56 protein-coding genes (1 of these 56 cut by a window edge) are annotated in these 57,671 nt (G+C 40.2%); 26 read left to right on the forward strand and 30 right to left on the reverse strand.

Annotation, left to right across the window (positions count from 1 at the left end; genetic code table 11):
• From MED217_RS17545 to MED217_RS17600, 11 genes are all read right to left on the reverse strand, one after another.
• Positions 1–79, reverse strand: partial view of a PA0069 family radical SAM protein gene (locus MED217_RS17545; protein WP_040533807.1) — the 5' portion only. It extends 998 nt beyond the left edge of the window; only the first 79 of its 1,077 coding nucleotides appear in the window; the start codon lies at positions 77–79; its stop codon lies off the left edge, out of view.
• A gap of 91 nt (positions 80–170) precedes the next feature.
• Positions 171–587, reverse strand: a complete 417-nt coding sequence (locus MED217_RS17550; protein ID WP_009781905.1) for a type II toxin-antitoxin system VapC family toxin — start codon at positions 585–587, stop codon at positions 171–173.
• A complete protein-coding gene (locus MED217_RS17555) occupies positions 588–839 on the reverse strand; it encodes a DUF6364 family protein (RefSeq protein WP_009781906.1) in 252 nt (83 codons plus the stop codon).
• 457 nt (positions 840–1,296) lie between these two features.
• Positions 1,297–1,737 carry a hypothetical protein gene (locus MED217_RS17565; RefSeq protein WP_009781908.1) on the reverse strand — a complete coding sequence of 147 codons (441 nt, stop codon included), beginning with the start codon at positions 1,735–1,737 and terminating at the stop codon, positions 1,297–1,299.
• A gap of 10 nt (positions 1,738–1,747) precedes the next feature.
• Positions 1,748–2,530, reverse strand: coding sequence for an enoyl-CoA hydratase/isomerase family protein (locus tag MED217_RS17570; RefSeq protein WP_009781909.1), 783 nt, complete (start codon positions 2,528–2,530; stop codon positions 1,748–1,750).
• 30 nt (positions 2,531–2,560) lie between these two features.
• Positions 2,561–4,024 carry a sensor histidine kinase gene (locus MED217_RS17575; protein WP_009781910.1) on the reverse strand — a complete coding sequence of 488 codons (1,464 nt, stop codon included), beginning with the start codon at positions 4,022–4,024 and terminating at the stop codon, positions 2,561–2,563.
• 28 nt (positions 4,025–4,052) lie between these two features.
• A complete protein-coding gene (locus MED217_RS17580; RefSeq protein ID WP_009781911.1) occupies positions 4,053–4,604 on the reverse strand; it encodes a CopD family protein in 552 nt (183 codons plus the stop codon).
• Positions 4,605–4,697: 93 nt separating this feature from the next.
• Positions 4,698–7,886 carry a VPS10 domain-containing protein gene (locus tag MED217_RS17585; RefSeq protein WP_009781912.1) on the reverse strand — a complete coding sequence of 1,063 codons (3,189 nt, stop codon included), beginning with the start codon at positions 7,884–7,886 and terminating at the stop codon, positions 4,698–4,700.
• Positions 7,887–7,979: 93 nt separating this feature from the next.
• Positions 7,980–9,335, reverse strand: coding sequence for an MATE family efflux transporter (locus MED217_RS17590; protein ID WP_040533813.1), 1,356 nt, complete (start codon positions 9,333–9,335; stop codon positions 7,980–7,982).
• Positions 9,336–9,436: 101 nt separating this feature from the next.
• Complete coding sequence (hemH, locus tag MED217_RS17595; RefSeq protein ID WP_009781915.1) at positions 9,437–10,477, reverse strand: ferrochelatase; 1,041 nt, start codon at positions 10,475–10,477, stop codon at positions 9,437–9,439.
• 74 nt (positions 10,478–10,551) lie between these two features.
• A complete protein-coding gene (locus MED217_RS17600; RefSeq protein WP_154648978.1) occupies positions 10,552–11,424 on the reverse strand; it encodes a TlpA family protein disulfide reductase in 873 nt (290 codons plus the stop codon).
• A 105-nt stretch (positions 11,425–11,529) separates the two neighbouring features.
• Between MED217_RS17600 and MED217_RS17610 the strand changes: the two genes are divergently transcribed.
• A protein-coding gene (locus MED217_RS17610; protein ID WP_154648898.1) for an IS3-like element ISLbl1 family transposase occupies positions 11,530–12,734 on the forward strand; the annotation gives its coding sequence in 2 pieces (ribosomal slippage) (positions 11,530–11,809 and positions 11,809–12,734; 1,206 coding nt in all).
• Between the two features lie 4 nt (positions 12,735–12,738).
• On the opposite strand, the gene MED217_RS17615 is transcribed toward MED217_RS17610, so the two are convergent.
• The 3 genes from MED217_RS17615 to MED217_RS17625 are packed head-to-tail and all read right to left on the reverse strand — an operon-like array spanning position 12,739 to position 15,051.
• Entirely contained in the window at positions 12,739–13,389 is a 651-nt protein-coding gene (locus MED217_RS17615) for a hypothetical protein (RefSeq protein ID WP_040533039.1), read from the reverse strand.
• Positions 13,390–13,432: 43 nt separating this feature from the next.
• A complete protein-coding gene (locus MED217_RS17620; protein ID WP_009781918.1) occupies positions 13,433–14,161 on the reverse strand; it encodes a ThuA domain-containing protein in 729 nt (242 codons plus the stop codon).
• Positions 14,162–14,163: 2 nt separating this feature from the next.
• The gene (locus MED217_RS17625) at positions 14,164–15,051 is read right to left on the reverse strand and encodes a helix-turn-helix transcriptional regulator (RefSeq protein WP_009781919.1); all 888 of its coding nucleotides are present in this window, start codon (positions 15,049–15,051) and stop codon (positions 14,164–14,166) included.
• Between the two features lie 191 nt (positions 15,052–15,242).
• Between MED217_RS17625 and hemA the strand changes: the two genes are divergently transcribed.
• The 15 genes from hemA (at position 15,243) to MED217_RS17700 (ending at position 29,158) form a co-directional block, all read left to right on the forward strand.
• Positions 15,243–16,508, forward strand: a complete 1,266-nt coding sequence (gene hemA / locus MED217_RS17630) for a glutamyl-tRNA reductase (RefSeq protein ID WP_009781920.1) — start codon at positions 15,243–15,245, stop codon at positions 16,506–16,508.
• 3 nt (positions 16,509–16,511) lie between these two features.
• The gene (gene hemC / locus MED217_RS17635) at positions 16,512–17,429 is read left to right on the forward strand and encodes a hydroxymethylbilane synthase (protein WP_009781921.1); all 918 of its coding nucleotides are present in this window, start codon (positions 16,512–16,514) and stop codon (positions 17,427–17,429) included.
• 45 nt (positions 17,430–17,474) lie between these two features.
• Positions 17,475–18,527: a DUF559 domain-containing protein gene (locus tag MED217_RS17640; RefSeq protein ID WP_009781922.1), complete on the forward strand. Its 1,053-nt coding sequence runs from the start codon at positions 17,475–17,477 to the stop codon at positions 18,525–18,527.
• A gap of 33 nt (positions 18,528–18,560) precedes the next feature.
• Positions 18,561–19,592 carry a uroporphyrinogen decarboxylase gene (gene hemE / locus MED217_RS17645; protein ID WP_009781923.1) on the forward strand — a complete coding sequence of 344 codons (1,032 nt, stop codon included), beginning with the start codon at positions 18,561–18,563 and terminating at the stop codon, positions 19,590–19,592.
• Positions 19,589–20,077, forward strand: coding sequence for a DUF6973 domain-containing protein (locus tag MED217_RS17650; protein WP_009781924.1), 489 nt, complete (start codon positions 19,589–19,591; stop codon positions 20,075–20,077). Before hemE ends, MED217_RS17650 begins: the two co-directional genes overlap by 4 nt.
• Positions 20,077–20,817: an EI24 domain-containing protein gene (locus MED217_RS17655; RefSeq protein WP_009781925.1), complete on the forward strand. Its 741-nt coding sequence runs from the start codon at positions 20,077–20,079 to the stop codon at positions 20,815–20,817. The genes MED217_RS17650 and MED217_RS17655 overlap by 1 nt, the downstream gene beginning before the upstream one ends.
• On the forward strand, positions 20,814–21,344 hold the full coding sequence (locus tag MED217_RS18655) for a GNAT family N-acetyltransferase (RefSeq protein ID WP_009781926.1): 531 nt from the start codon (positions 20,814–20,816) through the stop codon (positions 21,342–21,344). Before MED217_RS17655 ends, MED217_RS18655 begins: the two co-directional genes overlap by 4 nt.
• A 3-nt stretch (positions 21,345–21,347) precedes the next feature.
• A complete protein-coding gene (gene hemF / locus MED217_RS17665) occupies positions 21,348–22,250 on the forward strand; it encodes an oxygen-dependent coproporphyrinogen oxidase (RefSeq protein ID WP_009781927.1) in 903 nt (300 codons plus the stop codon).
• Positions 22,251–22,288: 38 nt separating this feature from the next.
• Complete coding sequence (gene hemB / locus MED217_RS17670; RefSeq protein WP_009781928.1) at positions 22,289–23,278, forward strand: porphobilinogen synthase; 990 nt, start codon at positions 22,289–22,291, stop codon at positions 23,276–23,278.
• Between the two features lie 3 nt (positions 23,279–23,281).
• The gene (locus MED217_RS17675; RefSeq protein WP_009781929.1) at positions 23,282–23,791 is read left to right on the forward strand and encodes a DinB family protein; all 510 of its coding nucleotides are present in this window, start codon (positions 23,282–23,284) and stop codon (positions 23,789–23,791) included.
• 104 nt (positions 23,792–23,895) lie between these two features.
• A complete protein-coding gene (locus MED217_RS17680; RefSeq protein WP_009781930.1) occupies positions 23,896–25,074 on the forward strand; it encodes a CNNM domain-containing protein in 1,179 nt (392 codons plus the stop codon).
• Positions 25,071–25,544: a methylated-DNA--[protein]-cysteine S-methyltransferase gene (locus tag MED217_RS17685; protein ID WP_009781931.1), complete on the forward strand. Its 474-nt coding sequence runs from the start codon at positions 25,071–25,073 to the stop codon at positions 25,542–25,544. Before MED217_RS17680 ends, MED217_RS17685 begins: the two co-directional genes overlap by 4 nt.
• 36 nt (positions 25,545–25,580) lie before the next feature.
• Positions 25,581–26,720 (forward strand): serine hydrolase domain-containing protein, encoded by a 1,140-nt coding sequence (locus MED217_RS17690; protein ID WP_009781932.1) that lies wholly within the window; start codon positions 25,581–25,583, stop codon positions 26,718–26,720.
• A 2-nt stretch (positions 26,721–26,722) separates the two neighbouring features.
• Entirely contained in the window at positions 26,723–27,436 is a 714-nt protein-coding gene (locus tag MED217_RS17695; RefSeq protein WP_009781933.1) for a 3'-5' exonuclease, read from the forward strand.
• A 30-nt stretch (positions 27,437–27,466) separates the two neighbouring features.
• On the forward strand, positions 27,467–29,158 hold the full coding sequence (locus tag MED217_RS17700) for an ABC transporter ATP-binding protein (protein WP_009781934.1): 1,692 nt from the start codon (positions 27,467–27,469) through the stop codon (positions 29,156–29,158).
• A gap of 572 nt (positions 29,159–29,730) precedes the next feature.
• Here the strand turns inward: MED217_RS17700 and MED217_RS17705 are convergent.
• From MED217_RS17705 to MED217_RS17730, 6 genes are all read right to left on the reverse strand, one after another.
• Positions 29,731–30,387: a CoA transferase subunit B gene (locus MED217_RS17705; RefSeq protein WP_009781936.1), complete on the reverse strand. Its 657-nt coding sequence runs from the start codon at positions 30,385–30,387 to the stop codon at positions 29,731–29,733.
• A 1-nt stretch (position 30,388) separates the two neighbouring features.
• Positions 30,389–31,027 carry a peroxiredoxin gene (locus MED217_RS17710; protein ID WP_009781937.1) on the reverse strand — a complete coding sequence of 213 codons (639 nt, stop codon included), beginning with the start codon at positions 31,025–31,027 and terminating at the stop codon, positions 30,389–30,391.
• A gap of 39 nt (positions 31,028–31,066) precedes the next feature.
• Positions 31,067–31,771, reverse strand: coding sequence for a CoA transferase subunit A (locus tag MED217_RS17715; RefSeq protein WP_009781938.1), 705 nt, complete (start codon positions 31,769–31,771; stop codon positions 31,067–31,069).
• A 97-nt stretch (positions 31,772–31,868) separates the two neighbouring features.
• On the reverse strand, positions 31,869–34,208 hold the full coding sequence (locus tag MED217_RS17720; RefSeq protein WP_009781939.1) for a penicillin-binding protein 1A: 2,340 nt from the start codon (positions 34,206–34,208) through the stop codon (positions 31,869–31,871).
• Between the two features lie 4 nt (positions 34,209–34,212).
• The gene (locus MED217_RS17725; RefSeq protein ID WP_009781940.1) at positions 34,213–34,698 is read right to left on the reverse strand and encodes a gliding motility lipoprotein GldH; all 486 of its coding nucleotides are present in this window, start codon (positions 34,696–34,698) and stop codon (positions 34,213–34,215) included.
• Positions 34,691–35,860, reverse strand: a complete 1,170-nt coding sequence (locus MED217_RS17730) for a PSP1 domain-containing protein (protein ID WP_009781941.1) — start codon at positions 35,858–35,860, stop codon at positions 34,691–34,693. Before MED217_RS17730 ends, MED217_RS17725 begins: the two co-directional genes overlap by 8 nt.
• Positions 35,861–36,163: 303 nt before the next feature.
• On the opposite strand from MED217_RS17730, the gene MED217_RS17735 reads away from it, so the two are divergent.
• From MED217_RS17735 to MED217_RS17745, 3 genes are read left to right on the forward strand one after another with little or no spacing between them, the layout of a single operon-like run.
• A complete protein-coding gene (locus MED217_RS17735; RefSeq protein WP_009781942.1) occupies positions 36,164–36,409 on the forward strand; it encodes a hypothetical protein in 246 nt (81 codons plus the stop codon).
• Between the two features lie 44 nt (positions 36,410–36,453).
• Positions 36,454–37,185, forward strand: a complete 732-nt coding sequence (locus tag MED217_RS18660) for a GLPGLI family protein (protein ID WP_009781943.1) — start codon at positions 36,454–36,456, stop codon at positions 37,183–37,185.
• A gap of 24 nt (positions 37,186–37,209) precedes the next feature.
• Entirely contained in the window at positions 37,210–39,813 is a 2,604-nt protein-coding gene (locus MED217_RS17745; RefSeq protein ID WP_009781944.1) for a peptidase associated/transthyretin-like domain-containing protein, read from the forward strand.
• Here the strand turns inward: MED217_RS17745 and trhO are convergent.
• A complete protein-coding gene (gene trhO / locus MED217_RS17750) occupies positions 39,790–40,827 on the reverse strand; it encodes an oxygen-dependent tRNA uridine(34) hydroxylase TrhO (protein WP_009781945.1) in 1,038 nt (345 codons plus the stop codon). The two genes, MED217_RS17745 and trhO, sit on opposite strands and share 24 nt — an antisense overlap.
• 557 nt (positions 40,828–41,384) lie before the next feature.
• Between trhO and recA the strand changes: the two genes are divergently transcribed.
• The 4 genes from recA to MED217_RS17770 all read left to right on the forward strand — a co-directional run bounded on the left by recA (position 41,385) and on the right by MED217_RS17770 (position 44,880).
• Positions 41,385–42,395, forward strand: a complete 1,011-nt coding sequence (gene recA, locus MED217_RS17755) for a recombinase RecA (protein WP_009781947.1) — start codon at positions 41,385–41,387, stop codon at positions 42,393–42,395.
• Between the two features lie 73 nt (positions 42,396–42,468).
• Positions 42,469–42,885 (forward strand): hypothetical protein, encoded by a 417-nt coding sequence (locus MED217_RS17760; protein ID WP_009781948.1) that lies wholly within the window; start codon positions 42,469–42,471, stop codon positions 42,883–42,885.
• A gap of 19 nt (positions 42,886–42,904) precedes the next feature.
• A complete protein-coding gene (locus MED217_RS17765) occupies positions 42,905–43,453 on the forward strand; it encodes an RNA polymerase sigma factor (protein WP_009781949.1) in 549 nt (182 codons plus the stop codon).
• Positions 43,450–44,880 carry an outer membrane beta-barrel protein gene (locus tag MED217_RS17770; RefSeq protein ID WP_009781950.1) on the forward strand — a complete coding sequence of 477 codons (1,431 nt, stop codon included), beginning with the start codon at positions 43,450–43,452 and terminating at the stop codon, positions 44,878–44,880. The genes MED217_RS17765 and MED217_RS17770 overlap by 4 nt, the downstream gene beginning before the upstream one ends.
• Positions 44,881–45,086: 206 nt before the next feature.
• Here MED217_RS17770 and MED217_RS17775 read toward each other — a convergent pair whose 3' ends face one another.
• Positions 45,087–45,845: a lysophospholipid acyltransferase family protein gene (locus tag MED217_RS17775; RefSeq protein WP_009781951.1), complete on the reverse strand. Its 759-nt coding sequence runs from the start codon at positions 45,843–45,845 to the stop codon at positions 45,087–45,089.
• A 114-nt stretch (positions 45,846–45,959) separates the two neighbouring features.
• On the opposite strand from MED217_RS17775, the gene trpS reads away from it, so the two are divergent.
• Positions 45,960–46,928 (forward strand): tryptophan--tRNA ligase, encoded by a 969-nt coding sequence (trpS, locus tag MED217_RS17780; protein WP_009781952.1) that lies wholly within the window; start codon positions 45,960–45,962, stop codon positions 46,926–46,928.
• On the opposite strand, the gene dprA is transcribed toward trpS, so the two are convergent.
• Complete coding sequence (gene dprA / locus MED217_RS17785; RefSeq protein ID WP_009781953.1) at positions 46,925–48,025, reverse strand: DNA-processing protein DprA; 1,101 nt, start codon at positions 48,023–48,025, stop codon at positions 46,925–46,927. The genes trpS and dprA overlap by 4 nt on opposite strands.
• A 95-nt stretch (positions 48,026–48,120) precedes the next feature.
• Here dprA and MED217_RS17790 point away from each other — a divergent pair, with 95 nt between their 5' ends.
• Together MED217_RS17790 and MED217_RS17795 are read left to right on the forward strand one after the other, a co-directional pair.
• Positions 48,121–49,053 (forward strand): HU domain-containing protein, encoded by a 933-nt coding sequence (locus MED217_RS17790; RefSeq protein ID WP_009781954.1) that lies wholly within the window; start codon positions 48,121–48,123, stop codon positions 49,051–49,053.
• A 99-nt stretch (positions 49,054–49,152) separates the two neighbouring features.
• On the forward strand, positions 49,153–49,662 hold the full coding sequence (locus tag MED217_RS17795) for an acyl-CoA thioesterase (protein WP_009781955.1): 510 nt from the start codon (positions 49,153–49,155) through the stop codon (positions 49,660–49,662).
• 60 nt (positions 49,663–49,722) lie between these two features.
• Here the strand turns inward: MED217_RS17795 and MED217_RS17800 are convergent, their stop codons facing one another.
• The 7 genes from MED217_RS17800 to MED217_RS17830 form a co-directional block, all read right to left on the reverse strand.
• Positions 49,723–51,144 (reverse strand): amidohydrolase, encoded by a 1,422-nt coding sequence (locus MED217_RS17800; protein WP_009781956.1) that lies wholly within the window; start codon positions 51,142–51,144, stop codon positions 49,723–49,725.
• Positions 51,145–51,214: 70 nt separating this feature from the next.
• Positions 51,215–52,465: a murein hydrolase activator EnvC family protein gene (locus MED217_RS17805; RefSeq protein WP_009781957.1), complete on the reverse strand. Its 1,251-nt coding sequence runs from the start codon at positions 52,463–52,465 to the stop codon at positions 51,215–51,217.
• Positions 52,465–53,232 carry a lipoprotein insertase outer membrane protein LolB1 gene (locus MED217_RS17810; RefSeq protein WP_009781958.1) on the reverse strand — a complete coding sequence of 256 codons (768 nt, stop codon included), beginning with the start codon at positions 53,230–53,232 and terminating at the stop codon, positions 52,465–52,467. The genes MED217_RS17805 and MED217_RS17810 overlap by 1 nt, the downstream gene beginning before the upstream one ends.
• A gap of 1 nt (position 53,233) precedes the next feature.
• Positions 53,234–54,580, reverse strand: a complete 1,347-nt coding sequence (locus tag MED217_RS17815; RefSeq protein ID WP_009781959.1) for a tetratricopeptide repeat protein — start codon at positions 54,578–54,580, stop codon at positions 53,234–53,236.
• Between the two features lie 9 nt (positions 54,581–54,589).
• Complete coding sequence (locus tag MED217_RS17820; RefSeq protein WP_040533042.1) at positions 54,590–55,600, reverse strand: sugar phosphate nucleotidyltransferase; 1,011 nt, start codon at positions 55,598–55,600, stop codon at positions 54,590–54,592.
• Positions 55,601–55,700: 100 nt separating this feature from the next.
• Positions 55,701–56,135, reverse strand: a complete 435-nt coding sequence (gene dut / locus MED217_RS17825) for a dUTP diphosphatase (RefSeq protein ID WP_009781961.1) — start codon at positions 56,133–56,135, stop codon at positions 55,701–55,703.
• 35 nt (positions 56,136–56,170) lie between these two features.
• Positions 56,171–57,607, reverse strand: a complete 1,437-nt coding sequence (locus MED217_RS17830) for an oligosaccharide flippase family protein (RefSeq protein ID WP_009781962.1) — start codon at positions 57,605–57,607, stop codon at positions 56,171–56,173.
• Between the last annotated feature and the right edge of the window lie 64 nt (positions 57,608–57,671).

Raw genomic sequence — 57,671 nt, forward strand, 5'->3', positions numbered from 1 at the left:
CGTGGCTGTTGGCATCAAATCTATTGGCGATATGACGCTGTGCTCCACGCCCTTTTAAGTGTTCTCCTTCGACTTGCATAAAATAGGATTTATTACAAATATATGGAATATTTCCTATTAAAGTTGAAATCAAAATAACCTGATTGCTTTTTTCCACTTCAGTTTTACTTTTAGATTTTTCCTTTCAAGTAGGTTTCCGGAGTAAGAATGGCAAGTGTACTATGCTTATAGTCTTTTACATTTCTCGTCAAAATCACAGTGATTTCCTGAATTTTTGTTGCAGTAAAATTCTGCAACGCATCTTCAAAATCTTTAAATTTTGAGTTGAGCGCATCAAAAACTACTTCTTGATCCATAGTTAGCACATCGATGATGCTAAGGAGTTGTTTGACTTTCTCGATTACCGTTTTGTGATTTGCAGTTTTACGCAATAAATAATACACGTTACAAATGATCACAGGCGTTACATAACCTCTAAGCGCGCCTGCTTCGCATTGATTTAGAATTTCGGTGGCAAATTCAGAATAGGGTTTACGATCAAAAAAGAAATCTAAAATGACATCGGTATCAATAAGAACGTGGTCCATCTAAGAATATTTTTTTTCAACTCTATCTCTTAGTTCCTTTTTGTAGTCTAAATCAGGAGGCATTTTAAACGAGCCTTTAAGTGATTTTACCACCGGATTGAGCGCTTTGCTATGCGCTTGAGGCGCTTCGCTAGTAAGACTTTTTAAATAATTCTCGATGATATCAGACAAACTGCGGTTTTTGTCTTTTGCGTATGCCTTAGCCCGCTTAATAATCTCCTGCTCGATGGTAAGTGTAAGCTTCGTGTTCATGACAAAACCTTTTTAAATGAAGACTACAAATATAAACAGAAAAAATCACACGTGTTTATTTTTTATATAAAGCACGTGTTACTATGTAAAAAACCATTGAGTAAATGATAAGATTGCTATTGCTAGCGCTATTATAGTTCCTGAAAATCGCCTTAATTTATTTGATCTGCTTTTTAATTTTTTATTATCGCCCTCGACTTTCCATTTTAGTTTGAATATTGAACGAAATAACAATTCATATGATGAAAAAGAGAAAGGGTTCAAAATCGGAAATAAAGGATATCTTTTCTTATCGACAGAGTAATAAATCCAGAGATTTATATAAATCGCAATTCCAAATGAAAAGATACTCAACGCAAACCCAATAAAAATTACTCCGAAAAATATGTCATTCATGTGTATTTGAGCATTTTATGAGCTTTCCCAATCCTAAATACCGATATCAGATCTCTAAATATTAGTTCATGGTTTCAGAAAGGTTTGTGTAAACATTGGCTAGAATTTGATTGAAAAGTCGCTTGTCTGTTGTTTTAAACGTTTTTTTTAATCCTTCACCATCTTCTGATTTATAGAACAAGTCAATTTTATAATAAGGATTCAGAAATGATTTAACATTAGTCTCAACCGAACTTATAGCCCTAGCGTGGAGTTTAATAACATCTTCATCTCTAGAAAAATTTTTATGATAGTTCAATTTAATTTCTCCCATTTCAGACTCAAAACTGGTAAGATAACGATCTGTGATTATCAATGAGAAAAAGCTCAAAACAGCAAATAAGATCAATGCAAAAACAAAGGGGTAGTTCAAATCTAATATCAACGTAAAGTCCAAGACTATTAGCGTAAGCATGATAAAAAGTGGCCCGCTAAGCTTATCTATTACAATATTATGCTTCATAGATTTATAGTTAATTCCCTGGAAACTCCGGTTTGCGTTTTTCTAAGAATGCGGTGGTTCCTTCTTTAAAATCTTCGGTGGCGAAAGACGCACCAAAACCTTCGATCTCGGCATCATAACCGTTTACTCCGGGTTTAAAACCGGCGTTAACGGCTTGTATCGCGGTGGCAATGGCAACCCCGCTATTGTTTAAGATCTTACCCGCAATTTTTTCGGCAAGTGCCATCAATTCTTCCTGCGAAGTCACGTGATTTACCAAGCCCGATTGAAAAGCGCGATCTGCATCGATCATCCCGGCGGTCATAATCATTTCAAAAGCGCGGCCTTTGCCTACTAACTGCGGTAAGCGCTGCGTACCACCATACCCGGGAATCAAGCCCAGTGAAGTTTCTGGCAAGCCCATACGCGCGTTGTGACTGGCAATACGTATGTGTGCCGCCATCGCGAGTTCGAGGCCGCCACCCAAAGCAAAACCGTTGATCGCCGCAATGACGGGTGTGCTAAGGTTTTCGATAAAATCAAAAAGTATTTTTTGGCCCTTTCGCGCCAGCAAAGCACCTTCTTCCTCTTCAAAATTGGCAAATTCGCTGATGTCTGCTCCGGCTACAAAAGCCTTCTCGCCACTTCCGGTTAAGATGATCACCCCAATGTCTTCATCGGCATCAGCTTCAGCAAATGCGTCGTGCAGTTCTTGTATGGTTTCTTTATTGAGTGCGTTTAATTTTTTAGGTCGGTTTATGGTGATGATCGCCAATTGATCATCAACCTCATAGATGAGATTTTCAAAATTCATAGTCAATATTTTTGCTCCGCAGGGCGGAAATTAAGCTTCAGCTTTAGGGAAAGTCACTTTAAAAACAGTGCCTCGATCTTCCTTAGAAGTAAAGGTAATGGTTCCGTTATAGGTTTCCACAATATTTTTAACCATCGCCAGCCCAAGTCCCATTCCGCTTGACTTAGTAGTGAATTTTGGTTCAAAAACCTTCTCGATGTTCTCTTCCGGAATTCCGTGCCCATTGTCACAGACTAAGATACAAACCGTATCGACATCACTTTTGATCTCCACGCGAATTTTAGGATCCTGAACCCCTTCTGTCGCCTGAATCGCATTTTTAACCAGATTGGTTACCACCCGTATAAGCTGCGTGCGATCTAGTTTTACCGTGATCTCCTCTGCATCGGTGCCAAAAGTGAGGTAATGTTCTGTGAAGATATCCAGCGCAAGTTTGGTAACAAAAACCACGTTGAGCGTTTCATTTTGCTGCGCCGGCATTTTTGCAAAGTTTGAAAAAGCCTCAGCTATCGAACTCATCGTATCTATTTGCTGAATCAAGGTTTTACTGTATTCATCTAGCTTTTTGTGAATATCAGGATCGTTGGGATCAAAACGCATTTGAAAACTCTGTACCGTCAAGCGCATAGGCGTCAACGGATTTTTAATCTCGTGCGCAACTTGTTTTGCCATCTCACGCCAGGCAGCCTCCCGTTCACTTTGCGCCAGTTTTGCAGCACTGTTTTCAAGTTCGTCTATCATCCCATTGTAGGAGCGTACCAAATTGCTTATTTCTTCGCTTGCATCGTCAATCTCAATACGCTGGTTGCGCTTATCAAGACGCGTCTGGATCATCTTATCGCTTATCGTTTTAAGACTGCGGGTAATGTATCGTGAAAGAAAATAAGAAAGTACGGTCGCGATCAACAGCATAAATAAATAGCCTTCTGCCAATCGACGTAAGAATTCGTCAAGTTCGCGCGTGATAAAATCGTCATCCTGAATGTAGGGTAGATTCATTATCGCCAGCGGCTTGAATTTGTTATCGTTGATATACGTGTAGGAAGATTGATATTTTACCCCGTCGATCTCAGATTGTACGATCCAGCGTTTTGTAGGCGTATTGGCTAAGCCTTCTAAGACGGAAGGATTCAAACTGGTTTCCAGCGTGTCTTCAGTAAAAGTTTCTTTTGATTTGACGAGTAGTTTTCCGTCGAGATCGTAAATATTTATGGGCAGTTCGTGAACATCGGCAATACGATAAATATCATTATTGAACTTTAAAATAAACGGAATGTTTTTAGAAATCACTTCGTATGAAGTCTGATCTAAGACATAATCGATCTCTGCTCTGATTTGATCTTCTTTCCGCAATAACCTATCGCGATGATACTCTTTTGCTTCTTCTTTGTACTGCACTACGCTTATGATCCCAATGAGAATCGAAGCTCCTAAAATGAGCAATACCATCCCAAAGAAAATACGCAGGCGTAAAGAAAGCTTGTTGAATTTCATCGAAAACTAGTTATCAAAAATCGCGCCGTTAGGCATTTGGGTTTTTTTCGCGAATGCTTTTATAGAGTTTTATACCTAACATTAAAAGCACTGCCAAACAGATCAAACCGGCCAATCCCCAAATCCAATTGGTGGCACTTTTTGTAATGACCAAAAAGATCACCGCAAACAAGATCAAGGTTGGTCCCTCGTTCCAGATGCGCATGAATTTTGTAGTGTATTTAAAATTACCGGATTGTAATTGCCTAAATATCTGATGGTTTTTAAAATGATAGGCATACAGCAACACAACAAAACCCAGTTTAATTTGCATCCAGGGAGCGTTGAGCAATCCCGGGACAATATGCAGCATCATAAAGGCGAATAAACTCGCCAGAATCATCGAAGGCCAGGTGATAATCTTCCAGAGGCGTTTGGTCATCAAAGCCAATTGATCGCCCAGAATGCTTCGGTCTGGTTCGGGTTTTTGGGAAGCCTCGATCTGATACATAAACAGGCGCGGCACATAAAACAGTCCCGCAAACCAAGTTACAATAAATATGAGGTGCAGGGATTTAAAATAAAGGTAGTATGCTTCCATAAAACAAAGGTAAACCGAAATAATAAAAAACGATTCGCCGCCTCAGCGAAAGGCGGGAATCGTTTTAAAATTTATTAGAAAGATGTGCTTAATCTATTCTTCTTCTACAAAAAGATAGTTGAGCTTCATCTCGTTAAACGCTTCATTAAACGCAGTAACCTCATCGCTTACCAGCGTGTCAAACTTGTTCAATTCTGCATCTATTTTAGCCGTTAATTCATTTTTTACCGCGATATCCTGATCTGTTGGTGCAAAATCTCCCATACTTACTAATGAATTCAAATGTGCCAACTTATTGGTCAATTTGATCGGGAAATTAAGCGGATCCTGACCACTTCGGTTTTTGGTTTGATACAGCGCTTTTTCAATTTCCTCAAGATCTTCGCGCAGAGTTTTTGACTTTTCCCGAAGCTCTTTGGTATCAGGATTGTCTTTGTACTGCTTCTCAAAAGAACTCAACTGCGCGTTGATGTTTCTGATCTTTTTGATGCTCTGGTGCGCGTGATCTACAGTCTCATTTACATCTGAAATAAAATCGAATTGCGCCTGCATATCTGCAACGGTCGCTTCAGAACGTGGATCTGCCAAAACTGTATAAGGCTGCGTATAATCGGTTCCGTTTACATTCAGTTTTACGGTGTACTCACCAGGGATTTGCTGTGGTCCCTGAGTACTTGCCCACCATAAGATCATTCCCGGAAGTCGCTCTGCACCGTCATAGGTCATATCCCAGTTAAACTGATTGGCACCTTCTTTTACGTTCAATTTATCCTTACCTCCTTTGGTGCTATACGATTTGATCGTATCGTTTTTAGCATCAAAATACGTCAATGAAATGCTGTCTTTTTCAGCATCATATTCCGGAAGGTGGAAATAGGTCATCACGCCGCTTGGGTGATTGGTCCCTGCCGAATTTGATTTGCGGCTACCACCGTCCATTCTGTAGGTGTCTTTTGGCTTATACAAATGCACCGCATCGGTATCTTCTGCTTCGATCGCCTGATGCAACATACTTAAATCATCAATGATGTAAAGGCTGCGCCCTTGTGTTGCTACGATCAAATTATTCTCCTTAAGCGCCAAATCGGTGATGGGAACAATAGGCAAGTTCAACTGAAAAGGTTTCCAGTTTTCACCGGCGTCAAACGAAATGTACATTCCCGTTTCGGTACCTGCATATAACAAACCTTCTTTTTCAGGGTCTTCGCGCACCACACGTGTGAAGTGTTCTGCTTCGATTCCGTCAGTGATTTTTTCCCAGCTTTTACCGTAATCTGTAGTCTTGTATAAATACGGTGCAAAATCACCGGTTTTATATTTGGTTCCGGCAATGTAGCACGTGCCCTCGTCAAAATAGCTCGGTTCAATGCTGTTGATCATCATCCACTCGGGCATTCCTTTTGGTGTCACGTTCTCCCAGTTTTCACCTCCGTCGCGCGACACATAAACCAAACCATCGTCGCTACCGGTCCAGAGTAAGCCTTCTTTCAACGGACTTTCATTAGCTGCAAAAATGGTACAGTAATATTCTACGGAAGTATTGTCTTGCGTGATCGGCCCTCCGGAAGAACCTTGTTTTGATTTGTCATCAGTCGTAAGGTCCGGGCTGATCACTTCCCAACTTTGTCCTTCATTTGTGGTTTTATGCACGTGATTACTGAAGGTGTACAACACATCTGGATTGTGACGGGAGAACATAATGGGGAAATTCCATTGAAAACGGTACTTCATATCTTCAACCCCGTGTCCCATTGGGTTATCTGGCCAAACAGAAACCGAACGCACCGAATTGTTCTCGTGATTCACTCGGGTTAAGAAACCGTCGTAGCTTCCGCCATAAACGATATTTGGATTTTCTGGATCTACCGCAATATGCGCACTTTCACCACCGGCAGTGCTTTCCCAATCTTCTTCGGTAATGCTGTAGCCATCTGTTCTATGCGGAATGCGCACCGTAGAGTTATCTTGCTGTGCCGCATAAATACGATACGGAAACTGATTGTCTGTTGCTAATCTATAAAACTGAGCAGTAGGCTGGTTGCCATAAGTACTCCAGGTTTCTCCACCATCATAAGTGATCTGAGCACCACCATCATCTCCCATTACCATACGCATAGGATTTTCTGGAGCGATCCACAGATCGTGGTGATCGCCGTGCGGAGCGTTGTTGCTTTCAAAAGTTTTACCACCATCGGTGCTTTTATGGTAGCTTACATTAAGCACATAAACTACATCTTCATCTTGAGTATCTGCATACACTTTAGTATAATACCACGCGCGCTGTCTCAAGTTGCGATCGTCATTGATGAGTCTCCAGCTGGCACCACCATCTTCACTTCGGTATAAACCACCTTTATCTTTATTTTCAACAATTGCAAAAACACGTTCTGAATTTACAGGTGAAACTGCAACTCCGATGATTCCTAAAGTATCTGTAGGGAATCCGCTGTTTTTTGAAATTTCTTTCCAGGTTTTACCGCTATCGGTAGATTTCCATAAGGCTGAACCTTCTCCACCACTAATAAAGCTGTATGGCGTTCTGCGGGAATGCCAGGTCGAAGCATATAAAATACGTGGATTATTAGGGTCGAATGTCAAGTCGACTGCACCGGCATCTTCGGTAGCAAAGAGCACGCGCTCCCAGTTTGCACCACCGTCTGTAGATTTGTAAACCCCGCGCTCTTGCGTTGGTTTATAAATATCTCCCAAAACCGCAGCATAAACGATATCTGGATTGGTTGGATGTACCCGTATTTTTGAAACATGTCGGCTTTTAGGTAAGCCAGCTTTTTCCCAGGTTTTACCGGCATCTGTAGATTTCCACATTCCGTAACCGGAAGAAACATTTCCGCGCAGCGTGTTTTCACCACCACCCACGTAAATGATATTGTGATCACTAGGAGCGATCTCTACGGCGCCAATACTTCCGCCGAAATAACCATCAGAAATATTATCCCAAGAACGACCACCATCTTTGGTACGCCATACGCCACCACCGGTAGCGCCAAAATAAAATAAGTTTGGTTTGCCGGGAACGCCGGTCACCGCCGCACTACGCCCGCCTCTAAACGGACCGATGAGTCGGTACTCTAAAGCTTCATACAATGAAGGATCAACATCCTGTGCCTGGATGTTAGTTGATGATAAAAAGAAAAAAGAGCAAAATAGCCCAAGCAAACAAGTTAGGGAAACACCACGAGAAGCATTGGTCGTGCTTTGCTTCGTTTTGGAATAACCGCTTGAGGCATTCAACTCTCGATTTAAGAGTAAAAGTTTACGCATAATTTAAAGAACTTAGTTAGTAGCTAACTAAGATAAGTAATCCCTTTAAATACGTACACATTCTAAGACAAGAACAGTCGGCTAAACGCTTATTTATGCTGAAGTTGAGCTCGAAGTTAAATTTCTGGTCTCTCGCCATAAAAAATAGGCCGTCACCACAGTAGACAAAGTGTCTGCGATAGGAAACGAGATCCAAACGCCCAATTCTCCAAAAAACTTCGGCAGAATAAGCACGAGTGGGATAAAGAAAAATCCTTGTCTGGTAAGCGTTAAAAGCAAGGCCGGAGTCGCTTTACCAATCGCCTGATAATATGCTGAACCAATTAATTGAATCCCAATGATAGGAATCGCAGCAAACACCCAGCGCATCGCCCAAGGTGTATCGCGCAGCACCGCTTCGTCTTGCGTAAAAACGGAAACGATCGCTTCAGGAAACGCCATAATTACTATAAAAATAAGAATTGCCACTCCGCACGCATAGAGCAATGCGAGTTTGATACTTTCGCGTACGCGTGTAAAATTCTCAGCTCCGTAATTGTAACCCGCAATGGGTAGAAAACCTTGCGTAACTCCAAGAACAGGAAATAAAGCGAACATAAGCATACGACCAATGATCGCATACACTGTAACCGAAGCTTCACCGCCCAGTTCAAACAAGATGTTGTTCATCAATAAATAGGTTAAGCTTACCACTGCTTGTCGTGCAAGCGTCACAAAACCTAAAGCCGACATTTCTCTCAAAATAGGCCAATCTAGACCAAAATGACTGATATCGATTTTTAGTTCAGAATTGTCACTTAAAAAGTACCATAGAACATAGAAGAAACAACAGATGTAGGATGCTGTGGTTGCCCACGCCGCGCCTTCCATCCCCATATCTAAAATGTTGATAAGCAGGTAGTCGAGTATCAAATTCCCCAGCGACGGAATGATCATCGCGATCATTGCAAATTTGGGTTTTCCTTCTGCTCTTATCACGTTATTACCCATCATACACAAAGCGAGCACAGGCACACCGTAGAGCACAATGCGGTAATAAATTTTAGCAGGTTCAAAAATATCGCCCATCCCGCCAAAAGCCGGGATCAACTCATTGACAAACACCAAGCCCAAAATCACCATACTCACCGTTAAAAGTAAGGTGATGGTAATCTGATTGCCAAAGGTTTTGAGCGCCTTATTAGGATCATTTGCGCCAAGGGCACGAGAGATGATCGAAGAACCACCAATACCGATTGCCATCCCCAGCGCAGCGATAAAAAAGGATACGGGAAGCACTACATTAATTGCAGCGATCGCAATACTCCCGATCCAATTACCCACAAAAATGGTGTCGACGAGGATATTGAGTGACATTACCAAAATCCCGATCGATGCAGGTAATGCCTGTTTGATCAGTAGTGTGCTAATAGGGTCTTTTCCTAAAGCTTCAGAACGTTCAGATTTCAGCAATTTGTATCAGGTTAAAAAGATTCATGCTTGTAAGGATTCTCGAAAACAAAAATTCAAGATGCTTACAAAAAAAGATTCCCGCCTAAGCGGGAATGGAATTATGCTATAGCTTTTGAAGCTTCAACTAGTGCCCAATCGTTGATCCAGGTAGCAACAACGTGCGCCCAATCGTCACGATCATTTAAGCAAGGAATTGTCGTAAATTCTTTACCGCCCATCTCGTGGAAGATCTCTTCACCTTCCATCGCGATTTCTTCCAGCGTCTCAAGACAATCACTCACAAAAGCCGGAGTAACGATTGCCATTTTTTTGATGCCTTCTTTACCAAAACGCTCGATGGTACGATCGGTATACGGTTGCAACCACGGGTCAAAACCTAAACGAGATTGGAAAGAAGTAAAATAGGTTCCTTCTTTTAAATTGAGTTTTTCGGCAACCTGGCGTGTGGTTTCATAACACTGGTGACGGTAACAAAACTGATGTGCCTGAGAAGGCGTTTGACAACAGCTGCCGTCTATTTTACAATGACTTTTTGTAACGTCGCTTTTGCGAATGTGTCGCTCAGGAACTCCGTGATAACTGAAAACCAACATCTCATAGTCGAGGTCTTCAATTTTCTCGTGAATGCTTTTTGAAAGTACTTCAATATACTCCGGCTTGTTGTAAAACGCAGGAATATCTGAAAAGCGCATATGCGGAAAATGTTCTTTGCGCAGCTCTTCAGCTAAAACTAAAATAGTTTCGGTAGTCGCCATTGCAAACTGAGGATACAACGGAAGAATCAACACCTCATCTACCCCTTTTGCATTCAATTCTTCAAGACCTTCTTTTAAAGACGGTGTGCCGTAGCGCATCGCCAATGCCACAGGAACATCAACCTTCTCTGAAACTTTTGCCTGCAGGCGTTCACTCAACACGATCAAAGGCGAACCTTCATCCCACCAAATTTTTGAATAGGCTTCAGCAGATTTTTTTGGTCTGGTATTTAAGATGATTCCTTTTACGAGCAGCGTACGCGCCCAAAGCGGCACGTCGATCACGCGTTCATCCATCAAAAACTCCCCTAAATATTCTTTTACATCCTTAGGATCGGTGCTTTTAGGCGATCCTAAATTCACTAGAAGTACTCCTTTTTTCATAATTACAAAACTACTGTAAAAGGATTACTTCTTTTCTAAGAAGTTTATAAAGAACTCAAATAGAATTATCACATTTACTTACCGTGAATGAGATTTACAAATTGTCCTCTATCAAGAGCCGCCATTCTACTTACAGCTCCAGGTTTATAGGCACCTGATTTGTTTATAAAAGCATAGGTAGGAAAGCCACCTCTACTATCAAACATAGTCATAAGCTCTGCCTCTATTTTTTCATCAACATATAAATGAGTCCCATCAAGCTGAAATTCTGCGATTCTTTGTTTCCATTCCTCTTCTGTTGATCCATTAGAAGAACATAAGTAAATAAACTCAACAGGTTCATCTTTCACTTCAGCATGAATTTTCTTACTTGAGGGAAAATCTTTAAGACACGGACCGCACCAAGTCGCCCAAAAGTCCAGCATCAATGCTTTGTTTTTGAATGTCTCCCTCATACTGCTTAACACTTCGCTAGCCTCAACATCACTTACCGTGTATAAGTCTGCGCCAAAATCGGTCTTCATCACAGGTGTCGCAAAAGACAAATTCCCATTTGATGCTTTGGCATTGTTAAGCGATTGATTGATCATTGCAAGTTTTTGATGTGTTTCTTCTGCTTGTTTTTCAAACTTTGATAGTATCCAAGGTGTCTTGACTTTATCAATTAAGTTATCCTGAAACCACGCTTTATCTTCAGGAGTTCTTAAATCGGTTTGTAGAACGATCAGATCCACTTGTTGTTGCGGTAGTTCTTGGAGTCTTTTCTTTAAGTTAGACATCATTCCTTCTCTCGTCTTGATTTTGTTGGTGCCCACTAAATAGCTTGATAGACTACTATAGAATGAAGTACCTGAATTTGAAACAGTATATACTTTATGGTTTATAATTTCTTCCCATAATGCGGTAGGAATTTCTTCATTATCGCTACGTACTAATAAAAACTGCAAGAACTCAGACTCTCTCTCATTGTCAATAAACCATGCATACTCTGATGCTTTCGGATTCTTATGGAATTACTACATTAGACTGGACATAGAGTTGAATGAATATTATTGCAAGTTGTTAACTTAGCAATCATGAGACGTAAAGCCAAACATTACACTTTAGAGTTTAAGCAAAAAGCAGTAGAATTAAGTTACGCCAAAGGCAGTGTAGCACAGGTTTGTGAGGACCTGGATATCTTACCTGCTGTTCTTTACCGGTGGCGTAAAGAGCAAAAGAATTATGGTAAAAATAGTTTTCCCGGCCGTGGTAACCCTAAAATGACCGATCAACAAAAAGAGATAGCCCGTTTAAAGAAACAGCTCAAAGAAGCCGAATTAGAACGTGATATCTTAAAAAAGGCGATTGGCATCTTCTCCGCGAGCGACAAGAAAAATACAGGTTCATAAAACAGCATCGTATGAAATTTCCTGTTGAGAAGATGTGCACTATGTTAGCCGTGAGTAAAAGCGGTTATTACCACTGGTTGAAATCTGGTCCTAGCACCCTTTGGAAAGAAAATCAGAAGCTCTCTTCATTAATCAAAGATATATTTGAAGATAGTCACCAAAGCTATGGAGCTCCTAGAATAAAGGCTGAATTGAAAGCTTTGGGCTTTAAGGTATCAAAGCCTCGGGTAGCCCGTATAATGAAGGCAAACTATTTATACGCTAAGAGGAAGCGTAAGTTTAAAGCCACCACCGATAGTAACCATAAATATCCCATAGCACCAAACTTGTTGAACCAATGCTTTAATGTAGCCAGGGCTAATCAAGTATGGGTAAGCGATATTACCTATGTTCAGACCAATCAGGGTTGGAGTTACCTAACAGTGATCATTGATCTATTCAATAGAAAAGTTATAGGATGGGCTTTAAGTGATACCCTAAATACTGAGGATACTGTTATAAAAGCTTGGCAGATGGCTATTAAAAATACCACACTAACACAACCTTTGATATTCCATTCAGACCAAGGTATCCAATATGCCAGCCAAAGATTTACTAATCTACTTAAAAGCTATAATGACCTGGTAAAACAATCGATGAGTAGAAAAGGTAATTGCTGGGACAATGCCGTAGCTGAATCCTTTTTTAAATCTCTGAAAGTAGAATGGGTATATTGGCATAAATACAAGCTTAAATCACAGGCAGAGTTATCTATCTTTCAGTGGATAGAAACCTGGTACAATACCAGAAGAAGACATTCCTACTTAGGAAACAGAACTATTAAAGAATTTGAAATAGATATGTATAATCAAAAACTAGCAGCATAGTCACTCAACTTAAAGTCCAGTTTTTTGTTGCAAGTCCATTACTAATAAATGTTTCATCGAGTTTTGCAAAAACTCGTTTTAAACTATCAAATTGGGCAATGTATTCCGAATAAGAATAAGCCCCTCGCTCCCAATATGTCATTCCGGCTAACTTATCTTCGCCCGTATTATTATTTTGTTGGGTGTAGACGATGTGTTTATTCATAATAGTATTCAAATCCCCGCCTTCACCATCAAATTGTATCGCATCACCATAAAAAAACAATTTTTCTTTTCCGGCTTTTGACAGGTCTAATTTTACTCGAAGATCTGGGGTGGCATAAATGCTTCCATAATAAAAATTCCCTATACTTAGAAATACTTGCTGATATGGATAGATCTCATCAAGGTTTAGCTTCAAAATACCATCTGACTTGAGATCCTCGGCGTTTTTAATTTGAAAATTCTTTCCAAGATTAACAGTAGTATAGGAAATCGTTATTGGCTCTGAAATACTATCAGGTATGTTTTTCACTTCGACAGTAACACTGGGAGTGTTCTTTACATCACTTGCAAAATCATTCATTGCAGCACTGCTTAATGCAATGGGTTCTGAGGGTTTTTGTTGACACGAAAGGATTAGAAAGAGCGAAAAAATAGGCAGAATAATTCTCATAATTTATTGATTGAATGAATATTATCTTTAAATATAATATAATTTATTCCATCAACCAGCGCATCACACTTTCCAGATGCGCCTTAAATGCCACCTCATCATAGGCTTCGTCGGTGTGGCCACCGCCGGTGTAATACATTCTACCTCCATCAAAATCCTGATACCAGGCAATGGGATGATAATCGCCGTGGGTTCCGCCTTCATAGCTGGTTTCGTCCAAATATAACGTAGGAGTCACCGCATCACTTAGATTGTAGTAGTTATACCACTCGTCTGTGCGCTCAAAAGTTTTAGCATACATACTCGTGGTTACGTGTGGAGCCGCTTTTTTTAAGGAAGCCTTGCGCACATTGGGATTATTAGGATGATCTTTAAAATAACCACCTACTAATTTACCATACCACGGCCAGTCAAATTCGGTATCTGTGGCTGCGTGGATTCCCATAAATGCACCGCCATTTTGAATGTAACTTTTAAAAGCAGCTTCCTGATCAGGACCTAAAATATCTCCGGTAGTGCTTAAGAAAATAACAAGATCGGTTTTAGCTAGATTTTCAGTATTGATAGCCAAAGAGTCCTCGCTTTGCGTAATTTGCCAACCTTCCTGAGCTCCTATCTCTTTGAGTGTTGCAACTCCTTTTTCAATAGAACCGTGACGCCAGCCCATCGTTTTAGTAAAAACCAAAACCTGTTTTGTTCCCATCGTTTTTTTGGCCGAATTGCACGCGGTAATTAAAAGCATCAGAACAAATGCCCCGAGTATTTTTTTCATAATTAACTAAGTGATTGAATGTATTTTTTAGGCGTAGTCCCGTATTGTTTTTTAAAAGCCGCGATAAAATGACTTGCGGTACTGTAGCCAATTCTCAGCCCTACTTCATTTACATTATGCGATCCGCTTGCCAGCAATTGGCGGGCAACTTCCATCTTATAATCAAACAAAAAACTATAGACCGAATCCCCATAGATCTGCTTAAAACCTTCTTTGAGTTTGTTGAGGCTAAGGTTGATCTCATCGGCGAGTTCCTGCAGCGATGGCGGCTCGGCCATTCGAGCGATCACGATGTCTTTAGCGCGTTTGATCTTGGCTACATTATCTTCATCAACCAGAAACGGACACTGCTCAACATCAGCTTCAGAAGGACGGTTAAAATACAAGCTAAGCAACTCATAGGCTTTCCCTTTAAAATACAAAGCTTTTACCGATGGATGCAGGTTGTAGTTCATCAATTGATTGAGCACAATTGCCATCGAAGGTGAGATCAAACCGTCTTTGTAATATTTTCGGTCTCGATTTTCATCACTTAAAAAGGTAATAAAATCGGCTTCTCTTGAAAATAGCGAATGGAATTTCTTTATAGAAATAAACACCGAAATCACCCAAGTCTCGGGAGCGATCTCCAAATTGATTGGCAAGTCCCGTTGCGGATTATAAAGCAATAAAGAATGCTCTTCTCCTAGCGGAAGTTTATAATTTCCTTCATTAAATTGAAAGACCGAATTACCCTTTGCACAAAAATGAAATTGGATAAAACTACTGTCTACCTCTCGGGTTACGAGCTGTTTTTCAGCGGTTTCATTATTGAATTTTAAGATGAAAAAACCTTCTTCAATAGTGGTTTCTCGATACAAACCTGTAGCGATATTTTTTAAAGTTTCCATAACCGGAAAAATGATATTTATTTAGATTTATTCTAAACAAAAGCCAACATTCAGCTTTTGAATACTTCACTAAATTAGCCTATTTTCAGCATTTTACTGAAAAATACCCGCTTTTATTCGGTCATCGTTAAAAATCATACCTCTAGCGTTATTTTTTGAGTTATTCTCGAAATACATTTGCACCCGAACTTATGAATACAAACGGCAAACGACATTTTTATCCGGCTTATCCCGGTGATTTTTTCGCCATTGGCTTAAGCTATTTAAAAGCAGATGCTGAGACGCGCGGGCATTTTAGTGTTGACAGTACCATTCAAGAAGCGATTTTAAAGCGCGCTCACGAGGAAGGTATTGAAGGCCTGAGTATCATTTCTACCTGTAACCGTACCGAATTGTATGGTTTTGCTCACGAACCTTTAGATCTCATCAAATTACTTTGCGAGCATACGCGTGGGACGATCGAAGAATTTAAAGCGGTTTCTTATGAGTATAAAAATGAGCAAGCCGTTGAGCATCTTTTTAAAGTAGGCACCGGTCTTGACAGTCAGATTCTAGGAGATTTTGAAATTATAAGTCAGTTGAAAAGTGGTTTCAAGCGCGCTAAAAAGCTCAATCTGGTCAATCCGTTTATGGAGCGTTTGATCAATGCCGTGATTCAGGCGAGTAAGCGCATAAAAAATGAAACCAATATTTCTAGCGGAGCAACTTCAGTAAGTTTTGCTTCGGTTCAATATATTTTATCGCGTGTTCCTTTTATTTCAGAAAAGAATATTCTCCTTTTCGGAACCGGTAAAATTGGGCGCAATACCTGTGAAAACTTGGTAAAACACACCAAAAACGATCACATCACGCTCATCAACCGCACCAAAGACAAGGCAGAACGCATCGCGGGGAAATTTAATCTTATTGTAAAAGATTACGCAGACATTCAGTCTGAAATCGCACAAACCGATGTCTTGATCGTTGCCACCGGCGCACAAAAACCTACCATTTCTAAAGAGCTTTTGTACCTTAAAAAGCCTTTGCTTATTCTCGACCTTAGTATTCCTAAAAACGTGAATGAGAATGTTGAAGAGGTTGAAGGCGTAAGTCTTGTGCATCTGGATCAACTTTCAAAAATTACCAACGATACGCTCAACCGCCGCAAAAAACAATTGCCGCAAGCGCAAGCAATCATTACCGAAATTCAAGATGAATTTTACGAGTGGTTGACCACGCGTCAATTTGCACCCACAATTAAAGCGCTTAAATTGAAGTTGGCCGATTTTAAAGATGGCGAGATTGACAACCAGCGCAAAAAGATCGATGGCTTTAATGAAGAACAAGCCGAAATCATAAGCGAGCGCATCATTCAAAAAATTACTACTCAGTTTGCAAAACACTTAAAAACTGAAGACTTTTCTACTACCGAAAGTCTTGAGTTGATTCAAAAAGTGTTCAAACTTCAAAACTACTAAGCTTTGGCAAAAACCATACGCATAGGTACCCGCGACAGCGAGTTAGCGCTCTGGCAGGCACATACCGTACAGGATCAATTGGAAAACTTAGGTTATAAAACCGAGTTGATTTCAGTTAAATCAACCGGAGATCTTATCCTTGACAAACCGCTTTATGAACTAGGAATCACCGGTATTTTCACCAAGACTTTAGATGTTGCAATGATCAATGGCGATGTAGATATCGCGGTGCATTCTATGAAAGATGTTCCTACACAACTTCCAAACGGTATTGTGCAAGGTGCGGTTTTACCTCGCGCTGCTACCGAAGATATTTTTGTCTTTAAAAAAGATAAAAACGCTACAGATTTTACTAAATCTGTTACCATTGCTACGGGAAGTTTACGCCGCAAAGCGCAATGGCTTAACAAATACCCAAAGCACCAGGTAGTTGATCTACGCGGAAACGTGAACACACGCCTTCAAAAAGTAGCCGATAATGATTGGGCGGGAGCTGTGTTTGCAAAAGCAGGTTTAGAACGCATTAACTTGAAGCCCGAAAATCACGAAGTTTTAGACTGGATGATTCCTGCTCCGGCGCAAGGTGCAATGGTGATCGCAGTAATGGATAATGATGCCTTTTGCAAAGAAGCTTGTGCAAAACTCAATGATGCTGATGCAGCGCTAACCACAAAAGTAGAGCGCGAATTTCTTCGGAAATTAGAAGGAGGTTGTACTGCTCCTATTGGCGCGATCGCAAAAATTGAAGACGACCATATTCATTTTCACGGAGCGCTTTTCAGTCTGGATGGAACTCAAAAATTAGAGATCAAAGAAAGTATTCCGGTATCAGAATGTCTGGATTTTGGTGCGCTGTGTGCTTTAAAAATTTTGGAAGAAGGCGGCCGCGAATTGATGGAAGCTATTAAGAAAGAACTTTAAAACCTCTCATCCTCAATCCTTCTCCCAAAGGAGAAGGAAGCCCTTATGAAAAGAAGCAATCACATAAAACTTGCGCGCTTGCTTAGACAAGACTCAACCGAAGTAGAAAAGGTGCTTTGGGAATTGCTTCGTGATCGTAAAATAAACGGACTAAAATTTAGAAGGCAACATCCTTTAAAAAGTTATATCGTTGATTTTTTCTGTTATGAATTAAAACTAATTATCGAGCTAGACGGTGGTTATCATAATCATCCAGAACAAAAGGAAAAGGATGAAATTAGAGATTTACATTTGAAAGCCCTTGGCTACAAGGTACTGCGTTTTTCAAACACAACAGTTTTAAAAGAACCTAAGGTTATTACAGATACAATTGCAGAATATAAAAGTTCTAAAGTGAATCGTTCCGCTCCCCTCTCCGTCGGGAGAGGGGCCGGGGGTGAGGGAAAAAGCATTCTTTCCACTAAAAAACTCACCTCTGCCCAAAAGAATTTGATCTTGGGTGCTGGTTTTTCGGTGGTTGAATATGATGCGATTCAAATTGAATTTCTAGATGTTGAATTTCCGAAGAATTTAGAAAATCTGATTTTCACGAGTAAAAATGGGGTTCAGGCTTTTTTAAAGATGCAACCCGATCTGAATACCGAATCTTTTAGCTGTTTTTGCGTAGGTTCTAAAACCGAAAGTTCCTTAATGAAAAAAGGTTTGAATGTGGTGAAAACTGCTCAAAATGCAGCAGATTTAGCCGATTTCATCGTGAAAAACTATCAAAATGAGCATTTTTCCTTCTTTTGCAGCACAATAAGAAGAAACGAACTTCCGGAACATTTGACTAAAAATCAAGTGCCTTTTGAGGAAATCGTTTGCTATAAAACACAGCTCAATACGAAAGAATTTAAACAGGAATTTGACGCCGTTCTTTTTTTCAGTCCGTCTGGAGTACAAAGTTTTTCGGCTGTAAATAATTTTAAGAATATGCTTTCGGTTTGCATTGGTAACACCACCGCTGCCGAAGTTCAACAACATACCCAAAACGTTACCGTTGCCAATGCCACTACCATCGAGAGTGTTATTGCGCGGGCGGTAAAGGCTTTAAACTAACCTCGGGTGCGCTCGAGACGACAAGAAACTATTATGATCAAGAACGATTTATTTTTAAGAGCATTAAAAGGAGAAACGGTAGAGCGCCCTCCGGTGTGGATGATGCGTCAAGCGGGACGTTATTTACCCGAATTTCAAGAGATCAAAGCGAAATACGACTTTTTTACCCGTTGCCAAACTCCAGAGCTTGCCAGCGAGATCACCGTGCAACCCATACGCCGTTATGGGATGGACGCCGCGATTTTATTCAGTGATATTTTGGTGATTCCGCAGGCGATGAATATTCACGTGGAGATGAAGCCGGGCATTGGGCCGTGGTTGCCAGACCCTATTCGCTCTCACAAAGATCTAGAGCGTGTGATCGTACCAGATATTAATGACACGCTGGGTTATGTGATGGACGCCATCAAAATGACCAAGGAGAAACTCAACGACGAGATTCCGTTGATTGGTTTTGCTGGGAGTCCGTGGACGATCTTGTGTTATTGTGTGCAAGGTCAAGGTTCAAAAAACTTTGATATCGCAAAAGAATTTTGCTTTACTCAACCCGAAGCTGCACACGCACTGCTTCAGAAAATCACAGACACCACAATTTTATATTTAAAAGAAAAGGTAAAAGCCGGAGTGAATGCTGTTCAGGTTTTTGACAGCTGGGGCGGAATGCTTTCACCGGTGGATTATCAAGAATTCAGTTGGCAATACATTCAACAGATCATTGACGCTTTAAAAGAAGAAATTCCGGTGATTGCTTTTGGAAAAGGCTGTTGGTTTGCGCTGGGCGAAATGGCAAAAAGTGGCGCTTCAGCCTTAGGTGTAGATTGGACCTGCAGCCCACGAAATGCACGCTACTTAACCGGTGGAAATATTACGCTTCAAGGAAACTTTGACCCGACACGCTTGTTTTCGCCTCCGGCGGAAATCAAACGTATGGTTACCGAAATGATCAACGCTTTTGGAAAAGATAAATACATTGTGAATTTAGGTCACGGTATTCTACCGAATATTCCGCTGGAAAATGCCGGTGCGTTTATTGAAGCCGTAAAAGAATACAAAGCAGAACGATGAGCATTCGAGCCCGTTTAAAGGCCCTGAGCTTGCCTCAGCTTTTCAAATTGGCTCGCTTATTCCTGAAAAATCCGGAATATGTTTTTTTAACGGCGCGGGCTTCAAAAAAAGCCTTACAAATTGCCACAACGCACTACGGAGACACCCATCATAAAAGCAATCCTGCCAATGCATTTAGACACGCACTGTGGACTGTTTTATTGGGTCAGGCGGTTTATCAAAAAACAGGAAGTCTAAGAGAAGCGCAAAACTGGGCAAAACAATTTACAGATTTGCACGAGCAGCTTTTTGTAAATCGCAAAGCAGACCGAACGATGGATTTGCACAATAATAGTTTTGGTATTCAAGCGCTGCGGCTTTTTGCTGCCAAACCGCAAGAAGAAGCAGTTATGTTTTTACAGGAAGCGGCTAAAAATGCAGTTCAAATACGCAATGCAAAAGATGCTGAAGCGTATCCCAATAAATTGATTTATCTTTCAAAGTAATGATCAAAGCACTACTATCTGGACTTTTTGCTTACAAAGAAGCGCTGCCGTTGATAGGTAAGCTCAAACTTTGGAAATACTTTGCTGTTCCTATGCTTATTAGCTTCATAACAGCTTTGATCATAGGCTTTAGCGCTTACGGGTTTTCTGATAATTTGGGCGCTTTTATCGCAAAGCTTTGGGTTTGGGAATGGGGTGCAGCAACCGTGCGTACGCTTAGCGATATCGCCGGGGCACTTATCATAATCGCTTTGGGACTCATCGCTTATAAACATATTATTATGGCATTTTCGGCGCCGTTTATGAGTCCGGTTTCAGAAAAGATCGAAGCCTATTTATATGCCGGCGTTCATCAACACCGCGATACTTCAAATGCAGGTCAGCTCGTACGCGGAATCAAAATCAACCTACGTAATCTTGCTTGGGAACTGCTTTTGAGCATTCCGCTTTTGCTTCTGAGTCTGATTCCCGTTGTTGGCATTCTTGCAACCGCAAGCCTCTTCCTGATTCAGGCGTATTATGCCGGATTTGGAAATATGGATTATACGCTGGAACGCCATTTTCGCTATCGCGAAAGCATTAACTTTGTAAAAGCCCATCGCGGTTTTGCGATAGGCAACGGTATCGTTTTTATGCTGTTTTTATTGATTCCCGTTATCGGGATTATTTTGGTTTTGCCCATTTCGGTTACGGCCGCAAGCAAAACAACGCTTGAACTATTAGACCAAAAAAAATCATGAGTGAAGCACCAGAATTTGAATTGAGGCTGCTGGCAACCGAAGATGCCAAAGCCTTGTACACCTTATTCAAAGAAAATAAAGATTCTTTTAAAACGTATTTTCCGCAGACGTATAAACAGACTAAAACGATCAAAGCCTCTAAAGCCTTGATCGAGGAAACGCTAAATATGGCTGAACGTAAATCGGCTTTCTATTTTGGTTTACACACGGTAATTCACCCGGAACTGGCAGGCTTAATCATTCTTAAAGAAGTAGACCACGAGCATCACGAGGGAGAGATCGCCTACTGTATAGCCAAACGTTTTAGAGGACGCGGGTGGGTGTCGCAAGCTGTAAAGCAAGTTGCAGATTTTGGATACATCAATCATCAAATACGAACGTATAAAATCATTACTCACAGCAGTAATGAAAAGAGTATTCTCGTTGCAGAACGCAATGGTTTTACCTGGCACAGTACGTTAGAAAACGAATTCAAACCCTTACAAGGGAAAGCTCAGGATATGGAGCTTTACATATTAAAAAAATAAGGAATGAAAGAGCAGTTTGTAAGCTATATCAAAAACTTACAAGACCAGATCACTTCAAAACTTGAAGCTATAGATGGCAAGGCAACTTTTAAAGAAGACCTGTGGAAACGTGCTGAAGGCGGTGGTGGCAGAACCCGCGTGATCGAAGATGGAAATGTGATCGAGAAAGGCGGCGTTAATATCTCTGAAGTACACGGCCCATTAGCCCCGGCGATGCAACAGTATTTTAATGTAGGCGATGTAGATTTTTTTGCCTGTGGTCTTAGTCTCGTCATTCATCCTAAAAATCCGTATGCTCCAACGGTACACGCCAATTGGCGGTATTTTGAAATGCTTGACAAAGCCGGAAACCTGGTCGATTCTTGGTTTGGGGGTGGGCAAGACCTGACTCCTTATTATCTTTTTGAAGAAGATGCGCAGCATTTTCACCAGACGTGTAAAACAGCTTGTGACAAACACGATCCAGAGTTTTATCCGCAGTATAAAATGCGCTGTGATGAGTATTTCTACAACGCCCATCGTGGAGAAGCTCGTGGTCTTGGTGGTTTATTTTTTGACTACCTCAAAGCTACAGATGAACGCTCGATGCAAGACTGGTATAACTTCGTAACAGAGGTTGGCGATAGTTTTCTCACAGCCTACGCTCCTATTTTAGAAAAGCGAAAGGATCTAGCCTACGGCGAAAAAGAACGCGATTGGCAAGAAGTGCGTCGTGGTCGTTATGTAGAATTTAATCTCGTTCACGACAAAGGCACACTTTTCGGCTTAAAAACAAACGGAAGAATTGAAAGTATATTGATGAGTCTTCCGCCCGCGGTGCAGTGGCGCTACGATCATCATCCCGAGCCGGGAAGCCCCGAAGAAAAGTTGGTAGACGTTTTAGAAAATCCTAAGGATTGGGTTTAATAAAAAAATTGCAATAAGAATTAAGAAAAAAGAATATTATGTTCCCATTAAGAAGAAATCGCAGATTACGTACTTCAGAAGCTATACGCGCTATGGTACGAGAAACTATAGTTACGCCCAATGATTTTATCGTTCCACTTTTTGTGGTTGAAGGAAAAGGTGTGAAAGACGAAATCGCATCAATGCCTGGCTATTACCGCTTGAGTTTAGATAATCTTCAGAAAGAGATTAAAGAACTGTGGAAAATGGGTCTTAAAAGCGTTTTGCTTTTTGTGAAAGTTGACGATAAATTAAAAGACAACGCCGGTACCGAAGCTCTAAATCCAGACGGATTGATGCAACGCGCCATCAAAACCGTTAAGGACACCGAACCGCAAATGGTAGTCATGACCGATGTTGCTCTTGACCCCTTCTCTTCTTTTGGTCACGACGGAATCGTAGGCGGCGGAAAGATCATTAACGATGACTCGAGTGCTGTTCTTGCCGAAATGGGATTGTCACACGCCAATGCCGGTGCCGATTTTATCGCACCCAGCGATATGATGGATGGTCGCATTTTTGAAATGCGCACCCTCCTTGAAGATGAAGGACACCACGATGTTGGGATTATGAGTTATTCGGCAAAATATGCTTCGGCTTTTTACGGTCCGTTTAGAGATGCGCTCGACAGTGCTCCGGTAGATCTTAAAGATGTTCCAAAAGATAAAAAAACCTATCAGATGGATTACGCGAACCGGGAAGAAGCCATCAAAGAAACCATGATGGACGTTGATGAAGGCGCAGACATTGTGATGGTAAAACCGGGTCTGTGTTATCTGGATATTGTACGCGATATTAAAAATGCAGTGAATATTCCGGTTTCTGTATATCAGGTAAGCGGTGAATATGCGATGATCAAAGCTGCAGCCGAAAAAGGATGGCTTGATCACGACGCCGTAGTTCTTGAACAAACCTATGCGATCAAACGTGCCGGCGCAGACCTTATCGCGAGCTATTTTGCAAAAGATGTAGTGAAATTGATTTCTTAAAAGATGCGTAAAATTCTATTACTTATCGTTTTGATTATGGGGATCACTTCATCCAATGCTCAAGAAAGTCTTTTTAAACAAGCTTGGCTTGAAAAATGGCAAAATTCAAAAGAATATTTGATTGCTGTCGCCGAGAAAATGCCCGACTCACTTTACGGTTACAAACCTACCGAGCGAGAAATGAGTTTTGGGGAACAGCTTGAGCACATAAATCAAAATATGGAATGGTTATCAACCACTTATTTTGATAAACAAGAGGCCGAGGTTAGCACAAATGTGAACGAAAAGAAGCGCATTATTGCAAATCTTCAGAACGCATTCGATCTCATATATGAAACGATACAATCGTATCCTGAAAGCAGGCTAACAGAAAAAGTCGACTTTTTTGCTGGTGAAAAATCTAAACTTCAAATACTGAATTTACTTCAAGATCATTTGACACACCATCGCGGTCAGCTTATTGTTTACCTTAATTTAAACGGCTTAGAACCACCTAGATATACAGGTTGGTAATATAAATTTTTTAGATTTTGATAGGTTTAGACCCTAAGCTTTTCTTAAGCCTTGGCTAAGAGTTTTTGAATTATATTATATTTATCACAAATCAAACCTAACCAATGGCTTTACTCATCGCATTTGCGTTTATATCGATATTTTTCTCGTTTCTCTGCTCTATTCTTGAAGCAGTATTGCTAAGTATCACGCCTAGTTTTATTCGTATTAAAACCAAGGAAGGTAAAGCCTATGCCGAAACTTTAGCCAATTTCAAGAAGGATATCGATAAGCCGCTTATCGCCATTCTTACCTTAAATACAATTGCGCATACCGTAGGTGCGATTTTAGTGGGCGATCAAGCCGGTAAAATGGCTGCAGAGTCCGGCTACGATATTCATATTTTAGGGATCAACTTTGTTGGTTTGGTTTCTACGGTAATGACCTTGGCCATCTTGGTACTTTCAGAAATTATCCCAAAAACCATTGGTGCAACATACTGGAAATCTCTAGGGAATTTCACCGCAAAAGCGCTTAAGATCATTCTGGTACTTTTAAAGTATACCGGGATTCTTTGGCTTCTCATGCAAGTGACCAAATTGGTGGGTAAATCGGCGCACGTAGGTACGATGAGCCGCGAAGAATTTATGGCGCTTACCGATGCCGCCGAAAAAGAAGGGGTTTTTGAAGATAATGAGACCACAGTAATTAAGAATTTATTGGTCTTTAAATCGGTGATGGCAAAAGATGTGATGACGCCGTTTCCTGTGGTGGTGACCGAAGATCAAAGCATGACGCTTAAAGAATTTCAGAAGCAACATCCGCATTTGAAATTTTCCAGAATCCCGATTTACGAAGAAAAATCACACAACATCACCGGTTTTATTCTCAAAGATGATGTTCTTGAGGAAATCGTAGAAGAACACGGCGAGAAGACGCTGGCCGATATCAAACGCGATATTCTTATTGTAAATGACAACCAACCCATCCCACAGCTTTTTGACACCTTTGTAAAAAGCAGAGATCATCTGGCATTGGTCACAGACGAATTCGGAAACACCATAGGTATCGTTTCGATGGAAGATATTATCGAAACCCTTCTAGGTCTCGAAATTATGGATGAGAGCGACACTATTGAAGATATGCAGGTGCAAGCCCGTAAAAATTGGGAACGTCGCGCAAAACGTATGGGAATTCCTTTAGAAAAAGTCAATACGCCTAAAACCAACGTCGAACTTTCTCCGCAGCACGACACGGATGTCAAACGCGAAGATATGCCGGATCCCGACAAAACTTCAGAATGAGTCAGGCCTTTATAGCTTCTCCGCTGGGAACCCTTGAAATTATAGGAGATACCCATGGAATTTCAAGGGTAACATTTATCGATGAAAAAATTCCGCAAAGCGAAAAAATTCCAGAAGCTTTAACCACTGCTGTATCGCAACTCCAAGAATATTTTAAAGGAAATCGCACTCATTTTAATCTTAAACTGAACCCTCAAGGCACCGATTTTCAAAAACGTGTTTGGGAAGCACTCGGCCAGATTCCTTTTGGAAAAACCACTTCCTATTTACAAATGGCTAAAAACCTGGGCGATCCCAAAGTGATTCGCGCAGCTGCTTCGGCAAATGGTAAAAATCCTATTGCAATCATTATTCCTTGCCATCGCGTCATTGGCAGCGACCAATCTATGACCGGTTACGCCGGCGGCATCTGGCGTAAAAAATGGTTGCTGGAGCACGAAAGTCCGGTAAAGCAGCAATCGCTTTTTTAAACGTTGAGCATTTAATTTTTTGGGTATCTTTAAGTTATGAAAATACTCAAACGCATCTTTTTAAGCTTATTCAGCCTGATTCTTGTACTCATCATTGCGCTTTATGTGTTTGATTTCGATTATTTGATCAAAGCTGTGCGCACCATATATTTCACCGGCCACACCACAGCCTATCTTGAAGATTATAAAAAGTTTGACAACACCACCATAGAAGCTGGAGCTACTCAGCCCTGGCCACAGGCTAAAAACTACAACAATTACACATTGAGCAATGAACTGATGCAGATTCATAAAGAGTTTGGTTCGATCGCGTATATGGTGATTAAAAACGACAGTATTGTTTTTGAAGATTATTATGATGGTTTTGGTCAAAATTCCAAAAGCAACTCTTTTTCGATGGCAAAAAGCTATGTTTCGGCATTGCTGGGTAAAGCGATAAAAGACGGTTATATAAAAAGTTTAGATCAGCCTGTAGGTGATTTTATTTCAGAATATTCCCAAGGAACTGCAGCGCAAATGACCGTTGGCGATTTGGCCTCGATGGCCAGCGGACTCAATTGGGACGAGTCGTATTACAGTCCTTTTTCTGTTACGACGCGTGCGTACTTTGATGACCATCTAGAGCCTGTGATGCTGGGTTTAGGAATGAAAGAAAAACCGGGAACCGGATATCAATACCTCAGCGGGAACACCCAATTACTCGCGATGGTTTTAGAGCGCGCAACCGGCAAAAAATTAGCCGATTATCTTTCTGAAAGTTTGTGGAAACCGCTTGGCGCTAATCAAGATGCACTTTGGCAATTAGACAGTGAAGAAGGCGGCCTTGTCAAAGCCTATTGCTGTATTGCCTCAAACGCTCGTGATTTCGCCCGTTTAGGAAAACTGTATAAAGATTATGGTGAATGGAATGGCAAACAAATTCTAGACTCAGCTTTTGTGGCTAAATCGATCTCACCCAGATTTGAAGGCGAACCTTATGGCTACGGATTTTGGCTGAAAGATTTTAAGGATAAGAAAGTCTTTATGATGCGCGGGCACTTGGGGCAGTATGTGATGGTGATTCCTGAAGATGATCTTATTGTCGTGCGCCTGGGCCACAGCCGCGGTAAAACCAACGCGACCGGTTATCCCGATGAAATGGACGCCTATCTTGAAGAAGCTTATAAAATGAATTGACTATGATCTCCCGACTTCAGCTTGAAAACATTCTTTTTTTAGATATCGAAACGGTTCCGCAACACGAGCATTTCAGCGATTTGGATCCCGAATTACAACAACTCTACGCCGATAAAACCGAATATCAACGAAAGGACGAATATACCGCTGAAGCTTTTTATGACCGGGCAGGAATCTGGGCAGAATTTGGCAAGATCGTTTGTATTTCTGTGGGGTATTTTCACAACACAGAACAAGGCCGAAGCTTTAGAACCACTTCATTTCACGGGGAAGAAAAGCAACAACTGCTCGCATTTAAAAAGTTGTTGTCTGAGCATTACAATAAACCGCAACACGTACTTTGTGCCCATAATGGGAAAGAATTTGATTTTCCATTTATTGCGAGAAGAATGATCATTAACGGAATAAAGCTTCCGTTTAAGCTGGATCTATTTGGAAAGAAACCCTGGGAAGTTCCGCATTTGGACACCTTAGAACTGTGGAAATTTGGTGATTATAAGCACTATACTTCCTTAAAATTACTCACCAAAATTTTAAATATTCCATCTCCTAAAACCGATATCGACGGCAGCCAGGTCTGTGAAGTCTTTTACAAGGAGAACGATATCAAACGCATTGTAGAATATTGCGAGCGCGACGTGGTTGCTGTTGCACAGATTGTACTGCGTCTGCGTAACGAGCAATTGCTGCAAGAAAACGAGGTGACTTCCGTCTAGATTGCTTCAGATAAATTGTACTTTTAAAGTGTGAATCAAGCGGCACTTCTTTCGGTTAAAAATCTAAGTCTGGGATTTAAATCCCGCAACACGACTAATGCAGTTTTACACGACATTAGCTTTGATGTTCTAGCTAATGAAATCGTAGGAATCGTAGGCGAATCAGGCTCGGGAAAATCAGTAACCAATCTTGCTGTTTTAGGCTTGTTACCTCAAAAAAGTGTCGATATTTCTTCCGGAGAAATTCTTTTTGAGGGCGCAGATTTGCTCAACTATTCTACGCAAGAACTTCAGGAAATACGCGGTAACGCGATCTCGATGATTTTCCAAGAGCCTATGAGTTCGCTCAATCCTTCGATGCGCTGCGGAAAACAAGTCACCGAAATATTGCAACGGCATAAAAAACTATCCACACAAGAAGCCAAGACTGAAACACTAAGGCTTTTTGAACAGGTAAAATTACCAAGACCGGAAAGTGTTTTTAAAGCTTATCCGCATGAAATAAGCGGCGGTCAAAAACAACGTGTGATGATCGCAATGGCGATTGCCTGTAAACCTAAATTGCTCATCGCAGACGAGCCTACGACCGCACTTGATGTAACGGTGCAAAAAGAAATTGTTCTGCTCTTAAAAGAGCTTCAAAAGGAAACAGGAATGAGTATCCTGTTTATTTCGCACGATCTTTCTCTGGTGAGCGAGATTGCAGACCGTGTTATCGTGATGTATAAAGGAAAGATCGTTGAGCGTGGGAGTGCGGCGTCTATTTTTAAAAATCCTCAAGAAGATTACACCAAAGCATTGATCTACGCCAGACCTTCAACTACAGAACGCCTGGAAAAACTTCCTACAGTTGCAGATTTTTTAAAGGGAACGCCACTTTCTTCAGCGGTTTCAACAGCAACGCGTGCAAAGCAACATCAGGAGATCTATGCCAAAGCGCCTTTGCTTGAAATAAAAAATGCTCAAAAAGAGTATTACGCTAAAGTTTCATTCTTCGGAAAAACCGAAACTGTTAAGGCTGTAAATGATGTGAGTTTTAAAATTTATGAAGGTGAGACCCTAGGACTTGTGGGCGAAAGCGGCTGCGGAAAATCAACGCTAGGAAATTTGATTCTTCAATTAGACAAGGCGACTTCCGGTCATATTTTTTACAAAGGGAAAGACCTGACCCAGTTAAAAACCCGAGAATTGCGGAAGCTGCGTAGAGATATTCAAATTATTTTTCAAGACCCTTATTCCTCTTTAAATCCACGCCTAACAGTAGGTCAAGCAATCACCGAAGCTATGGAAGTTCATAAACTTTATGCTTCAAAAAAAGAGCGCAAAGCAGAGGCATTAAAACTGCTGGAACAGGTAGGATTACTTCCCGAACATTATGATCGCTATCCGCACGAGTTTAGTGGCGGTCAGCGCCAACGTATAGGCATCGCGAGAACTATCGCAGTAAAACCCAAATTCATTGTTTGTGATGAGTCGGTCTCAGCTTTGGATATTTCAGTTCAGGCACAAGTACTCAATCTTTTAAACGCCTTAAAAGAACAATATAAGTTCACCTATTTGTTTATCTCTCACGATCTGGCTGTAGTAAAATATATTTCAGACCGTCTGCTTGTAATGCGCAACGGGCAATTTGAAGAAACCGGAGAAGCCGATGCGATTTATGCGCATCCACAAAGCGACTACACCAAATCTCTGATCAACGCCATCCCAAAAGGGATTTAAAACATAAAGAAAAATACTTTTTTTGTGAGATACCAAAGGTTTGAAATAACCTCAAAGGTGGCTTTGATAGTGGTTGCTATCTTAGGAGCAGTGGCAGCATGTTGAGTAGTCATGGGCGTGAATACAACTTTAGTTAATAATTAGGGATTACAGCTAAAAAAACACCTTGATTCTATTAAAAGGTGTTTCGTTTTATATTTAAAATCTTACGATTTAGGGTTTCTAAAAATAAAAACCGCAAGGCTCCCCTCGCGGTTTTTTTAAACAAATCATAACATCAAAATACTCCTATTTTGAAGCTAGACAACAACCTAAATTTTGCAATTCCCGGGGTTGTTGTAAAATCTTACCGAGTTGGATTGGTGCTAATGTAGGATTTTTTTTCAATGTGTCAAACAAAATCACTTGTATTTATCAATAAAATGTTAAAAAATATCGTATTTCAACCGGGTTTAGGTGTTTTTCAGCGTTTAAAAATCCAAAATAGGTAATTCAACGAGTAACAACGCTCGTTTAAAGACAAAAAAAGAGCCTTTTAAAAGGCTCTTTTATATCGATAAAATACAAGGTATTTATGCTAAAATCATTTCGGGAACATCATCTGGTATTTCGAGTGTTCCTTCAGTCGCTTTTTTGATTTCCTCAACACTAACTCCCGGAGCGCGCTCTAAAAGCTTAAAGCCAGATGGCGTTACTTCAAGAACAGCCAAATTGGTTACGATCTTAGTAACACAACCTACACCGGTAAGTGGTAGTGTGCAGCGCTTTAAAAGCTTAGACTGCCCGGCACGATTGGTATGCATCATCGCCACGATGATATTTTCGGCACTCGCGACAAGATCCATCGCACCGCCCATACCTTTTACCATTTTACCGGGAATTTTCCAGTTGGCAATGTCCCCGTTCTCAGCAACTTCCATCGCACCTAGAATAGTCAGGTCAACGTGTTGCCCTCTGATCATTGAGAAACTTAAAGCAGAATCAAAAAACGAAGCACCCGGAAGCGTAGTAATGGTTTGTTTACCGGCATTAATAATGTCGGCATCCTCTTCCCCTTCAAAAGGAAAAGGTCCCATTCCTAAAACTCCATTCTCGCTCTGAAATTCAACTTCAATATCATCTCGCACATAATTGGCAACCAATGTAGGTATGCCAATCCCGAGATTCACATAAAAACCGTCTTGAACTTCGCGAGCGATACGCCGTGCGATTCCGTTTTTGTCTAGCATATTATTTGTTTGGTTGTGGAGTCATTCTTAAATAAGGCTTGATCTCTGTATGCCCTTTAGGGAAGAACTCCGGAATTTGCTCATTGCTTACACTTGGAGAGATCACACAATCTTCACCATCTTTCCAGTTAGCAGGGGTAGCCACTTTGTGATACGCCGTTAACTGAAGCGAATCGATCACGCGTAAAATTTCGTCAAAATTTCGCCCTGTTGAAGGTGGATACGTCAGTGTAAGTTTAATTTTCTTATCTGGGCCAATCACAAAAACCGAACGTACAGTAGCCTTTTCACTCGCATTGGGATGAATCATATCATAAAGTTCTGCAACCTTGTGATCTTCATCTCCAATAATCGGATAATCTACTGTTGTATTTTGGGTTTCGTTGATGTCTTTGATCCATTCTTTATGCGATTCAACACCATCAACACTTAGCGCGATAGGCTTTACATTGCGTTTTTTAAACTCGCTGTGGTAATTGGCTACCGTACCCAATTCTGTGGTACAAACCGGCGTGTAATCTGCCGGGTGAGAAAATAAAATCCCCCAGCTGTCTCCAAGCCACTCGTGAAAATTAATGGTTCCTTCTGTTGTATCTGTTGTAAAATCTGGTGCAACATCACCTAATCTTAAATGTGCCATTGTTTAATTAAATTTTTGGTTGTTATATATTCTTAGTTGTTAATCGTCGTGTTTCCTTACGGTACGTTGCTCGATACGCTTTTCATAGTTCTTTCCTTCAAAAATGCGTTGAACAAAAATCCCGGGAATGTGTATTTGGTTAGGGTCTAATTCGCCGGCAGGTACAAGCTCTTCAACTTCGGCAACAGTAATCTTTGCTGCCCCACACATTATGGGATTAAAATTGCGCGCCGTTCCTTTAAAAATGAGATTGCCAGCAGTATCACCTTTCCAAGCTTTTATAAATGAAAAATCGGCTTTAAAAGCGTGTTCTAAAACATACATCTTGCCATCAAACTCACGCGTTTCTTTGCCTTCGGCTACTTCGGTACCATAGCCTGCAGGTGTGTAAATCGCCGGAAAGCCTGCTTGTGCTGCACGGCAACGTTCGGCTAAAGTTCCCTGCGGAATCAATTCGACCTCAAGTTCACCGCTTAACATTTGACGTTCAAACTCGGCATTTTCACCCACGTAAGACGAGATCATTTTTTTGATCTGCTTTTTCTGAAGCAATAAGCCCAAGCCAAAATCATCTACCCCGGCATTATTAGAAATACAAGTTAGATTTTTCACGTTAAGTTTAACGAGTTGCTCAATGGCTTTTTCCGGAATTCCGCTCAATCCAAAACCACCCAGCATCAAGGTCATATCGTCCTCGACACCTTTTAATGCTTCAGTTACTGAGTTTACCGTTTTTGTTATCATTTTCTCATTTTAGAATAAGAAAATTACAAAATACGTTTTCTAACCGCAATCTTTTAGCAGTAATTTAGGGTATTCAGAATACGGGATTTGAAGTCGGTTAAAAATCGAGTTCGTCTGGTAATTCTACTTCTTGACGCTCCCCTTCTACCGGTTGCGAGCAATCGACACGAATACTCAAATCTTCGGGACGTTCAAAATCCTCTTGTGAGATATTTAGGGCCTCATCTTCATAGCATTTTTTCATAAAGACCGCCCAAATAGGTAACGCCATGGTGGCTCCCTGACCGTAGGTTATACTTGGGAAATGCACCGAACGATCATCACCTCCTACCCAAACACCACTTACCAGATTAGGCACCATTCCCATAAACCAGCCATCACTTTGGTTTTGAGTAGTTCCGGTTTTACCGGCAATCGGGTTTTTAAACATATAAGGATGACCAGTAACCACGTTGTTATACACATAATTATTGATCGCTCCAGAACGCAGTCGCGCTCCAGAACCGTATTGTGTTACTCCTTCCATTAAATTCACAGTTACATAAGCTGATTCCTGACTGATAATATCTTTAGCCTTTGGAACGCTTTGATACAACACCGTACCGTTTTTATCTACGATCGTCGAAACGATCTGTGGTTCTACGTGAACCCCTTTGTTAGCGAAAGCAGAATAGGCCGAAACCATCTCGAACAAGCTTAAATCTGGCGTTCCTAATGCTATTGAAGGTACTGCCGGAATATTTTCGGTATCTACGCCTAATTTGTCAATTAAGTTGATCACCGGTTGCGGACCTACACGGTGCATTAAACGCGCTGAAACCGTGTTGATCGAGTTGGCAAGTGCCGACTTTAATGTGATCATTCCCTTGAAGCCTTCGCTAGAATTTTCCGGGCACCAATCCTCCTGCGCGCCCATATCTCCTGCAGGGATACAATACGGAATATCTGGAACCGTATCACAAGGCGAAAGGTGCAATTGATCTATAGCTGTAGCATACAAAAACGGCTTGAAAGTAGAACCTACTTGTCGTCTACCCGTTTTAACGTGATCGTACTGAAAATGCTTATAGTTGATTCCTCCTACCCAAGCTTTTACTTCGCCCGTTTGTGGCGTTAAACTCAATAAACCGGCACGTAAAAAGCGTTTGTAATACAAAATACTATCTCGCGGGGTCATTACCGTGTCTACTTCTTTTGCGCCATCTTTCCAGACGAAAACACGCATATCGGTCTCTTTGTCAAAAGATGCTTTTATGTCCTCTACCGCGATATCCTGAGCGGCCATTTTTCTCCAACGATCAGAATTGCGCATTGCACGATTGATAATTACTTCCTCCTCTTCTGTAGTAATATCTCTAAACGGCGCCGTAGTGTTTCTTTCGTTTTGGCGATCAAACTCTCGCTGAAGGTTTTCCATATGTGCGGTAACAGCTTCTTCTGCATAGCGCTGCATGCGCGAGTCAAGCGTTGTGGTAATTACGAGTCCGTCGCGATAAATGTTGTAATATTCTTCATTTCCATCTGCATCAACACCTTTTGGATTCTCTTTGATCCAGTCTGACATAAAGGCTCTAAGGTATTCTCTAAAATAGGTTGCAATCCCATCGGCGTGACCTTCTGGAGAAAATTTTATCTCCATAGGCATTGCGATCAGACTGTCGCGTTCGGCTTCGGTGATTTTTCCGGTTTCGGCCATAAGTGCTAAAACCGTATTTCTACGCTCTAACGACTTGTCTTTTGAAATCTCGCGATACGGATTGTACTGACGCGGATTTTTTAGCATCCCGGCAATGATCGCCGATTCTTCAGGTCTTAAATCACGCGGTTCTTTATCAAAATAAATTTTGGACGCAGAGCGAATTCCCACCGCTTGAAACAGAAAATCCTGCTTGTTGAGATACATGGTAATGATCTCTTCCTTGGTATATTGGCTTTCTAAACGTGTGGCGATGATCCACTCTTTTACTTTTTGCAAAACACGCTCAAACTTGCTGCTGGGCGTATCTGAAAACAGAAGCTTTGCCAACTGCTGCGTGATAGTACTCGCTCCCCCTTTTGAACCTAAAAAAGCTACAGCTCTTGCGGTACCGCGCATATCGATGCCAGAATGCTCGTAAAAACGTCTATCTTCCGTAGCAACAACTGCATCAACAAGGTTCTGTGCTAAATCTTCATATTTAACCGGAGTACGGTTTTCATTGTAGAATTTTCCCAGTGTTTTTCCGTCAGAAGAAAGGATTTCGGTAGCCAGATTGCTTTCTGGATTCTCAAGTTCTTCAAAGGTGGGTAGTTTTCCAAAAACACCCCAAGATGCGAGTAAGAACACGAGAATAATCGCCCCTAATCCGCTTAAAAATAAAATCCAAAACCCTTTAATATATGGGCGATAATTGGTTTGTTTTGCCTTTGCAGCAGGCTTCTTTTTATTTTGAGCCATTTTATTATAATTCGTTTGTTTTTTCAATACGCAAACCTACATCCTTTATTCCTTCTAAATCAGAAATAGGATCTACGTCTCCGTTACGGCGCATCGCTTGTTTAACTTTAAACGTATAGGTACCCGTCTCGTTGAATTGTATATTCTCTTTATACCAAAGTTTATTTTCTTTCAAATCACCAAAACCTTCACCAAGCCAGCTTCCGTCTGGTTCTGCCATTTTATATTCTAATGTATCTGTAATGGTTTTTCCGTTAGGGAACTGCATTTCTGTGATTAAAAACAGATTACTAAAAGCGTATGCGTTATCATTCCGCAAGGTTATAAACGCATTATATTGGCTTAAAGTGTCTAGATCATTAACTTTTAAGATTACTGCAGAATCACTTTTCCAGTATTTAGGCAGTGACTTATACTCGTGAAATGCTGCTGTTTTATCGCAAGAAATAAAACACATAAAAAACAGCACGGCATATACTAGTCTATGCATTTTTCTTAGGTCCCTTTTTGCGGTAATTCCCTTTTTTACGACGGTTTTTTGAACGCTTTCTTGATTTTTGAGGTTTATCAAAACGTGTTAAACTGTCTTGCCCTACTACGTTACCAAATTCAACTTTAGTGTCTGTGATAAGTTCTGCAGCGTACTCTTCAAGACTTGCCACCTTGTTTTTCTTCTTGTTGGCTTCGATAATTTCATTGGCCTGCGTGGTGGTCAACTTATGCCAGTTCATCCACTCGCCTTCATAAGCATACCAAAGGTGTCCCTGAAAAATATCGATCTTCTGGCAAACGGCCGTTCCCTTATCGGTATAGAGTTTTTGTTCGGTTTTGGGGAAATCTTTGAGCGCATCTAAATAGGCGTCCAGCTCGTAATTTAAACAGCATTTTAACTTCCCGCATTGCCCGGCCAATTTTTGCGGATTTAATGAAAGTTGCTGATAGCGTGCTGCGCTTGTGGTCACCGATCTAAAATCGGTTAACCAGGTTGAGCAACACAGCTCGCGCCCGCAAGAACCAATTCCGCCTAAACGCGCCGCTTCTTGTCTAAAGCCTATTTGACGCATTTCGATACGTGTTCTAAACTCTTGTGCAAATTCTTTGATCAATTGTCTAAAATCTACGCGCTCTTCTGCAGTATAGAAAAAAGTCGCTTTTGACCCATCGCCCTGAAATTCTATATCAGAGATTTTCATCTGAAGTCCTAAACGAATAGCGATCTGCCGCGAACGTACTTTGATGCTTTCTTCACGCTCCTTTACGCTTTCCCAAACTTCAATATCTTTTTGGTTTGCTTTGCGGTAAATCTTTAAAAAATCGTCGGTTTTATACGGAATGCGTTTCTTTTTCATCTGAACACGCACCAACTCACCCGTTAATGAAACGATACCTACATCGTGACCCGAAGCCGCCTGAACCGCCAGTACTTCGCCCACATTGATCTGTAATTTATCTACGTTCTTCACGTATTCTTTGCGACCATTTTTGAAGCGAACTTCAACAAAGTCAAAGGGTTCCTGCCCATCGGGCAGACTCATATTTGAAAGCCAGTCAAAGACTGTAAGTTTATTGCATCCATCGGTACCACAGGTACCATTATTTTGACAACCACGCGGTTGACCGTTTTTGGTCGTACCACAATTTCCACACGCCATGAGATCCTATATGTTTGTAAATCTCCAGAATAAAAAACTCCGGGATTTGATGATTTATATATGTTGACAACGGAAAGCTTCCGTCTTAATTGCTGCTAAAGATAACATTTTAGCTATGCAAAAATATAGTAATTCTAATTGGGGATTAAAGCAAATGTGTGGCATTTTCCGCTTAGAACTAAAACTAGATTTTAAATACGAATTAAATAATGTTAAATTTTTATAATCTAACTCATATTCAAACGATTATTCCAAGAAATAATATATTTTTAACTAAAGCTAACCATCAAAACTTTTATAATTATGAAAAATCTTTATTTATTAAGTCTATTATTTGCTTTAAGTTCATTTAACGTTTCTAATACAAACCCCAACGAATATTGTACTGTCACTTGCACTGCAACTGCTACAAATTTTGAAACTGGGGAATCCTATGATTTCACAAGAACAGCAACAGGTTTGACCTGTGCAGGAGCCGAAAGTCAGTCGTGTGCCTTGGCACAGGCGGCTGCTGAGGAGTTTATCAGAAAAAGACAAAATCAACAATAACCATAAATTTACACTAATCTAGGTTAGCTTTTTTAATTAATAGTATGAAATATCTATTTATAATTTATACATTTTTATTCCTACCTACTATTGTCATTGGTCAGCAAAATACGCTACAGATAAGTTATATAGAGGAATTTGGTTCAAATGATTCTGGAGGATTTACAAACTGGAAAACTGATTTAACAATACTTAATTCTAAATATTCACTCTATAGAATTGATATAAAATCTGCAAATCAAAAGCGAATTGATGCTACAGATTTTGGTGAAAATATGGGGTTTATCCCGTCTAACAGCACCTACAATTATTATTATAAAGATAATAATGATATTTTTTACAAGTGGTATATCACAGGTAAAAAATTTTACATCAAAGATCAGCCTAATTTTGAATGGAAAATTTTACCCGAAACTAAAGATATTTTGGGATACGCCTGTCAAAAGGCAATAACTACATTTAGAGGTCGTAATTATGAAGCCTATTTTGCTATAATTGATGGTGCGACTGGCGGACCATGGAAGTTTAATGGTTTGCCAGGAGTTATTCTGGAAATTGAATCTACTGATGGAGAATTTAAAATTCTATCTTATGGTATAAATACTATCAAACTAGATAACCCCGTGGTAAACCCTTACATAAGTGAAAAGTTTATAAGTTGGGAAAAATATAAAGATTTATACAATCGAAAATATATTGAAACTGAAAACACTTTTAAAGATGGTCAGCAAGTTATGAGTATGAAAAAAATGCAGAGGGAACGCCTTGTAGATTAATTTATCTTTTCATTATTAGTATAAATGTTAGCGTATTTAAAATTAATTATTATAGGAGCAGTTATAAGCTGCTCCTTTTCTTTTTCGTACAGCCAAACTTTATCTGGCACCTTAAAAAATAGTTGGACCAATAAACCCGTTGAGGGTGCTTCTGTTATTATAACAAGCACTGATAATCCAGAGATAATACTAGCATATTCTTATAGTAATGCTTCAGGGTTTTTTAAGATCGAAATACTATCAGGCCCTGACCCTGATGTTCCTTTAAAATTAACTGTTAATGCAATGGGTTATGAAAAATACGAAAACCAAGGTACTATCAATTCTCTAAAAATACCAGATATTGTCTTCTTACAGGAAGCCGAAAATGTGTTACCAGAAATTAAAATAATAGATAAGAATAAAGCCATTCGCATTAAAAATGATACCACCTTTTTTAAAGTTTCAAAGTTTACTGATGGTACAGAAAAAACAGTAGAAGATTTATTGCGAAAACTACCCGGTATCGACATTGACGATGATGGCACTATTAAATATAAAAAGAAGCGTATCAGTGCCTTTTTAATTGAAGGGGATGATCTTTTTAAAAACGACTATATTAAAGCAAGCCGAAATATAAACATTAGCATAATTGAAGAAATACAGGCATTGGAAAAATTTTCAGAAAACCCTTTGCTAAAGGACATAGAGAACTCAGATAAGGTTGCGATCAATTTAAAGCTAACTAATGATGCAAGTGCTATTTATTCAAATTTAGAATTAGGTCTAGGAACAAACAATCGCCATCACAATAATTTAGACGTTTTAGAAATCGCACAAAACACCAAAGCCTTTGGCCTTGTAAACGTAAACAATACAGGTATAAAAAACAATCAAAAAGCTCTATCATTTGAAGAAACAAATGCTCTTACTACCAAACCAAACTATATTATATCGCTGCCTAATTATGGTTCGCTTTTAAAGGGTAATAGAACAAATAGAAATAAGGCACTTTACTCCTCTGTAAACACCATTTTAAACATCTCTGAAACTATAAACACAAAATTTAATTTCTCCTATTTCAAAGATTTACTCAAGCAAAACACCAATAGTAAAAGTAATTTCTTTGCAGCAGGAAAAGAAATTAAGTTAGAAAGTAGTCAACAAGCATTTCAAAAACCCAAGTCTTTTGAAGGAGATTTTAATCTACGTGTAAATCTTAATCTAAACTCTAAAATTGAAGTGTTATCGCAGTTTGGCAATGACCAACATGAAGTGGTTTCAAACGTATTGAATAATGGTGTAGCACAACAGCTTGCTATTGAGAATAAAAAATTTAACTCCAGTACAAATATCAATTACACTCAAAAACTATCTGAAAAAAAAGCATTTACCCTAAATTTAAAAGTTCAAAATAATGCCATTGATGAATTTTTGAAAAGTGAAATAGATAATTCAAGTAATTATCAATTACAAGATATTTCTACATCCTACGATTTGAAAGAATTTGAAGCTAAATTTTACCAAAATTCTGGCAAGGATAAACTAACTTATAGTCTTGGCGCATTTTATGAAAATAATGAGATGCAAAGCGAACTGAAAGACGAGTCCTTATCTAATAAAAGTATAAACAATACAAGCCTAGATAGAAGTGGCCTTTATGTTAAAGGTAGTTACTTTAAAAAACTCAACGATTTTTCAATTAATTTAAAAGGAACTTTAAGTTATCTCAATCAATCATTGCCCCAAGTTCAATTAGAAAAACAGAACTTCCTATTTAATCCATCCCTAAATCTCAAATATGACCTGAATAATTCATCCTCACTCAACGTTGCCTCCGGATTCAAAAATAATAGCCAACCGTTTTCCAATTTATTTACCTATCCAGTTCTTATTTCATTTAGAACTTTAATATCAAACAAACCTGATCTGACGTTAAGTAAAACATTTAAATACGGGGCCAATTATTGGTATACTGACACTTACAACAACTTTTCAATTAACACTGGGATTACCATTGATGAAATTCGTGATAACTTTATAGCAACCCAAAATATTTCACAAAATCAATCACGATTAGATTATTTTGTCGCAGAGAATTCTGATAAAAATAATCAAGTATATTTAAATCTAAGTAAATATATTTTTCCTTTAAGAAGTAAATTTTCAATCAATACTCAATACAAAAATTCTCAAATACGAAGTTCATTTACTCCTGGAGAATTTCAGTATAGCAATGTGGACCAATTCAAAATTGATTTTGAAATAAGTAATGGTTTCTTTAAAAAGACACTATTTATAGATAACTCCTTGACTTACAGAGCTTCAAAATTAAAAACAGCTTCTGGTGTAAGAAATACAGTATCCAACTTTACAAATAACTTAGAAATTAAATACCTCTTCTCTGAGAAGTTGAAAAGCCGACTAAATTACAATTATATTAATAATGGGTCTAATGATTTTAATTTTCTTGACTTTCAAATAGATTATAAAAGTCAGAAACTTAAAGTGGATTTTTCTTTAATAGGTAATAACCTATTGAATATTAGTTCTTATCAAATAAATTTTAATGATGAAGCCTCGGAGACAGCTATGTCCTATCAATTGATAAAGCGCTATTTTATTTTACAAGCTTCTTTTAAATTTTAACTTTTCAGATCTTCCTTTTTTGAAGATTTTGTTACTATTTGGAATACCTTTTCGCAGTTCTTTTTGCACTTCATATGGCAAAGCGATCACCTCTTTACATTCGTCTGAACAGGTGTGATTCATCGCTTCTGCACACTCGTCACATTGTATAAAGAGTAAATGACAAGCTTCGTTAGCACAGTTTACATGCGTGTCACAAGGCTTTCCGCACTGGTGGCAATTTGAAATAATATCTTCTGAAATGCGCTCGCCACGACGGTGGTCAAATACGAAGTTTTTCCCTTTAAATTTATTTTCAAGCTTCAACTGCTCAACCTGACGTGCGTATTCAATAATCCCGCCTTCTAGTTGATAGACTTGTTTAAAACCTTTGTGTTTATAGTAAGCGCTGGCTTTTTCGCAGCGTATTCCACCGGTGCAATACATCACCAGTTTTTTATCTTCTTTGTGATCGCGTAAGTCTTCTTCAATAAGATCTAAGCTGTCGCGAAAGGTATCAACATCTGGAGTTACCGCATTTTTAAAATGCCCGATCTCGCTCTCGTAGTGGTTGCGCATATCTACGAGCACCACATCATCTGCTTCTATGAGTTCGTTAAAGGTAGCGGCATCTACGTGAACGCCTTTATTGGTAACATCAAAAGTGTCGTCATCAAGACCGTCTGCCACGATCTTAGGACGCACTTTAACTTTAAGTTTTAAAAAGGATTTGGCGTCTTGCTCGATGGCGATATTAAGGCGAACGTTCTCTAGAAAATCAATCCCGTCTAAAAAGGTTTTGAACTCGTCAAAGCGTTTTGCCGGTACCGATAGTTGTGCATTGATCCCCTCGTGCGCGACATAAATTCGCCCCAGAACATCCATTTGATTCCAGGCTAAAAACAGGTGATCTCTAAAAAGTTGCGGATTGCCAATTTTGGCGTACTGATAGAACGAGAGCGTCAAGCGATCTTCGCCTGCCTCATCAATTAATGCTGCTCGTTCTTTTGCGCTTAATTTGTTGTACAGTTGCATGCTATACTTAATTTTAAGGTTAAAAGTGGCGCAAAAGTAGCGTTTTTAAGTCATTAGCTGCAAGAAATGTCTCTTGTGTTTCACAAAGACACCAAAGCTCAGGCACAAAAAAATGCCCGCGAGTTTCTCGGGGGCATTTTTCTTGAACGGCTAATTCAGGTTATCATATTATTTGATGTTTTCAAATAAATACGAGCTAACCGCCGTCCAATCTAACATTGCAGTAATAAGGCACGCTCGTGCAACGCTCACTACTGCAATGTATTTGTTTCACTTTCTGTACCATAGCACATAAGATTTTCTATTTAGATACACATTTACGTAATGCGTTGCTTCTAAAGATGTTAAATTTTCAGTTTGGAATTTTTCCTTCTCAAAGGCTCAAAAAAGAGTGAAACGCTTCGTTTGTTGGAATTTTTCCAATATTTAGGAATAAATCATTGGTTGCCAATAAAAGAAATATTACTTTAGCAGCTTAAAGAAGCGTGTGAGCATCCTATTGTTTGGCGCTTCCTTCTAAACAAACTCAAAACCAGAGTTTAAAGACACTAAAAAGTATGAGTAAAGAACAAGAAGCCAAGTTAAAAGCCCTGAAGCTTACCCTTGATAAAATGGATAAAACCTACGGAAAGGGTACCGTAATGAAAATGGGAGATAATGCGATTATAGAAGTTGAATCTATTTCTACAGGTTCACTTGGTCTTGATATGGCATTAGGTGTAGGCGGTTTACCTAAAGGGCGAATTATAGAAATTTATGGTCCTGAATCTTCAGGTAAAACAACCTTGACCTTACACGCTATTGCCGAAGCACAAAAGAAAGGCGGTATTGCGGCTTTTATTGATGCGGAGCACGCTTTTGATCGTTTTTATGCTGATAAATTAGGAGTAGATATTGAAAACCTAATCATTTCACAGCCAGACAACGGGGAGCAAGCGCTTGAAATCACAGACAACCTCATTCGTTCTGGAGCAATCGACATCATTGTAGTCGACTCTGTCGCTGCATTAACTCCAAAAAGTGAGATTGAAGGAGAAATGGGAGATTCTAAAATGGGTCTTCACGCAAGATTGATGTCTCAGGCCTTACGTAAACTTACAGGGTCTATCAGCAAAACCAACTGTACTGTGATTTTTATCAACCAGTTGCGTGAAAAGATCGGTGTGATGTTTGGTAACCCCGAGACAACAACGGGTGGTAACGCACTTAAGTTTTATGCTTCGGTACGACTTGACATTCGTAGATCTACACAGATCAAAGATTCTAATGGTGAAGTACAAGGTAACAAGACCCGAGTAAAGGTGGTTAAGAATAAAGTGGCTCCTCCTTTCCGTCAGGCAGAATTTGATATTATGTATGGTGAAGGAATTTCTAAAGTTGGAGAAATTCTTGACATTGGTGTTGATTATGAGATCATCAAAAAGAGTGGTTCTTGGTTCAGCTACCAAGACACCAAGCTGGGTCAAGGACGTGATGCCGTAAAAGCCATTTTAAAAGACAATCCAGACTTATTGGAAGAACTTGAGGTAAAAATCAAGGACGCTATCAAAATAGCCAAAGAAGCTTAAAATATTTTTTAAGCCCTCTTACGCAACCTTTTTCATCTTAAAGTATCTACTTATCAAAAAGCAGATAATTTTAATGATGAAAAAGGTTTTTTTATTAATTGGTTTATTAGGTTTAATGGCCAGTTGTTCTCTTGATGATGAAGGACAAGTTGTGAGTTATGAAGCACTTCCGATTGCAGATTACGAGTTACCCGAAAGTTTTGTTTACGGCGAGCGTTATCAATTACCGGTATCTTTTGTATTGCCAACCACCTGCCACGAGTTTTACAACTTTGAAGCTGCAAGGCAAGACAGTACGCGCTTTGTATATGCTATAAGTCAGGTTCTAGAAAGTGACTTGTGTACCGATACGCCCAACGACACCATCTCGACATTTCTAAATTTTGATGTAATTTATAATTACACTTATGTATTTAAAATGTACAAAGGCGATGATGAAAATGGGGAGCCTATCTATGAGACGCAAGAAGTTCCTGTAGAGCAACCTTAATTACCAAGCACCAAACAATGTGAGTTTAGAAAAGCTCTTAAAAGGTTTAATCAAAGAAAAACCAAAGGCGCAGGCGGAGTTATACACCTTGTACTCCCGCACGCTCTTTGGTGTTTCTTTGAAGTATTCTCGCAACTACGAGGAGGCAGAAGACAACCTTCAAGACGCATTTCTAACCATTTTTAAAAAAATACAGCAATACAAAGGTAAAGGCTCTTTTGAAGGCTGGTTAAAGCGTATCGTGATCAATACCGCATTGCAACGCTATCGCAAGCAACAAGTTTTTGAAATAGTAAATGAGCAACAAATTGAACAAGAAGAAGTAACTGTTGATACTGAAGATATTTCGCTTCAATTTTTACTTAAGATCGTTCAAGAATTACCAGATCGCTACAGGCTGGTGTTTAACCTTTATGTATTGGACGGTTATCCACATAAGGAGATTGCCAAAATGTTAAGCATAAGCGAAGGGACGAGTAAGTCTAATCTTGCGCGCGCCCGATTAATTTTAAAAGAAAAAGTTGAAAATTTTCAGCAAAGTGAAACCCTACAATCCTCAACACGGTGAAAGAGCAAAAAAACATAGACCGCCTGTTTCAGGAAAAGTTTAAAGACTATGAGGCTACGCCAAGCGATAAGGTTTGGGCCGGCATAGTTGATAAGCAAAAGAAAAGACGCACCGTGATCCCGCTTTGGCTTCAGTTGGGTGGCGCAGCGGCGGTTCTTGCCCTTTTAATTTTGGCGGGTAATTTTATTTTTACTCCGGCAGATACGCCCGATGCGGAAATTGTTCTAGAAGAAACTAAAACTTTAGAAGATAACAACAATATCGAAATCACAAATACCTCTGAAAAAAATACAGCGGTAGCCACTTCAGAAGAAGAGTCGGCTGAAACGCGAGAGCAAAATAACCCACATTCGAATAGGTCTTCAGTTATAAATACCGAAACTTCTAAAACAGTTGCACAAACTTCTCAAAATGAAAAAGCAGATGCTGGCAACAACACAGCGACTAGCAAGCCTACACAGCCGGTAGTGACAGACACTACCTCATCTTACGGCATTGCCCAGTCTAACCAAAACAACAACGCAAACCCTTTGCAGCAACAAAACACTGCTGCGGAAAATCAGGCCAATGCAATAGCTGCTACAGAAAATGTGTCGAAAGACGACCGGCTTCCAGCAGAGGAAACCAAAAGTTTGCAAGAAATCGCCGATGCGCAAAAGGAAGATGCTATTGCAGATGCTGAAGTTGAAGATCCAAAATCTAAAACAGACACGCGCTGGGGAATTACGCCCATGGTTGCTCCAGTTTACTATAACAGTTTTGGTGGTTCTGGTATTGCCTCAGAATTTGCCGATAATAAAAAGAGCGGTGATGTTAATTTTAGCTACGGTGTGCAAGTGAGTTACGCGGTGACAAATAAGCTTACCGTTCGTTCCGGGATCAACAAGGTAGATCTTGGCTACCGCACCGAGCAAATAAATTTTGCTCCTACCATACAAGCCCGTTCGATAAGCAGTATTGACTACAATCAAAGTTCTCAACTCATTCAGATTGCAGACGGTAATAAGAGTTTAGCTTCTTCAGCAGCTGAATTTGCTAACAATTCTACCGTTGCAGGAACGAGTATCAATAATGCGTTACATCAGGAGCTCGGCTATATCGAGGTCCCTTTTGAAGCAGAATATGCGCTACTCGATCGCAAAGTGGGTATTCAGGTTATTGGTGGTTTTAGTACCCTGTTCCTAAATAACAATTCGATTTCACTCGAAGAGAGCAATTCGGTTTCTCGATTGGGTGCATCCAACAGTTTAAACAATACGAGTTTTAGCACCAATGTAGGTCTGGGATTAGATTATAAATTCACTGATCGTATTCAGTTTAACCTAGAGCCTATGTTTAAATATCAACTGAATGCTTATACCAAAACCGTAAGTGATTTTAGGCCCTATTATTTAGGCCTTTACACCGGTTTAAGCATTAAGTTTTAAAATACATGAAAAAGGAAGATTAGATAACTGAAGCTTAGTTCAAAATCAACCGGCTGAGCTTCGGTTTTATCTTCAAAATCTTTAAAAGAAACTGTATGCTGCCAGCTAACAGTATGCAGGAAGTTAGGTTAGTTTTTTAGTTGGTTAGGTTAATTATTGCTAGCGCAATGATGAAGAAAAGTCGCCTTGTGGTTAGGGCGACTTTTTTATGCTTCAATATCGTAAGCCTGATCTTTTAAGAGCTCGGCATGAATGGCTTTAAAGGTCTGCTCTTTCAGAGTTTTACGATCATTAGGTTTGAGTCCTTCCGTTTGAATAAAAGGTAAAACTTTGACACGCATCAAACCCGGCGAACCCGTAAAAAAGTCATAGGAAAACCGTTTTTTATTGTCGTAAAACACCATAGGTACAATAGGCACTTGATGATCAATTGCCAATCTAAAAGCGCCATCTTTAAACGTATCGAGTATGATACTCGTATCATCCGGAACGCCGCCTTCGGGAAAAATACAAATACTTAAACCTTGTTTTAATCTATTTTGTGCGCTTTCAAAAACGGCACGTCGACTTTTAGGATCGCCGCGATCTACAAGAATACAGGTTTGCTTATAAAAATATCCAAAGAGCGGAAATTTTGCCAACTCCTGTTTTCCTACAAAAACGAAAGGATTGCGCACGCTACTCAACATCAACATAATGTCTGTCATGGACGTATGGTTAGCAACATACATATAACTTTTACCGCGCTGTGTTTTTTCTAGGCGCTTCACTTCTGGCCAAAAGCCCATTCCATATAGAATAAACCGTGCCCACAGTCGCGCCATTTTGAAGAAATAGGGATACCAAGAATCCTTTGCTACCGAAATAAGTAAAAAGGGTAACAGCACAAGGATAGGGACTATAATTAGAATATAGAACCAAATGCGCCAAAGCAAAATCAAAATTTTCTGAAGCAGTCTTATCATCAATAGTATACGCTTAGGTCCTGTTTGAAGAACAAACCGGCATCTCAAAAATAGACATTTTAAAAGGAGTTAATACGTGAAAAGGGGTAACTTTGCTCAAAATTTAAATCAACCATGTCACGAATTTTAACCGGTGTTCAAAGTACAGGAACACCTCATTTAGGTAACTTATTAGGAGCTATTATTCCTGCGATCAAGATGGCCAATGAGCCAGAAAATGAATCCTTTTTATTCATCGCAGATATGCACTCGCTTACGCAAATAAAAAATGGCGAAACCTTAAGACACAACACCTATTCTACTGCCGCGACATGGCTTGCTTGTGGTCTTGACATTAACAAAACGGTTTTTTATCGTCAAAGTGATATCCCGCAAACCACAGAACTTACCTGGTATTTGAGCTGTTTTTTTCCGTATCAGCGTTTGACGCTTGCGCATAGTTTTAAGGATAAAGCAGACCGTCTAGAAGATGTAAATGCAGGTCTTTTTACGTACCCAATGCTTATGGCAGCAGACATCCTTTTGTATGATGCCGAAATTGTACCTGTAGGTAAAGATCAATCACAGCATCTTGAGATGACTCGTGATGTTGCTTCACGTTTTCACGCACAAATGGGTGAAACTTTTGTTATTCCTGAATTGAAACTTCACGAAGAAACCATGTATATCCCGGGAACAGACGGGGCTAAAATGAGTAAAAGTAAAGGCAATACGATAATTATTTTTCAGTCTGATAAAGCATTGAAAAAACAAATTATGAGCATTGAAACCGATAGCACGCCTTTAGAAGACCCTAAAGATCCTGACACGTGTAATGTTTTTGGCATCTATAAATTGCTTGCTTCAAAAGATGAAGTTGCCCAGATGCGTAAGAATTATGAGGCTGGTGGTTATGGTTATGGTCACGCTAAAAAAGCTTTGTACGAACTTGTCCTAAACACGTTTGAAAAAGAGCGCGCACTTTATAACCATTATATGGAAAATCTTGATGAACTTGATGCTGCCTTGAGCGTAGGTGCAGAAAAAGCCAGGGGAATTGCAAACGACGTATTAGAACGCGTGCGTAAAAAAGTAGGATACTAAGTCAGTTCAAATTGTTTTCCCGGCAAGGGTCTTACAACTCCTTTCAATTCCATATTGAGAAGGATGCTGGCTACTTTAAACGTGGGCATTTTGCAATGTAGCGCAATCAGATCTAGTTGCTCTTTGCCCGCGTCTGATAGGTAATTCCAGATTAGTTTTTCTTCAGAAGACAACTCTACAAATAATTGCTTTTGTACCGGTTTTAAATCTTCTTCAATTTGCCAATTGAGTAGATAAATCAAATCTGCAGCACTGGTGATCAATTGTGCTTTTTGGGTTTTGATCAAATTATTACAGCCCAAACTTTGTGCATCTCCGGGTCTTCCGGGTACTGCAAAAACATCTCTGTTATAAGAGTGCGCAATATCTGCAGTGACTAGCGAACCTCCTTTTTCGGCACTCTCGATGACAACTGTTGCTTCACTCATCCCAGCGATAATGCGATTTCTACGTAAAAAATTGGTGCGGTCAAAAACATCACTACTCCAAAAATCAGTAATAAACGCACCTTGCGCTTCTACTGCTTTCACATATTTTGCGTGTACTTTAGGATAAATCTGGTTCAACCCGTGCGCTAAGACCGCAATCGTATCTAAACCATTATCCAGCGCTGCGCGATGCGCAGTGATATCAACTCCATACGCAAAGCCAGAAACAATAAGCGGATTGAGCGGCGCCAGATCTTCAACAAATTGCTTGATAAAATCGATACCATGACTCGTCACTTTTCGCGTTCCTACAATTGAAATCATACGTTGATGCGTGTAGTCTTTACTACCGCGCTTAAACAGTAAGATCGGGCCGTCTATGCAATGTTTTAAGCGCTCAGGATATTCCGACTCCAAATAACCGCAACAGTGAATTTTATTATCCTGAATAAACTTCAGCTCTTCCTCGGCAGCAAGGCGGTGTTCCTTTTCAAAAAACTCTTTGAGCTTCAGCGTTCCTATACCGTCTAGTTTTAAGAGACTTTCCATTTTTTGACTCAACAAGTTTTGCGCAGATTCAAACCGCGCGATCAACCGCTTGATCGACGTATCACCCAATTTTGGAATACGTTGTAATGTAAGGTATGCAAGGAGCTCTTCTTCTTCCATTTCTGTAATTAACTGTTAATAAAGGTATTGTAAAATTGTTAACAATTCACAGATAACTTTCTAAAATGGGTAGGCTTTTTTTATAATTTTACTTTATGCATTTTTCAACTTACATCAGCGACTTACTTTATAGATACGAGTGCGTGATTGTGCCAGGCTTTGGTGCATTTTTAGCACATCGTGTTTCTGCGCATTATGACGAAACGACGCAGGCCTTTTTCCCACCTAAAAAACGCATTTCTTTTAACGCCCAATTGCAGGAAAACGATGGCTTATTAGCCAATTATATCGCTTCTGCAGAACGTTTAAGTTATGAAGACGCGCTTTTACAAGTCCAAGAGTTTGGACTTCAAATTCAGCAAAAATTAGATGCTGAAGAGCGCGTGTATGTTGACAAAATTGGTACATTAACTCGCAATGAAGCCGGTAAAATAAGCTTTGAGCCAGAAGCCAAAACAAATTACCTTACTGAAGCTTTTGGTCTTGCATCATATAACGCGCGTCCTGTGAGCCGTGAGGTTCTTACACAACAGGCTGAAGAAATTGAAGAAAAAGCACCTATTCACATCACTCCAGAGCGACGTTCTAACGGATGGATGAAATATGCGGCGGTAGGCTTACTTACCATCGGCTTGTCTGGATCTTTAGGCTTCTTATACTTCAAGGATATTGCAGATCATAATTTTGCTGAAAAGCAAAAAGCAGAGAGTCAAGTGGAGAATACCATTCAACACGCGACGTTTACCATTGACAATCCTTTGCCGGCAGTAACCTTGAATGCGTTTAAACCCAAAGGAAATTATCACATTGTGGCAGGAGCTTTCAGAATTCCTGAAAATGCTGAAACACGCGTAAATCAATTACGTGAAGCAGGATATAAAGCAAGAACTATTGGTAAAAACAAATACGGTTTACACCAAGTGGTTTACGGAAGCTACACCGATCGTATCGAAGCTTTAAAAGAATTAAGACAGATACGTAATACCGATAATGCAAACGCCTGGATGCTGGTTCAACAACTTGATTAATACGCGGTATTACACTATAAATATTGAAAGCCTCCAAACTAGGAGGCTTTTTAATTTCTTAAAGGCGCATTTCTTACTATTTTTGCCGAAAATAAAACTATGAAAGCAAAAACGCCTTCTGAATCACGTACTACGCAAACCGACTTGGTTTTACCTAACGAGACCAATCCTTTAAATAATATGTTTGGGGGCGAACTCCTTGCCCGTATGGATCGTGTTGCGAGTATTACTGCCAGAAGACACTCTCGCAGAATTGTAGTAACCGCTTCAGTAAATCACGTGGCCTTTAATAAAGCTATTCCGTTAGGAAGTGTGGTGACTGTAGAAGCTTCGATTTCCCGAGCCTTTAAAACCTCTATGGAAGTTGTTATCGATGTATGGGTAGAAGATCGTGAAAACGGCTTAAAATCTAAAGCCAACGATGCTATCTACACCTTTGTAGCCGTAGATGAAACCGGTATGCCTGTACCCATCCCGCAGATTAAACCAGAAACAGAGAAAGAAGTTGAGCGCTATGAGGCAGCACTGCGCAGAAAACAACTCAGTCTTGTTCTCGCCGGAAAAATGCAAGCCAAAGAAGCCACAGAGCTTAAAGCACTTTTTGAATAAAAAGTTCAATCATAAAAAAAGGGAAGCAATTGCTTCCCTTTTTTTATTTTGATCGTTTTTCTAATTTCTATAATCCAACGCAGGTTCTCGGTCTCCCAACAATGGAATATATTCAAAGTCTGCGCCTCGTTTTTCTTCAAATTCCTTTTTTGCAGCTTTAAGAATTGCCGGATCATCAAAAAGATCCATCCCGGTTTTAGCCATTGTTTTTGCAGCAACCATCATTCCCTTTACGCCAATGCTGGTTCCTCCTGCAGCTACGGCTTGCCAACTGTGCGCTGGTGTTTCCGGTACCCAAGTTGCTGTATACAAGCCAACAGTTGGTACTGTAAAACTAACATCGCCCACATCGGTTGAACCACCCGCTTCGGGATTTGGGTTGTATTCACTTACACCTTCTACATTTTTAACATTAAGATCTGTGTTCAAACTTGCTGCGATCTCCTCGGCAAACTCGCGTTCTTCTGGCGTATAGGTGTAACCTCCAACCTCTGTCAGGTTATCATACATAAGTTTTTGAAGCGTAAGATTGGGCAGTAATTCGTGTGTACCGCCAATCATTTCATAATCCATTGTAGTACCGGTTCCTAAAGCTGCACCTTCAGCAGCTTTAACCATACGGTCAAAAACATCAATCACCACATCTCGTGTCGTGTGGCGGGCGTAATAATACACCTCAGCAAAATCAGGCACTACGTTGGGCGCCTTTCCACCATCGGTGATTACATAATGAATACGCGTATCTTCAGGCACGTGCTCGCGCATCATATTCACCATATAATTCATCGCCTCTACCCCATCTAGTGCAGAACGTCCTTTCTCAGGCGCGCCCGCTGCGTGTGCTGCGATTCCGTGAAATCTAAATTTTGCCGATTTGTTTGCCAATGCCGCACCGGGATCGGCTCCGTTAGCATTGCCGGGATGCCAGTTGATCACCGCATCTACATCATTAAAAAGTCCGGCTCTGGTAAGGTATACTTTACCTGATCCGCCTTCTTCTGCAGGGCAACCATAAAAGCGTATGGTGCCTGACTTTCCGGTTTCTTCAAGATATTTTTTGATGGTGATGGCAGCGGCGGTAGATGCGGTTCCAAATAAATGATGCCCACAAGCGTGACCGGCCACACCTCCATTAGATTCTTTATGTGCAACGGCTTTTTGCGATAAACCCGGCAAGGCATCGTATTCTCCTAAAACCGCGATCACCGGTTTACCTGAACCGTAACTCGCAATAAAAGCAGTAGGCATTCCTGCCACACCGGCTTCAACGGTAAAATCTTCTTCTTTTAAAGTTTCCTGAAGCAGCGCAACGCTTTGTTCTTCTTGATAACCCATTTCGGCAAATGACCAAATTTTATGCGCTATTTCACCGTAGGCTTCGGTGTTATCATCTAATTCTGAAATAAGCTTGGATTGCTTTTTTTGGGCCAAAAGAACACCTGAAAGCAGTAAAAAACAAAAGAGAAACGTAATTTTTTTCATAAAAATGAGATTGAAGTATTTATGTTCTCCTAAAAATAAAACAATCTGTTTTTATGAATTGATGCTCAATTTACATATTATACACCCAATCTGCGGGGTTTAAACGCTCTGAATCTTTATAGACCAAAAATTTTAAAATGGTTTTTCCGTTGAAGGAATTTTCAGCGATTTCACCTAAAGCTTGCTTGGTATTCACCTGATCATTAACCTTAACTTTAAGGTTTTTCAGGTTTTGATAAACGGTCAAGTAGTTTCCGTGGCGAATGAGAATGGTATAACCACCTCCACGTATGAGTTGTATTTGTTGAACTGTTCCTTTAAAGGCTGCACGCGCAACACTTCCGGGAGCAGTTTCTATTTCTATACCACTGTTGTATGTTGTGATATTGGGCAAAGTAGGATGTCTTGAGGTACCGAATTTTTTATAAACTCTACCACGTTCTACAGGCCAATCCATTCTACCCTTATTTGACGCAAAATCACTAGCCAATGCTTTGGCTGCAGGAGTAAGTGCAAATGTGGGCATGGCTCCCTTTTTGATCTCTCTTTCTGGTGCTGTTGCTCCACTTTCTTTTTTGGAAGCTGCAATGGCTTCTCGAATTAAACGATCGATCTCACGGTCAATGCGATTGGCTTCTGCCTGTTTTTTATTGATCTGCGCAACATAGGTAGATTCCTTTTCCCTAATGGTTGCAATTAAAGCATCTTGTTGCTTTTTCTCTTCTTCAAGCTTGGCTTGCTCTTTTTTGTTCTGAGCGATGAGTTGCTGTTTTTGTTCCTTTTGATCAATCAGCCTCGCATTGGTCTCTTGCAAAAGCGCTGTGCGTTCTTTAATCTGGTCGCCCTGTTTTTTACGGTAGTTGCTGTATTGTTTCATGTATTGCACCCGCTTGTACGCCTGCAAAAAACTCTCTGAAGACAACAAAAACATAATACGACTCTGACTGCTTTTACTCTTATACGATTTTTGAACCATCGCCGCATAGTCCTCCTTGAGCCGCTTTAGCTCGTCGCGCAATTCACTTATTTTATTGATGTTTTGATTGATCTTTTGCGTGAGCAAATTGGCTTGACTGTTGGTTACGCGAATCAAGTTTTGACGCGTTTTTATTTTAGAATCAAGATCTTCAACCTGGCTGAGCACATTAACTTCTTTCTGCTTATTGTTTTGTCGCAGCTTACTCAATTCTTCGATCTGACTCATCAAAGCCCGACGCTGGCGCTCCAGTTCTGCTTGCTTGTCTGTTTGTGCAAAAGCGAGCGTCGCACTAAGAAATAGCCCAAAAAACAACGTGTATTTAAAAAACGGCTTCAACTGCATTAAAGTTCGATTTCTTTTAATCCGCCAGGAATGTTAAACGGAAAGCTTACATCGGTATTAAAATCAACACCGCGATACGTAATGTCAATGGTAGTGGTTTTATCTGCTTCTTGTGCTTTTACGTGAATTTCTGACGGAAAGTATCCGTTTTGCTCCTGTACATAATCGCCGTAAGCAATCGTCAGGTTACGCTGTTCTGCCCGTTGTGCCAATCGTTGTTCCTGAAGTGTAAACGCTCCACTATTAAGATAAAAGAACAGATCAAATAAGGAAGACTGTTTGCGTGGCGCTACGACATAGCGCGCAGAAGTCGCCCCGGCGCTAAAACCACCACTTCTCAGATCGTAAATAGGCTGGCCAAGAAGTAAGGCTTCAACTTGATTATAATCGAGTTCTGTTCCCAACAAATCACTGAGTAGTTCAAAATCCCCATCAAAGTAAGTTCCTTCTATTTTCTCATAAAATTGAACACGATCTTTTGTGATCATGGCTTTGGCCAATGAAATTCCTAGAACCGAAGCACTCATCCAGATGGTTTCGCTTTTTTGCATACGCAAACTTACGGTGACACTTTGATTGGTATCAGGGTCTGAATATCTAATTTTTAATCGCGCAGCCAGCGTTTCAAAATCGGGATGCGTATCGTAATGCGTTTTAATGATTTTTGCTGAAGCTAAATCTTCGGTTGAAGCGGTATTTTTTGTGGATTTACACGCCGCTAAACTCAGAATCACTAAAACTAAAATTCCTCTATAAATCAATTGCATACTATTGTGTCAAATTTTTTAATCGTGTGCGGTACTCCGCTGCCTTTTCAGCATTGCCCAAAACTTCGTAACCGCGCGCCAGTTCGCTATAAAAATCAGCTTGCATCTGAGGATTTTCGATAACATAATCAACACCCATCTCCAGATAATCTACTGCTTGCTGTGCATTTCCCAACCCATTTTGTGCTACGCCGTAAACCAAATAGAACACGGCTTGTGCCGGATAAAACGCCAAAGCTTCTTCACTTAAGGTTGCTGCCTTTTCAAATTGCTGCGCCTGAAGCTGAAGCAACATCAAATTACGCAACACGTTTACATCATTAGGATTTTTTTGATACGCTGCCTCGTAGTAGGATAACGCTTTGGTTTTGTCATTATTTTTCAAATAATAAGCACCAAGCTCCTCATTGACGTCTGTAGCTTCAGTTTCAGAAAATAATGCGATCGCTTGCTCAAGTTCTGGTTCATATTCTGGATTTCGGTCTACAAAAATTAAAAAATCATTGAGCACGCTGTGCTTTGCTTTAGCTTCAATTTTTGAACTTTTCATCACGCGCTCTAAAGACTTGAAAGCCTGCTCTACTTCTTTTTGCTCCAGATTAAATTTATAAAGCGCCAGATGTACTTCGTCTGCATTAGGATTTATTTTAAGCAGCTTTTGTGCTGTTTGATAGGCTTGTTGCGTCTTACCTTGCTCGCTATAAACGTAAATTAAATTCAGGTAGTTTTTCTCGTTTTGTGGATTTTCAGCAATAGCACTTAGAAGTCTTTTTTCTTGATAATCGCCGCCACTTAACGCCAACGCCTGCTCTCGTATCTGGTTGCGATATGCATCTTTACCCAATGCTTCATCCAATTCATCGAGCACCGCGATTGCCTTTTCAAAAGCGCCTTGGCGCACATAAATGCGCGCAAGATCTTCTTTATACCGAATGTCGAATTTTGCCAAATCCTGTACCAGATCAATCGCCTTTTCAAAATCCTGACGCGCATAATACACTTCGTACAAGGCTTCCATGATATCGCGTTGATTCGGTTTGAGTTGTAGGGCCTTGAGGTAATTGTTTTCAGCCTCCTGAACCTGACCCAAAGCAGCTAGATTTTTTGCTTTTTCAAAATAAAGAATCGGCTCTTCGGGGCGCAGCGCGATACACTTGTCTAATGCCTGCACCGCACGATCGTAATTCTCGATGCCTTTCTGCTTTAAGGCTTCAAAGAAAGATTCTTGAAAAGCATCGGTAACGTCTTCGAGTTCGTCTACATTCACGTCTTGTAAAGGAGTAGGTTCTTGGGCTTCCGCCAACGGCGAAAACAACAATAACATCCCTAAAAACGCGAGCTTTTTCATCTAACTAGTTTAAATCAGCTCAGAATAATCGCCAATGCTGATCGCTGTAAAGTTACCATCGAATTTAGCATAATTACCAATCATGGCATTTTTTAACTGTGCATTAGTGACTTGGCTATACTTCTGAATCAAACTTTGTTCTATGGTACTGTTTTCAATAATTGTGCCTTCGCCAATCGAAACATTAGGTCCTACCGTCGCATCTTTTATCACAGCGTTTTCCCCAATAAAACAAGGCGGAATGATAGAAGCATTTTCAAGTTTTGCCGAAGACGCAACGAGATGCGCTCCTTCTTTTTGCAAAAACTGAAGCATTCTACCATTAGTTTCAACTGTTACGTTTTTATTACCACAGTCCATCCACTCGTCGATCTTGCCTGGTTTAAAGGTATAGCCTTTTGACTGCATTTGCTTGATCCCGTCATTGATCTGGTATTCTCCACCGTGCATCAATTTGGCATCCAGAACGGCCTGTAATTCCTCTTTAAGCACTGCAGCTTCTTTAAAATAGTAGATCCCAATTACGGCCAAGTCAGATACAAACTCTTTTGGTTTTTCTACAAGACCTTCGATCTCATTACTTGAATTAAGCGAAACCACGCCATAGGCTTCAGGGTTTTTCACTTGTTTTACCCAGATCACACTGTCTGCTTCTTTATCTAAGGTAAAGTCCGCTCTAAAGAGTGTATCTGCATAAGCGATCACACATGGACCACTTAAAGATTCTTGCGCACACATAATGGCGTGTCCCGTTCCTAAAGGCTTATCCTGATAGTAAATGCTTCCTTTTGCACCGAGATTTTTTGCGATTTGCTTCAGGTTTTCTTCGGTTTCCTCGCCAAAGTCTTCTGCAATCACATAGGCTACTTCTTCAATATTCTCGTCAAGAACATGAGCAATATCTTCTACAAGACGCTGCACGATAGGTTTGCCCGCAATAGGAATAAGCGGTTTTGGGATGGTTAAGGTATGTGGTCTAAGTCGCGAGCCGCGACCTGCCATTGGGACAATTATTTTCATAAGCTTATGTTCTGGTTGTTCCCTGCAAAAGAAACGTGAATTAAAAACTCGAAATGTAAATTGAAAATCTGGTGGTGCATTTCGAGTCTAGTTTACATTTTTACTTGGTTCCGGTACTGCCAAAGCCACCGGCGCCGCGTGCGGTCTCGCTCAACACTTCAACTTCATTCCAGTCGGCGCGCTCATGTTTTGCGATCACAAGCTGGGCGATACGCTCGCCATTTTCTATGGTAAAATCTTCGTTAGAAAGGTTGACCAAAATCACGCCTATCTCCCCTCTATAATCGGCATCAATAGTTCCCGGAGCGTTGAGTACGGTAATTCCCTTTTTTGCTGCAAGGCCACTGCGTGGTCTAACTTGCGCTTCGATACCCACGGATAGCTCAATAAACAAACCGGTTTTTACGATAGTGCGCTCTAAAGGCTTTAAGGTTACCGGTGCATCAAGTGCGGCCCTAAGATCCATTCCTGCCGAAGCTTCGGTCTCATAATGCGGTAGCTCGTGATTGGATGTATTGATGATATTTATTTGCATAGTATATATTGTTTCTTCCACAAGGTGGAAATCTTTTAGTTTTTATTCCGTCCTAAAATGGCTAGCAATTCTTTGTATTCCAGCACGAATATTAATCCTGCAAAAGCCAGAAGGATTGCAGTATTTACTCCATAATTTGATCTGAAAAAATAAAAAGAGATCAAAGCTCCGGCTGTGGCCACGAGGAGATACATACTGATTCTGCTCACATTGTAGGGGATTTGGTAATTATTTTGACCGTAAAAGTACGAAATCAACATCATCGTACCATAAGCCACAAGAGTCGTATATGCTGAAGCCATAAAACCAAGAATGGGTATAAAATACCAATTGAGACCAATGGTTAATACAGCTCCAAGAATTGAAAAGTACATTCCGTATTGGGTTTTATCGGTAAGCTTGTACCACACCGATAGGTTGTGGTAAATTCCCAAGAACAAATTGGCCAAAAGAATATACGGCACGATCTCTATAGCTTTATAATAGCTAGAATCACTGATCAAAAGCTCTTTAAAAAAGTCGATAAAGCACACGATAAAAAGTAAGCCTGAAGCTCCTACAACCACAAAATATTTTAAAATGGTAGCATAGGTCGTTGGAGCATTTTTATTTTTTGCGTGACTAAAGAAAAATGGTTCTGCTCCCAAGCGAAAGGCCTGTATAAAGATGGTCATAAATACCGCTAACTTATAACATCCTGAATAGGCTCCCATAATATCCTTATCGAGCATATTGCCTATAAGGAGTTTATCAAGGTTTTCATTTACCACAAATGCCAAACCGGCGACCATCACCGGCCAGCCATAGCGCCAAAGCTGAGCGAATAAGGCTTTATCAAAAACAAGCTTTATTCTAAAAAAATCAGGAGCTATCAAGAGAAAGGTCACTGCACTGGCGGCTAAGTTGGCCGCAAAAATATACGTGAGCAAATCATCTGAAGTATACCAACTCAACTGAAGATTAAATTCTGGTATCGCCCACAAGAAAAAAATATTGAGCAGGACATAGATTGCCAGATTGGTAAGTTTAATTCCTGCAAAGCGTAACGCTTTACCTTTTGCGCGCAAATACGCAAAAGGAGCTACTACAAGCGCGTCTAAAATAGCAACACCTAATAGATAGCCAAAATATTCAACGGGCAGCTCTAAGGCGTCGGTAATGGGTCTACGCAACGCATAAAGCACACCAAAGGCGACAATAGATGTTGTAGTAAGGGCAATTAGAACTGTGCTGTAGACTTTGTTTTGATTTTCAGCTTTAGAAAAAAAACGAAAAAAAGCCGTTTCCATACCGTAAGCCAATAACACATTCAAAAAAGCTGCACCCACGTAAAACGCAGTATTATCTGCATAACCCGAAGTCTCAAGGCTGTCTGTATGCAAACTAATGAGAAACAGGTTCATCAATCTTGGCAGTATCGTTGCCAACCCGTAAACCGCAGTATCTTTTACAAAACCTTTAAGTACGCTCAAAGAAGTTCGATTTTTTCCATTTAAAAATAACTATTCTGAAGCAATCCAGAACCGAGACTGCTTC

The organism is Leeuwenhoekiella blandensis MED217, from assembly GCF_000152985.1.
In the GTDB taxonomy this organism is placed as follows: Bacteria; Bacteroidota; Bacteroidia; order Flavobacteriales; family Flavobacteriaceae; genus Leeuwenhoekiella; species Leeuwenhoekiella blandensis.

Bases quoted from the DNA above. Each gene is read 5' to 3' on its own strand.
- MED217_RS17550 (WP_009781905.1), bottom strand. From the start codon at position 587: ATGGACCACGTTCTTATTGATACCGATGTCATTTTAGATTTCTTTTTT.
- MED217_RS17555 (WP_009781906.1), bottom strand. From the start codon at position 839: ATGAACACGAAGCTTACACTTACCATCGAGCAGGAGATTATTAAGCGG.
- MED217_RS17565 (WP_009781908.1), bottom strand. From the start codon at position 1,737: ATGAAGCATAATATTGTAATAGATAAGCTTAGCGGGCCACTTTTTATC.
- MED217_RS17570 (WP_009781909.1), bottom strand. From the start codon at position 2,530: ATGAATTTTGAAAATCTCATCTATGAGGTTGATGATCAATTGGCGATC.
- MED217_RS17575 (WP_009781910.1), bottom strand. From the start codon at position 4,024: ATGAAATTCAACAAGCTTTCTTTACGCCTGCGTATTTTCTTTGGGATG.
- MED217_RS17580 (WP_009781911.1), bottom strand. From the start codon at position 4,604: ATGGAAGCATACTACCTTTATTTTAAATCCCTGCACCTCATATTTATT.
- MED217_RS17585 (WP_009781912.1), bottom strand. From the start codon at position 7,886: ATGCGTAAACTTTTACTCTTAAATCGAGAGTTGAATGCCTCAAGCGGT.
- hemH (WP_009781915.1), bottom strand. From the start codon at position 10,477: ATGAAAAAAGGAGTACTTCTAGTGAATTTAGGATCGCCTAAAAGCACC.
- MED217_RS17615 (WP_040533039.1), bottom strand. From the start codon at position 13,389: ATGAGAATTATTCTGCCTATTTTTTCGCTCTTTCTAATCCTTTCGTGT.
- MED217_RS17620 (WP_009781918.1), bottom strand. From the start codon at position 14,161: ATGAAAAAAATACTCGGGGCATTTGTTCTGATGCTTTTAATTACCGCG.
- MED217_RS17625 (WP_009781919.1), bottom strand. From the start codon at position 15,051: ATGGAAACTTTAAAAAATATCGCTACAGGTTTGTATCGAGAAACCACT.
- hemA (WP_009781920.1), top strand. From the start codon at position 15,243: ATGAATACAAACGGCAAACGACATTTTTATCCGGCTTATCCCGGTGAT.
- MED217_RS17640 (WP_009781922.1), top strand. From the start codon at position 17,475: ATGAAAAGAAGCAATCACATAAAACTTGCGCGCTTGCTTAGACAAGAC.
- hemE (WP_009781923.1), top strand. From the start codon at position 18,561: ATGATCAAGAACGATTTATTTTTAAGAGCATTAAAAGGAGAAACGGTA.
- MED217_RS17650 (WP_009781924.1), top strand. From the start codon at position 19,589: ATGAGCATTCGAGCCCGTTTAAAGGCCCTGAGCTTGCCTCAGCTTTTC.
- MED217_RS17655 (WP_009781925.1), top strand. From the start codon at position 20,077: ATGATCAAAGCACTACTATCTGGACTTTTTGCTTACAAAGAAGCGCTG.
- MED217_RS18655 (WP_009781926.1), top strand. From the start codon at position 20,814: ATGAGTGAAGCACCAGAATTTGAATTGAGGCTGCTGGCAACCGAAGAT.
- hemF (WP_009781927.1), top strand. From the start codon at position 21,348: ATGAAAGAGCAGTTTGTAAGCTATATCAAAAACTTACAAGACCAGATC.
- hemB (WP_009781928.1), top strand. From the start codon at position 22,289: ATGTTCCCATTAAGAAGAAATCGCAGATTACGTACTTCAGAAGCTATA.
- MED217_RS17675 (WP_009781929.1), top strand. From the start codon at position 23,282: ATGCGTAAAATTCTATTACTTATCGTTTTGATTATGGGGATCACTTCA.
- MED217_RS17680 (WP_009781930.1), top strand. From the start codon at position 23,896: ATGGCTTTACTCATCGCATTTGCGTTTATATCGATATTTTTCTCGTTT.
- MED217_RS17685 (WP_009781931.1), top strand. From the start codon at position 25,071: ATGAGTCAGGCCTTTATAGCTTCTCCGCTGGGAACCCTTGAAATTATA.
- MED217_RS17690 (WP_009781932.1), top strand. From the start codon at position 25,581: ATGAAAATACTCAAACGCATCTTTTTAAGCTTATTCAGCCTGATTCTT.
- MED217_RS17695 (WP_009781933.1), top strand. From the start codon at position 26,723: ATGATCTCCCGACTTCAGCTTGAAAACATTCTTTTTTTAGATATCGAA.
- MED217_RS17705 (WP_009781936.1), bottom strand. From the start codon at position 30,387: ATGCTAGACAAAAACGGAATCGCACGGCGTATCGCTCGCGAAGTTCAA.
- MED217_RS17710 (WP_009781937.1), bottom strand. From the start codon at position 31,027: ATGGCACATTTAAGATTAGGTGATGTTGCACCAGATTTTACAACAGAT.
- MED217_RS17715 (WP_009781938.1), bottom strand. From the start codon at position 31,771: ATGATAACAAAAACGGTAAACTCAGTAACTGAAGCATTAAAAGGTGTC.
- MED217_RS17720 (WP_009781939.1), bottom strand. From the start codon at position 34,208: ATGGCTCAAAATAAAAAGAAGCCTGCTGCAAAGGCAAAACAAACCAAT.
- MED217_RS17725 (WP_009781940.1), bottom strand. From the start codon at position 34,698: ATGCATAGACTAGTATATGCCGTGCTGTTTTTTATGTGTTTTATTTCT.
- MED217_RS17730 (WP_009781941.1), bottom strand. From the start codon at position 35,860: ATGGCGTGTGGAAATTGTGGTACGACCAAAAACGGTCAACCGCGTGGT.
- MED217_RS17735 (WP_009781942.1), top strand. From the start codon at position 36,164: ATGAAAAATCTTTATTTATTAAGTCTATTATTTGCTTTAAGTTCATTT.
- MED217_RS18660 (WP_009781943.1), top strand. From the start codon at position 36,454: ATGAAATATCTATTTATAATTTATACATTTTTATTCCTACCTACTATT.
- MED217_RS17745 (WP_009781944.1), top strand. From the start codon at position 37,210: ATGTTAGCGTATTTAAAATTAATTATTATAGGAGCAGTTATAAGCTGC.
- trhO (WP_009781945.1), bottom strand. From the start codon at position 40,827: ATGCAACTGTACAACAAATTAAGCGCAAAAGAACGAGCAGCATTAATT.
- recA (WP_009781947.1), top strand. From the start codon at position 41,385: ATGAGTAAAGAACAAGAAGCCAAGTTAAAAGCCCTGAAGCTTACCCTT.
- MED217_RS17760 (WP_009781948.1), top strand. From the start codon at position 42,469: ATGATGAAAAAGGTTTTTTTATTAATTGGTTTATTAGGTTTAATGGCC.
- MED217_RS17775 (WP_009781951.1), bottom strand. From the start codon at position 45,845: ATGATAAGACTGCTTCAGAAAATTTTGATTTTGCTTTGGCGCATTTGG.
- trpS (WP_009781952.1), top strand. From the start codon at position 45,960: ATGTCACGAATTTTAACCGGTGTTCAAAGTACAGGAACACCTCATTTA.
- dprA (WP_009781953.1), bottom strand. From the start codon at position 48,025: ATGGAAGAAGAAGAGCTCCTTGCATACCTTACATTACAACGTATTCCA.
- MED217_RS17790 (WP_009781954.1), top strand. From the start codon at position 48,121: ATGCATTTTTCAACTTACATCAGCGACTTACTTTATAGATACGAGTGC.
- MED217_RS17795 (WP_009781955.1), top strand. From the start codon at position 49,153: ATGAAAGCAAAAACGCCTTCTGAATCACGTACTACGCAAACCGACTTG.
- MED217_RS17800 (WP_009781956.1), bottom strand. From the start codon at position 51,144: ATGAAAAAAATTACGTTTCTCTTTTGTTTTTTACTGCTTTCAGGTGTT.
- MED217_RS17805 (WP_009781957.1), bottom strand. From the start codon at position 52,465: ATGCAGTTGAAGCCGTTTTTTAAATACACGTTGTTTTTTGGGCTATTT.
- MED217_RS17810 (WP_009781958.1), bottom strand. From the start codon at position 53,232: ATGCAATTGATTTATAGAGGAATTTTAGTTTTAGTGATTCTGAGTTTA.
- MED217_RS17815 (WP_009781959.1), bottom strand. From the start codon at position 54,580: ATGAAAAAGCTCGCGTTTTTAGGGATGTTATTGTTGTTTTCGCCGTTG.
- MED217_RS17820 (WP_040533042.1), bottom strand. From the start codon at position 55,600: ATGAAAATAATTGTCCCAATGGCAGGTCGCGGCTCGCGACTTAGACCA.
- dut (WP_009781961.1), bottom strand. From the start codon at position 56,135: ATGCAAATAAATATCATCAATACATCCAATCACGAGCTACCGCATTAT.